Source organism: Prevotella denticola (assembly GCF_900454835.1).
GTDB classification, from domain to species: Bacteria; Bacteroidota; Bacteroidia; order Bacteroidales; family Bacteroidaceae; genus Prevotella; species Prevotella denticola.
In genome coordinates, this window is record NZ_UGTM01000001.1 from 1,733,560 (window position 1) to 1,791,230 (window position 57,671).

Annotated in this window: 39 protein-coding genes and 1 pseudogene (1 of these 40 running past the window's edge); 27 read left to right on the forward strand and 13 right to left on the reverse strand. The window is 52.6% G+C overall.

The annotated features are described in order from the left end of the window. Nucleotides 1-156 precede the first annotated feature (156 nt). The 9 genes and pseudogenes from DYH27_RS07360 to DYH27_RS07395 all read right to left on the reverse strand — a co-directional run bounded on the left by DYH27_RS07360 (nt 157) and on the right by DYH27_RS07395 (nt 19,625). Nucleotides 157-3,258, reverse strand: a complete 3,102-nt coding sequence (locus DYH27_RS07360) for a SusC/RagA family TonB-linked outer membrane protein (RefSeq protein WP_029216320.1) — start codon at nt 3,256-3,258, stop codon at nt 157-159. Between the two features lie 223 nt (nt 3,259-3,481). Then, nucleotides 3,482-5,632: a substrate-binding domain-containing protein gene (locus DYH27_RS07365; protein ID WP_025067128.1), complete on the reverse strand. Its 2,151-nt coding sequence runs from the start codon at nt 5,630-5,632 to the stop codon at nt 3,482-3,484. A 186-nt stretch (nt 5,633-5,818) separates the two neighbouring features. Continuing rightward, nucleotides 5,819-8,095 carry a LamG-like jellyroll fold domain-containing protein gene (locus tag DYH27_RS07370; protein WP_231559219.1) on the reverse strand — a complete coding sequence of 759 codons (2,277 nt, stop codon included), beginning with the start codon at nt 8,093-8,095 and terminating at the stop codon, nt 5,819-5,821. A 33-nt stretch (nt 8,096-8,128) separates the two neighbouring features. Then, a pseudogene (locus DYH27_RS13745) lies at nt 8,129-8,986 on the reverse strand (DUF4960 domain-containing protein); the annotation flags it as partial. A gap of 62 nt (nt 8,987-9,048) precedes the next feature. Next, complete coding sequence (locus DYH27_RS07375) at nt 9,049-10,233, reverse strand: DUF4960 domain-containing protein (protein WP_004353953.1); 1,185 nt, start codon at nt 10,231-10,233, stop codon at nt 9,049-9,051. Nucleotides 10,234-10,409: 176 nt separating this feature from the next. Continuing rightward, nucleotides 10,410-12,065 (reverse strand): RagB/SusD family nutrient uptake outer membrane protein, encoded by a 1,656-nt coding sequence (locus DYH27_RS07380; protein ID WP_025067125.1) that lies wholly within the window; start codon nt 12,063-12,065, stop codon nt 10,410-10,412. Between the two features lie 23 nt (nt 12,066-12,088). After that, nucleotides 12,089-15,142, reverse strand: coding sequence for a SusC/RagA family TonB-linked outer membrane protein (locus DYH27_RS07385; protein WP_029216318.1), 3,054 nt, complete (start codon nt 15,140-15,142; stop codon nt 12,089-12,091). Between the two features lie 199 nt (nt 15,143-15,341). Continuing rightward, nucleotides 15,342-17,978: a hybrid sensor histidine kinase/response regulator transcription factor gene (locus DYH27_RS07390; protein WP_025067124.1), complete on the reverse strand. Its 2,637-nt coding sequence runs from the start codon at nt 17,976-17,978 to the stop codon at nt 15,342-15,344. A 549-nt stretch (nt 17,979-18,527) separates the two neighbouring features. Next, on the reverse strand, nt 18,528-19,625 hold the full coding sequence (locus DYH27_RS07395; protein ID WP_025067123.1) for a lactonase family protein: 1,098 nt from the start codon (nt 19,623-19,625) through the stop codon (nt 18,528-18,530). A gap of 1,334 nt (nt 19,626-20,959) precedes the next feature. On the opposite strand from DYH27_RS07395, the gene DYH27_RS07400 reads away from it, so the two are divergent. Beyond that, nucleotides 20,960-22,846, forward strand: coding sequence for a DEAD/DEAH box helicase (locus tag DYH27_RS07400; RefSeq protein ID WP_004354101.1), 1,887 nt, complete (start codon nt 20,960-20,962; stop codon nt 22,844-22,846). Between the two features lie 118 nt (nt 22,847-22,964). On the opposite strand, the gene DYH27_RS07405 is transcribed toward DYH27_RS07400, so the two are convergent. Continuing rightward, complete coding sequence (locus tag DYH27_RS07405; RefSeq protein ID WP_025067122.1) at nt 22,965-25,316, reverse strand: outer membrane beta-barrel family protein; 2,352 nt, start codon at nt 25,314-25,316, stop codon at nt 22,965-22,967. A 249-nt stretch (nt 25,317-25,565) separates the two neighbouring features. On the opposite strand from DYH27_RS07405, the gene DYH27_RS07410 reads away from it, so the two are divergent. The 4 genes from DYH27_RS07410 to pnp all read left to right on the forward strand — a co-directional run bounded on the left by DYH27_RS07410 (nt 25,566) and on the right by pnp (nt 31,450). Further along, a complete protein-coding gene (locus tag DYH27_RS07410) occupies nt 25,566-26,876 on the forward strand; it encodes a DUF2851 family protein (protein ID WP_025067121.1) in 1,311 nt (436 codons plus the stop codon). Nucleotides 26,877-26,980: 104 nt separating this feature from the next. After that, nucleotides 26,981-27,388 (forward strand): acyl-CoA thioesterase, encoded by a 408-nt coding sequence (locus tag DYH27_RS07415; RefSeq protein WP_025067120.1) that lies wholly within the window; start codon nt 26,981-26,983, stop codon nt 27,386-27,388. 110 nt (nt 27,389-27,498) lie between these two features. Next, nucleotides 27,499-28,617 (forward strand): DNA-processing protein DprA, encoded by a 1,119-nt coding sequence (dprA, locus tag DYH27_RS07420; protein WP_004354004.1) that lies wholly within the window; start codon nt 27,499-27,501, stop codon nt 28,615-28,617. A gap of 577 nt (nt 28,618-29,194) precedes the next feature. Beyond that, a complete protein-coding gene (gene pnp, locus DYH27_RS07430) occupies nt 29,195-31,450 on the forward strand; it encodes a polyribonucleotide nucleotidyltransferase (RefSeq protein WP_029216317.1) in 2,256 nt (751 codons plus the stop codon). Between the two features lie 676 nt (nt 31,451-32,126). Here the strand turns inward: pnp and DYH27_RS07435 are convergent. Then, the gene (locus DYH27_RS07435; protein WP_025067118.1) at nt 32,127-32,819 is read right to left on the reverse strand and encodes an SIR2 family NAD-dependent protein deacylase; all 693 of its coding nucleotides are present in this window, start codon (nt 32,817-32,819) and stop codon (nt 32,127-32,129) included. A gap of 282 nt (nt 32,820-33,101) precedes the next feature. On the opposite strand from DYH27_RS07435, the gene DYH27_RS07440 reads away from it, so the two are divergent. The 6 genes from DYH27_RS07440 to DYH27_RS07465 all read left to right on the forward strand — a co-directional run bounded on the left by DYH27_RS07440 (nt 33,102) and on the right by DYH27_RS07465 (nt 39,447). Beyond that, nucleotides 33,102-33,716 (forward strand): FKBP-type peptidyl-prolyl cis-trans isomerase, encoded by a 615-nt coding sequence (locus tag DYH27_RS07440; RefSeq protein WP_025067117.1) that lies wholly within the window; start codon nt 33,102-33,104, stop codon nt 33,714-33,716. 136 nt (nt 33,717-33,852) lie between these two features. Then, nucleotides 33,853-34,758: an FKBP-type peptidyl-prolyl cis-trans isomerase gene (locus tag DYH27_RS07445; RefSeq protein ID WP_004354107.1), complete on the forward strand. Its 906-nt coding sequence runs from the start codon at nt 33,853-33,855 to the stop codon at nt 34,756-34,758. An 88-nt stretch (nt 34,759-34,846) separates the two neighbouring features. After that, the gene (locus tag DYH27_RS07450; RefSeq protein ID WP_004354058.1) at nt 34,847-35,857 is read left to right on the forward strand and encodes an FKBP-type peptidyl-prolyl cis-trans isomerase; all 1,011 of its coding nucleotides are present in this window, start codon (nt 34,847-34,849) and stop codon (nt 35,855-35,857) included. A 171-nt stretch (nt 35,858-36,028) separates the two neighbouring features. After that, on the forward strand, nt 36,029-36,496 hold the full coding sequence (locus DYH27_RS07455) for an Lrp/AsnC family transcriptional regulator (protein ID WP_004353943.1): 468 nt from the start codon (nt 36,029-36,031) through the stop codon (nt 36,494-36,496). A 51-nt stretch (nt 36,497-36,547) separates the two neighbouring features. Further along, the gene (locus DYH27_RS07460) at nt 36,548-38,410 is read left to right on the forward strand and encodes a gamma-glutamyl-gamma-aminobutyrate hydrolase family protein (protein WP_025067116.1); all 1,863 of its coding nucleotides are present in this window, start codon (nt 36,548-36,550) and stop codon (nt 38,408-38,410) included. A gap of 20 nt (nt 38,411-38,430) precedes the next feature. After that, nucleotides 38,431-39,447 carry a M28 family peptidase gene (locus DYH27_RS07465; RefSeq protein ID WP_029216316.1) on the forward strand — a complete coding sequence of 339 codons (1,017 nt, stop codon included), beginning with the start codon at nt 38,431-38,433 and terminating at the stop codon, nt 39,445-39,447. A gap of 626 nt (nt 39,448-40,073) precedes the next feature. Here the strand turns inward: DYH27_RS07465 and DYH27_RS07475 are convergent. After that, nucleotides 40,074-40,994, reverse strand: a complete 921-nt coding sequence (locus DYH27_RS07475; RefSeq protein WP_004354108.1) for a YitT family protein — start codon at nt 40,992-40,994, stop codon at nt 40,074-40,076. Between the two features lie 264 nt (nt 40,995-41,258). Here DYH27_RS07475 and ruvB point away from each other — a divergent pair, with 264 nt between their 5' ends. From ruvB to DYH27_RS07555, 16 genes are all read left to right on the forward strand, one after another. After that, entirely contained in the window at nt 41,259-42,293 is a 1,035-nt protein-coding gene (gene ruvB, locus DYH27_RS07485) for a Holliday junction branch migration DNA helicase RuvB (protein WP_004354114.1), read from the forward strand. A 178-nt stretch (nt 42,294-42,471) separates the two neighbouring features. Next, the gene (locus DYH27_RS07490; RefSeq protein WP_025067114.1) at nt 42,472-42,984 is read left to right on the forward strand and encodes a DUF4252 domain-containing protein; all 513 of its coding nucleotides are present in this window, start codon (nt 42,472-42,474) and stop codon (nt 42,982-42,984) included. A gap of 14 nt (nt 42,985-42,998) precedes the next feature. Next, nucleotides 42,999-43,502, forward strand: a complete 504-nt coding sequence (locus DYH27_RS07495) for a DUF4252 domain-containing protein (RefSeq protein WP_025067113.1) — start codon at nt 42,999-43,001, stop codon at nt 43,500-43,502. 53 nt (nt 43,503-43,555) lie between these two features. Next, complete coding sequence (locus DYH27_RS07500; protein ID WP_025067112.1) at nt 43,556-44,065, forward strand: RNA polymerase sigma factor; 510 nt, start codon at nt 43,556-43,558, stop codon at nt 44,063-44,065. Then, entirely contained in the window at nt 44,052-44,528 is a 477-nt protein-coding gene (locus DYH27_RS07505; protein ID WP_025067111.1) for a hypothetical protein, read from the forward strand. Before DYH27_RS07500 ends, DYH27_RS07505 begins: the two co-directional genes overlap by 14 nt. A 4-nt stretch (nt 44,529-44,532) precedes the next feature. After that, nucleotides 44,533-44,991: a DUF4252 domain-containing protein gene (locus DYH27_RS07510; protein WP_025067110.1), complete on the forward strand. Its 459-nt coding sequence runs from the start codon at nt 44,533-44,535 to the stop codon at nt 44,989-44,991. Nucleotides 44,992-45,051: 60 nt separating this feature from the next. Then, on the forward strand, nt 45,052-45,498 hold the full coding sequence (gene coaD / locus DYH27_RS07515) for a pantetheine-phosphate adenylyltransferase (RefSeq protein ID WP_029216314.1): 447 nt from the start codon (nt 45,052-45,054) through the stop codon (nt 45,496-45,498). 64 nt (nt 45,499-45,562) lie between these two features. Further along, the gene (gene ybeY, locus DYH27_RS07520; protein ID WP_004354103.1) at nt 45,563-45,982 is read left to right on the forward strand and encodes an rRNA maturation RNase YbeY; all 420 of its coding nucleotides are present in this window, start codon (nt 45,563-45,565) and stop codon (nt 45,980-45,982) included. Nucleotides 45,983-46,310: 328 nt separating this feature from the next. Next, nucleotides 46,311-47,042: a M15 family metallopeptidase gene (locus DYH27_RS07525; protein WP_025067109.1), complete on the forward strand. Its 732-nt coding sequence runs from the start codon at nt 46,311-46,313 to the stop codon at nt 47,040-47,042. A 66-nt stretch (nt 47,043-47,108) separates the two neighbouring features. Further along, nucleotides 47,109-47,240: a hypothetical protein gene (locus DYH27_RS13680; RefSeq protein WP_257880079.1), complete on the forward strand. Its 132-nt coding sequence runs from the start codon at nt 47,109-47,111 to the stop codon at nt 47,238-47,240. A gap of 47 nt (nt 47,241-47,287) precedes the next feature. After that, on the forward strand, nt 47,288-48,736 hold the full coding sequence (locus DYH27_RS07530) for a class I SAM-dependent methyltransferase (protein ID WP_025067108.1): 1,449 nt from the start codon (nt 47,288-47,290) through the stop codon (nt 48,734-48,736). 176 nt (nt 48,737-48,912) lie between these two features. After that, nucleotides 48,913-50,439 carry an endonuclease gene (locus DYH27_RS07535; RefSeq protein ID WP_029754935.1) on the forward strand — a complete coding sequence of 509 codons (1,527 nt, stop codon included), beginning with the start codon at nt 48,913-48,915 and terminating at the stop codon, nt 50,437-50,439. Nucleotides 50,440-50,709: 270 nt separating this feature from the next. Beyond that, the gene (locus tag DYH27_RS07540) at nt 50,710-51,855 is read left to right on the forward strand and encodes a hypothetical protein (RefSeq protein ID WP_025067106.1); all 1,146 of its coding nucleotides are present in this window, start codon (nt 50,710-50,712) and stop codon (nt 51,853-51,855) included. A 377-nt stretch (nt 51,856-52,232) separates the two neighbouring features. Then, entirely contained in the window at nt 52,233-54,194 is a 1,962-nt protein-coding gene (locus tag DYH27_RS07545; RefSeq protein ID WP_025067105.1) for a DNA topoisomerase IV subunit B, read from the forward strand. Between the two features lie 207 nt (nt 54,195-54,401). Further along, nucleotides 54,402-54,785: a GxxExxY protein gene (locus tag DYH27_RS07550; protein ID WP_025067104.1), complete on the forward strand. Its 384-nt coding sequence runs from the start codon at nt 54,402-54,404 to the stop codon at nt 54,783-54,785. A 168-nt stretch (nt 54,786-54,953) separates the two neighbouring features. After that, nucleotides 54,954-56,555: a S41 family peptidase gene (locus tag DYH27_RS07555; protein WP_029754934.1), complete on the forward strand. Its 1,602-nt coding sequence runs from the start codon at nt 54,954-54,956 to the stop codon at nt 56,553-56,555. A gap of 1,011 nt (nt 56,556-57,566) precedes the next feature. Here DYH27_RS07555 and DYH27_RS07565 read toward each other — a convergent pair. Next, nucleotides 57,567-57,671, reverse strand: partial view of a S46 family peptidase gene (locus DYH27_RS07565; protein WP_025067101.1) — the end only. The gene runs 2,019 nt beyond the window's last position; 105 of the gene's 2,124 nt are visible here — the last part of the coding sequence; its start codon lies off the right edge, out of view — the gene reads right to left on this strand; its stop codon occupies nt 57,567-57,569.

Sequence of the window (57,671 nt, forward strand, 5' to 3'; positions counted from 1 at the left end):
AGGTTCCGTTTTCAGCTTCTTGTGTACAGCCGGACAGCTGTCTGTCCCGTGTTCCCAGTACCTGGGAATCCTGTTCCCAAGGCTCGGGAATCCTGTTCCCGGTGCTTGGGAATCCTGTTCCCGACCGGTTGGGAACAATGCTGTCCGGCCGTCTTTTCAGAAGGTGACATTAATGCCGAAGGTGATGTTGAGCGGAATCGGATAACCGTAGTTCGGGTTCTCCGGGTCGACCCCCGTGAAGTTCTTGCTGTGAATGCTCAGCAGATTCTGTGCACTGACATAGAAGCGCAGACGCTGCATGGCAAGACGGCCGGCCACACTCGCCGGGAGGTTATAGCCCAGCTGGATGGTGCGCAGCTTCAGATAAGACCCGTTTTCAACCCAATAGGTCGATACACGCTTCTCATTGTTGTTATCGGAGAGTGACAGTGCCGGGATGTCACTTCCCGGATTTTCCGTACTCCAGGCATCGAGAAGGCGGTGTCCCTTGTTGAGGAAGCCGATGTTGAGACCGGCCCAGATATCTGTCTGCTTCTTCAGGTCGGAGATGATGTCAACACCCTGTACTCCCTGCCAGAACATCGTGAAGTCGAAGTTCTTGTATTCAAGATAGACATTGAAGCCGTAGGAGAAGTCCGGTGTCGGGTCGTAAATCCAGTCCTGGTCAGCCTCCGTGATGACGTTGTCGCCATTGAGGTCCTTCCAGCGCATACGTCCCAGTGCCGCACCGTCCTGTCTTGCGTGATTGTCTATTTCGTCCTGGCTCTTGAAGATGCCGTCGGCGACATACCCTACCTGCGCTCCCATCGGATGACCGATAACGCTCTTCACGCCGTTGCCGCCGAATGTACCGTTGGCAGCGACCGTTGCCGGGAGGGCCGTAATCTTGTTGCGGTAGGTGCTGATGTTGCCCGTAATGTCATAATGGAATCCGCCGGAGGTCGTCTTCCGGTAGCCTGCATTGAACTCAACGCCACGGTTTTCCATCTCGCCGGCATTGATCCACTGCGTGCTGCCTTCGCCCATCGCCGCGATACCCGCCATCTGCACGAGAATGTCCCTGGTCTTCTTGTAATACCAGTCGAAGCTGCCATAGAGGGTGGCGTTGAACAGGGAGAAGTCCAGACCGAGGTTGGTCTGCGTGGTCGTCTCCCACTTGATGTCGTTGTTTCCGAGCTGATTGCGCTTGAAGCCGCTGGGAAGCTGGCGTCCGCCGTTCGTTCCGGCAATGTCGTAGGAGGTCCCGTAGCTCTGTCCGCCGTTCTCGTTCACGCCGTAGTTGCTGACGTAGACGGTGTAACGGGCGATATTTGAAATCTCCTGGTTACCGGTCGCACCCCATGAAGCACGCAGCTTCAGGTCGTTCAGCCACCGTGCCGCTTTCAGGAACTTCTCCTGATTGATGCGCCAGCCCAGCGATACAGAGGGGAATGTTGCGTACCGGTTATTCTTTCCGAAGCGGGAAGAGCCGTCATAACGAAGGGTGAAAGAGGCGAGGTACCTGTCAGCATAGTTGTAGTTCAGCTTGCCGAAGTAGGAAACAAGCGAATAACCGCCGCCGCCGCCGTAAGCCTGCGCCGTGCCTGTACCGGCATCCGGCCACATATAGTCAGGGTTCAGAATGAGGTAGTCTTCCTTGTAACCGGAGAAGTAATTGTCGTCTTCACGGTTCAGCTCGATACCTGCCATGGCATCGGCGTGATGCTTCCCAGCCTGGAAGTTATAGGTCGCAACGGCATTCCACATCCATTTCGTCCAGTGTTCCTGCTTCGCCTCGACGGCGTTCTTGGGATTGGCCACGTTTCCTTCCGTGACAGGATAGGTGAAGAAACGCTGCTGCTTCTGAGCATAGTCCAGACCGAAAGTTGAGCGGAGGTTGAAGCCTTTGAAGAGATGGAGATTGACGTAGGCATCACCGAAGGTACGCCAGTAGATGTACCGGTTGTCGCTGTTGCGGTGAAGACGTGCGACAGGGTTCTCACGGTCGGGATAGCCGCCTACAGGACCTGCGTAGTCGCCTTTTTCCGTGTAGACCGGGAGTGAGGGGTTGAACTGCAGTACATTTTCGAGGAAACCTCCCGGTGCCTGTACCTCGGAGGTACGGTTCAGAGTGAAGTGCTCGCCGATGGTCAGCACGTCCTTGATGAGCTTGTACTCCGTATTCATGCGGGCCGAATAGCGGTCGAAGTCGGACGACTTGATGATGCCGAGGTTCTTGTAGTAGCCCAAAGAGAAATAGGAAGCATGGCGGTCGGAACCGCTGCTTACCGCAACATTGTAGTTCTGGACGACACCTGTGCGGGTCGTCTCGTCGAACCAGTCGGTATCAGCAGCCGGGGTCGTGCCTGCCGCATCAAGATACTTGCGCATCGTGACGGCATTCAGCACCGGATTCCCCTGTGCATTGTAGCCCCAGTCGTAACGGTAACCCAGACCGTTCGTATTCGGGTCCATGCCGTCATTGACGTATGCCTGCCACATTACCTGACCGTACTCCCTGGCATTGAGGACGTCCATCTTGTGTGCATACATGGAGGCGGCAACAGAAGCGTCGATGTCGACTTTCACCCTGCCTTCCTTGCCTTTCTTGGTTGTGATGATGATCACACCGTTGGCCGCACGGCTACCGTAGATGGAGGCGGAAGCCGCATCCTTCAGCACCTGCACGCTTTCTATGTCGCTGCCGTTCAGTTCGTGCATACCGGCTTTGGTAGGCACGCCGTCAATGATATAAAGAGGATCGTTGTTGTTCAGCGTTCCGATACCACGGATACGGACAGTGGCCGAACCGGAAGGAGAGCCGTCTGCCGAGATGTTCATACCCGGAACACGGCCCTGCAGTGCCTTCATGGGGTTGTTCTCGTTCTGCTTGGCCAGTTCGTCGACGCTGACCACCGACACGGCGCCTGTCAGGTCGGCCTTGCGCTGGGTGGTGTAACCGGTCACGACCACCTCGTTCAGCTCGCTGGCGTTCGTCTTCAGCTGCACTTTCAGTCCCGTCCCGGCTTTCAGCTCCACATTCTTATATCCTATATAAGATACAACGATTGTGGAACCCTGCGGTGCCTTGAACGCAAAATTACCGTCAATGTCGGTGACGGTTCCATTGGAAGTACCTTTCTGTACGACCGATGCACCGATGACAGGTTCTCCCTGTTCGTCCATCACCTTTCCGCTGACATCTGTGTTTTGCGCCATTGCCCCGGCACAACACAGCAGAAACAGCAGACTCGTGATTACTCGCGATAAATGTCTCATACTTTTAATAGTTAGTAATACGATGTTTTGTAATTAGTCTTCTGGCTGCAAAGATAAATAATATAGAAAGCCTTTCTAGAATAATTACCGTTCAAGGAGTAAAACAAATGTTTCGTGTAACAATACTCGAACCTTTTGTCAAGAATCTTAAAGCCGGCAGATTCCCGGCGGTCATACGCATACAGGCGGGACAGAAGGGGACGGACAGGCTGCCGCCGGTCGTTCATCTGTCCCTGGCATCGTTAGGGTACATCCCGAATTCCTGTCTGAAGCAAGTAGTGAAATAGCCCGGCGTAGAGAAGCCGACGCTGAAGGCTATCTCCTGGATGGTGCCGTCCGTCGTCTTGAGCAGACGGCAGGCCTCCTGCAGACGGGTCTTGCGGATGAGTTCATTAGGCGTAAGCCCTGTCAATGCTTTTACTTTACGGTACAGCTGCACCCTGCTTAGTCCCATTTCATCGCCGATATCCTCCACTTTCAGCTTCGGGTTAGCGATATTGCGGTGCAAAGTATCGTTGAGCATACGGATGAATTCCCGGTCTCTTCCACCCAAGGGAGAGGGTCTGTTTTCACCGGTTCCATCAATATCGTTACTTGCAAAGAGCTGATGCAGCCGCTTGCGGTTCTGCAGAAGATTGCCGATACGGACCTTCAGCAGTTTCCCGGAAAAGGGCTTGGTGATATAAGCGTCGGCTCCCGTAGCATAGCCTTCAATACGCTGCGACTCCTGCGAACGGGCGGTAAGAAGAAGTATAGGGATATGTGCGGTGAGCGTCTCGTCCTTGATACGACGGCACAGTTCCAGCCCGTCCATGACCGGCATCATGACATCACTCACGATGAGATCGGGTATATTCTCCTTTGCAAGCTGCAGCCCCTGCCTGCCGTCAGAGGCGAGAAGCACCCGATAAGTGTCCTGTAACGTCAGCTGGAGATACGCCCGGATATCCTTGTTGTCGTCTACGACAAGCACCGTCATGCGGTCGTCGTCGGCATTGTCCATTATCTGTCGTCGCAGATTGTCCTTCCGTACTCCGTCCGTGTTGTCATCGACAAGTTCTTCCATGATATGCTCGTCTTCCGTCAGACTTCCGGTAATGCGGAGCAGGGTGCGGGTGTTGCCGTACGCCATTTCCAACAGCTGGCGAAGCTCTCCCTTCACCTGCGGCAGACAAAGCGCACGTGCCAGCGGATCGACGACCAACGTCAATGGGGTACGCAGTTCGTGACTGGCACGGGTGAAGAAGTCGATACGCTGCTCGGCCAGTTCCTGTGTCTTTCGGCTGACCCGGTTCTTTTCCTTCATATAACGGTAGAAGACGACGATCGTTGTCAGCAGCAGCAGGATGACGACTGCGGAGAGAACGATGATCATACGCTGGCTCTGTGCTCTGCGGATATAGGTGTCAATCTGGTTGTAGATTGTATCGAGGTTTTTGCTCTGTTCCTCTATCTCCTGGTTCTGCATGGTGACGACCTCCGCGTTCTCGGCCGTTACAATCGTCGAATGCAGCAGGTTCTCCCGCTTGTAGGGGCGGTGTGTAAGAATCTTCATGGCAAGTGAGACGATAGCCTCGCCTTTGGTGGGATAGATGAAAGTACCGTTGAGGATTCCTTTGCGCACATAATCGATTCCCTCACCCGGTCCCGGCAGTCCGTCGATACCGACAAACTTCATGCTCCGTGTCTTCCCCGCTTCCTTGGCTGCCAGGTAGGCACCGTACGCCTCACCGTCATTGTGTCCGAAGACATAGTCTGCCGGCTTGCCACTCCTCAGATAATCCGTCATCAGTCTCCGGGCTGTTGAAGTCTTCCAGTCGCCATGGATGGTATGAACTGTGATGCGAGGGAAAGAGCGCATGACCTCCATAAAGCCTTTGTGCCGTTCGCTGACAGGCGACGAGCCGTCCAGTCCGGTAATCTCTACAACGTCTCCTTTTCCTTTAAGACTGGCGGCAATGAACCTTCCGATGATACGTCCTATCTCCACGTTGTCCGACCCGATGTAAGCCGTATAATTGCGTGAAGCCGTCTTGCGGTCGTAGACAATTACGGGAATCCCGCTCTTGTAAGCCCGGTCAATGGCCGGCGTAACGGTCTCGATGTTGCTCGGTGCCACCACAAGAAGGTCTACCTTCTCCCTGACCAGCGAGTCAATCTGTCTCACCTGACGGTCGTCCTTGTTGTCGGCATTGGTTATCCTGACCTCGACATCGCCATACTGATACTGTCCGATACGTATCTCCCGGTTTACCTTCTTCCGCCATCCGTCATCGCTGCACTGGGACACACCGATAGTGTAACGCGGTGTCTCACTGCAGGACATAAACAGAAACAGGAGAATCAGCAGGCTGCATAAGTGTCTTGGTTTCATGAGGCAAGATAGTTTATGGTTGTTCGTATTGTGCTACAAAATTACACAAAACATTTAACTTTACAGCCATCTTGATGCAGAAATAAATCCTTGCTTTGCTGCCTGACACTTAGCCTGACGGTTCTCCTGTCTTTCTGTTGAAATACTGATGGCATCGACTGTCAACTGTCGCCCGTAAACTGTCAGCTACCTGACAATCCGCTTCTTTCCGTTCTGAATGTAAAGACCATGAGGAAGGCTTCTGCCATTTCCCATGTCGTTTCCCATCTGTTCTCCCTGAAGGTTATAGACGGCCTTGCATCCATTCGGGATACGCATTGATGTCAGTCTGACTCCAGTTGTCCCCTTGTTGTCAATCACTGAAGCCTGCACATTCCTGACAGTTGTCATCCCATCGGAAAAGAGGCTCACGCCGTCTGCCGCATCATCAGTCGGGAAGAGACGTACGGAGAAAGCGTAACTGTCATTGACGAAAACATCCAGAATACTATGGTCGAAAAAGATGTTGAGCTTCACATCCGTATTCCTGATGTTTACAGGCAGGAAACCTCTGTACACTCCGTTGTACGTTCCGTTGTCGTTGGACCTGCGGGCCATGGCGGCTACGTTTACCGTCACGCTGTTGTCGTTAGGGTCGACAACGACCTTTGCACCGTCGAGGAACTGAATGCCAAAAGCAGCATGAGCAGCCGAGAACGTTGCGTTTACCATGAAGGCACGTCCGCTTACTGGAGTCAGTGATGCCGTACCGTTCAGCTGGAAAGCTGGCTTGTTGACGCTTGCACCGATGCGGAGACCAGCCACGGCCACATCATAAGGCTTCTGCATAAGCATGCCGTCAGCCGAAAGAGTCACTTCTCGCGGGAAGCTGTAGGTATGTGCCCATCCCATGTCGTAGTTGTCTTCTGACCGCAGCTTGTCTGGTACGATACCCATGAGTATCGTCCTGCCGTCTTTCTGCATGATACTCGGAGACAGTAGTCCATAACCGTCGTGGCTGCTTCCTTCGAGTTCCAGCTGATGTGGTGTCGGGCTGTCAGGGTTGAAAGTCCCATCCACATTGATGTTCCCTGTCCAGTAGAGTGTACGCACTCCACCGCCCGTGTTCAGTGGTGTTGCGGTAAAAAGCCACTTGTTTCCCATCCTGGTTACAGTCGGCATCTCCCAGAACGTACCGGACATCGTGGTATTAGTACCCTGAAAAAATATCTTTCCGTCATTACTCCACGTGCCATTGACGAGACGGTGCAGCGTGCAGGCCCCCACTCCGTTCTTTGCTGCACCCACAACGATATATTTCTCCCCGTTGGCTTCAAAGTAAAAAGGATCACGGAAGTCGTCGCTCAGCCCCTGCGGACAGCCGTCGATGATGACACCTTTCTTGTTCCATTCCGCCAAGTCCTCATCAACAGGCTCAGCCTGGATGATACGCGCTCTGGCATTGTCAACACCTGTATAGATGATATTCGGTTTTCCATTGACCAACATCAGTGCACCGCTCCAGCAACCTTTCAGATCGTAGTTCTCACCCGGTGCAACGGCAATCCGCTCCTCCGTCCAGTCGGTGAGGTTCTTACTCGTGAGATGTCCCCAGTGTAGATGCGCCATGTAAGGGCCGTTGGCATTTTTCTGGAAGAATACGTGGTACTTGCCGTTATAATAAGTCAGGCCGTGTGTCTCATTCGTCCAGTTGGCAGCCGGCATACCATGGTATATCGGACGGAACTGGTCTTTTGCAAATCGGGTAGCTGCGACTGGGAAAGAAGGGGTATCATTCTTAACATCCATTTCAGCATGGGTCAATACCTTATTATATATATCAATATCATCAATAATCCCATTAAAGACATTCAGGTTAAATGGTCCTGCCTTTAGCTCATCTCTTGATTTACCTATATATATATCACCATTGCCTGGCGTGAAATCATTATTGATGGTACGTTGTGCCACCTGCTTACCATTATGATAAAGTATTAACTTCCTAGCATTTCTGTCAATCGTTGCAACCAAGTGATTCCATGTATAAGTTGGCAACTTAGAATCAGACTTAAGAATGGTTTCCCATCCACCTACATAGCAAACAAATCGCCAGTCACCTTGTGATGATAATTGGAAGGAAAAGCCCTTCTTAGCAGTCCTGTCAAGGTCTCCTGCAATGGTCGTATAGGTCGGAGTATTTTCTGCTTCATTGATATTCATAATCGGGTAAGTCTCAATGGCACACCATATAGAGAAACTGACAGCCTTTGTTTTGACACCTGACATATCAGTTGTGGCTATTCCATAACTTGAATACCCATCCGTACGCAGCCCTTCACCTATAGCCGCAGACACATACTCGATAGGATGAACTCCTTTCCATGTAATATTGTTGTCTGTCCCATCCAATGATAGATGTATGTCTTTCTCATCAGGAAAGGCCGCATCCTTGTCACGGAGATAGGAAAGGGAGTTATATGTCAATTTCCAAATATTATCCTGATAGAGATTGTTCGTTTTATTCTGTTGAAATTCGTATGCACCTATACCGTTCACCAAAACACTTCCCTTGTATTCTCCTGTTGGTAGAAACTCGATAAGTCCAGTACAGGCAAAGTCTGTTACATGCTGCCATGTCCCAAGCACAGACGATATTGTCTTTGTTTCAAAATCATAAACTTTATCTGGGGTTTCCGTTAGCTCGTAACTTTTGCAATTGAAGTCCCACATACAATTATGGTCTTCTTTTATGCCATCGCCTATCATTGGATAAACCGTGTGACCGTAGTTGAATGTCCCTGTCCGTAATCCAGCATAGATGGCATGGCATGTATGATCATAAAGGCTTCCGATAACCCCATTGATACCCCATGTATCAGGATTATTTCCACCTATGCCATTCCCATAAATATTTGGCGCATACTTTGACTCAATTCTACCTATCATAGAGACAATCTGTGCAGCCTCTTTTGTAAGATAAAGATTTCCTCCAGCCTTGACATAATTAGAAAGAGCACTGATTGTATCCCAATCAAATGGAAGACTTCCTTTTTTCAATCCGACACGATCGATGTTTACCCAAATAACCTTTGTTTTAGAGGGATTTATATTTATGATGTCATGGGGTCTTAATATCTTCCCATCTAATGTTGCCGCATTGTTTTCAAACCATTCCTGTGCAGCTTTCTCATCATCATCTGCTAATAGTTCATTGGGAATTAAAAAACCAATGCGCTGTGCTGTGGCCGTTGAAAATCCAAAGAACAATGATAATAATGATAATATGGTTATAGAAATTAGCTTTTTCATATTGTTTATATTGTTACATCCGTATAAGGGATAGACATTCTCAACAATTAGACGAATAACTATCATACTATGTTACAAAGGCCTTTCTTGTAATACAGATGGTCTTCGCACAAATGTATATTAACCGTCTACTTCAGATAATCAATGCAGTTCTTTGTGAATCGCTCAATATTACCTTGATAAGTATTCGCAGTGCCGTTCTCATCCCATTCGTAGGCAGAGAGACCGATGGCAATGATACGCCCGGCATAGGTAGCTGTGGGATTGAACTCAACCACACCGGCACAGCAGTAGTCCTCAACGTGTCCCCATGTAGCAAGCACGGTCGAACTGGTTTCGCCTTCAAATGCCTTCACTACATTGCCGGCAGCCGGTGATGTCTGCGGCAGTCCATAGGCATTCAAATCCCACATACAGTTGTGGTCCTCACGCAGCCCAGGCCCTTCCAGTCCGAAAGTCTCGTGTGGATAGTCGTGATTGACGGTCAGACCTTCAAATGCCTTGTGTGAACGATGGTCGTATGGTTCCGCCTGCCCGACACCGATGACGGTCTGCATAGTCCAATTGTCTGTACCTACCCCACCTTCTCCAGCACTGAATATGCCTGGTGCAAAGCGGTCTCTGATTCTACCGATAGCAACGGCAAGTTGTGTTGCGTGTTTCGTCAAGAGTAAGTTTCCACCGTCCTGTACATATTGTTTCAGTGCAGCAATAGCTTTGTTGCTGACAAGTTCGGCAGGCAAGTTCTCCCAGCCCTTAGCCAATCCTACACGGTCAATCTGAATCCAGATAGTGCTATACTCATCAGGATACAGGTTGTCAAGATCAGCAGGTGTGAGGATAACCCCATTGGCGTAAGTCTTTTTAAACCATGTAGCAGCAGCTTTCTCATCATCATCTTGAATGTCATTTACGTTGCTGTATGGAATCAGATAGCCCACCTTGGTATTTGCGGTGTAGGTAATGTTCTTTGTAACGGACTGTCCCTCGGACACCCGTCCGTCTGCATAACGTGCCTTGACCGTATAGACAAGATCCTGGTTGACAGCTACATGCTTGTCCAGATAACTAGTGAAGAGACTGTCCTTGCCAATGATCAGGTGTTCGCCCAGCGCATCGGTCTTGTATAGGTTTACGCCGACAGCCTCGGCCGGATTCGTCCAGCTGAGCGTTACGTTGCGCCCAGCGACATCGGCATTAAGTCCGCTGACCTTCTCGGGGGTCACAGCTGATGGAATATCTACATCCGAACAGGATGTGAGTCCCATGCCCAATGCCATGCAAGCGATGAGACTTGAAAATATTTTTTTCATACTTTTATGATGTTTGGTTAGATTTTCTTCGATTCGTCATCGAAATATGACAGGAAGTAAGGGAGTGATGGATTTTACACGAGTTATACCAATCCGCCTGTCTCCTGCAAGAGCAAAGACAAGATGCCTATATACAATTGGCTTGACTCCTTCAACTCCTCAACTCCCCTATCTCCTTACTTGTACAGTCCCTGTGCGTTGTCAACCTCAGAGACAGGTGCAGGAAGATAGACTTCATTCTCACTGATGCTGCAGCCCGTGTAGTAAGGACGGAGATGCGCCTCGCTCTGCATATAGGTGTTAACCGTCGGTACAACGGTGTTCCAGCGGACGAGGTCGAACCAGCGTTGTCCTTCCATCGCCAGCTCCAGTCTGCGCTCCATGCGTACGGCCTTGCGGGCATAGTCCTGTGTCCAGCCTGCTGCCGAGTATTCGCCTACAAAATAACTTGCCTTGTTCGGGTCGAGGTCGACAGGACTGTAACCGGCATCTACGGAGTGGGCTGCCTTTCGGCGTACCTGATTGATGATGCTGCGTGCGTCGTCGAGATTCTGGTTCAGTTCTATTTCAGCCTCAGCCTTCAGAAGAAGGATGTCTGCATAACGGATGAGAATGAAGTTCAGCGGACTTGCCCCCCAGGGGAATCCTTTGACCATATCCGGCGAAGATGGGTCAATGAGTCCCTTCTTGCCGGAATACTCTCCATAGATGTCCTTAGCACGACACCACTTGTCGTTGTAGATGTGCCCGCGGAACGGGAAGCCGATGCGTCCGACGGTGAAGTCGAGGCGCGGGTCGATGTTGTCGGTATAATCATCTGTCAGCCTGATATCGTTGAACGTGCCGTCAAGGTAAGGCAGTCCGTTTGCATCTGTACGGAAAGCATTGACGAGATTCTGGCTGGCAAGGAAAAAGTCGTCACCGTTGCCGAAGAGGTTGCCGTCGCTGTAGGTGGTATTCAGCAGATTGTTCCAGTTGATGTGGGCGTTGTTGTTGGCTGTTGAGAACTGGATGGCAAGGATCGACTCCTTCTTGTTGTTAAAGGCAATCTTGCTCATGTCTCCGAAGTTGTCGTACAGCTCGTACTTTCCGCTATTGACAACCATGTTGGCGTAAGTCAGCGTGTTGGCATAGTCACCGGTCTGTGCATACACCTTTGCAAGGATGGCGGCAGCGACATATTTGTTGACACGTCCCACCTGCGTAGCGTTCTCCGGCAGCACAGCAATGGCTTCTTTCAGGTCAGTCTCAATCTTCTCATAAATCTCCGCTTTGGTAAATTCGGTATTGGTCTTGCCGTTGGGATTCTCCGTTTCGTCGAAGTAGGCAATGTTCCTGAACACACGGTTGAGGTCGAAATAGAAGTAGGCACGGAGTGTCTTCAATTCTCCCATCAGCTCACGCATCTCCGCCTCTGAGAGCTTCGAGTCCTTGATGGCATTCATGGCCTTGTGTACACGCGAGATGGCGTAATAGTTGTTCTCCCACTTGAAGAGGCAGGTCGGGTTGTCAGAAGAGATGTTACTTACCTCCAGCTGGTGGATGTTACCTTCCATGGAGATGCCTCCTCCGCCTTTGTAGGCATCGTCGGAACGGACGTCGAACACCCAGTTGGTAATAGGACCGGCGAAACTCTCGTTGTTGCCGAAGAAGTGGCATTCAAGTCCGGCATAGGCGGCAGACATGAGCGACTCTATACTGTTGTCGTTGATTTGCTCTTTGGTAATCTCCCCCTTCGGAGCCAAATCCAGTTCACCGTTGCAGGACACAGCGGCAAGAGATAGTGCCAGGACTGCTGCGCCCATGGCTATCTTATTATATTTTGCTTTCATTGCTTAAGTCTTTTTTAATTGCTTTAGAATGTCAGGTTCACGCCCAGAGTGAAGGTTCTCGAACGCGGGTACGGACCGTTGTCGATGCGTGCGCCGTAACCGCCAAGCGGCACCTCCGGATCAAGTCCCTTGTAGCCGGTGATGGTAAAGATGTTCTCAACCTGTCCATATACGCTCAAGGCTGAGGCATGGAGTGCCTTCAGTACAGCATCACTGAAACGGTAAGAGAGCTTGATGTACTTCAGTTTCAGGTAAGATCCGTCCTCAAGAAAGTAGTTGCTCATGCGCACATCGTTGCTGTTGTCGGCCACCGAGAGTGCCGGAATGGATGCGCCTGGATTGCTTGTGCTCCATGCGTCGAGGATGTCTGTGCTTCGGTTGGTACTGACACCGCCGTAGCTCATGAACTCAAGCTGACGCTTCGTGGTGTTGTAGATGTCGAAGCCGAAGTCTCCGGAGAAGAACATATCAAGCGACCAGTTCCTGTAGTTCGCATTAAGGCTCAGGCCAAGCGAGAGGTCCGGGTTAGGGTCGCCGATGACGGTGCGGTCCGCTTCGTTGACGACATCATTCCCGTCCAGATTGCGAAACTTCAGATGTCCCACTTGTTTTACACCGTCAGCATAGGCGGCGTGGTTAGCGACTTCCTCGGCATTCTGGAAGATACCGTCGCAGACGTAGCCATAGTAAACGCCCATCGGCTGTCCCTCCATGATGCGGTAGTCGCCACCGATGGACTTCACCTTGTCATTGAGCTTTGTCACCTTGTTCTTGTAATGGGAGAGGTTCAAACTGCCGTTCCATTGCCAGTCGCCATACTGTGGAGAGTGATAGGCAAGGTTCATTTCCCATCCATGGTTGTCCATGTCACCCGTGTTCATATAGTACTGGGCATTCTCGCCGGCAACGGCAAGTGTCGGAGGAATAGTAATCATATCGCGCGTCTTCTTCCAGTAGTAGTCGAACGACAGGGAGAGAGTATTCTTGAGAAGAAGTGCATCAAAGCCGAAGTTCGTCTGTGTGGTCGTCTCCCATTTGAGGTCCTTGTTACCCATACGCTTGACGGTCATGCCGCCGACGACATCCTTGCCGGTACCGTTGAGGTCGTAGCTTCCATTACCGAGGTTATAGGCATAGGTAGTATAGTAAGCGTAAGGGGAATCGATGGCAGAGTTGCCGTTCTGCCCCCAAGCGATGCGCACCTTCAGGTCACTCAAGACATCGTTTTTGTGGAAGAACTTCTCTTCCGACACACGCCAGGCAGCCGAGAAGGCCGGGAAGACACCGGAGTTGTTGTTCTTGAAGAGACGTGAAGTCTGGTCACGGCGCAATGTCGCACTGAAGAGATAACGGTCCATGAAGTTGTAATCAATCTTTCCGAAGAGAGAGAAGAGTGCCCACTCGCTCTTGTTGCCGCCGTTGGTCTGGGTACCTTCGCCGGCATCGAGTACCATGTAGTCAGCATCCTCAAAGGCATAACCGTTTCGGAAAGCACTGAATCCATCGAACTTGTACTTGATGAATTCCGTACCGAAGAGGAAGTTGAAGTGATGGCGGTCATTGAGGTCAAGCAGATAGTTGGCCGTATTGGTCCATGTGAAAGTGTCGCCTTCACCATATCCACGGTCCACGCTGTTGTTGTCGCTCGCAAGGACTTTGCGACCAAGCGTCTGATTCTTGTACTGTACGTGTTCATAACCAACATTGCTCTTCAAGGTCAGGCCTTTGACAGGATATACTTCCAGATAACCGTTGCCGAAGATACGCCAGCTGCTGTTCTCGTTGTTACGGGCATTATAGATTTCCTGTACCGGGTTGGCGATGTCGGAACTGGCAAGTTTCATCGGCGAGGTGAAGTTGCCGTTGGCATCGTAGACTGGGATGGCCGGGTGCTGACGCATGGCTGTGTAAGGAATACCGCGGTCGGCATTGGTGGAAACACCGAGATTCGACCACTGGCTCACCATGAGGTTCTCGCCTACTTTCACATACTTCGAGATATTGTAATCAGAGTTCAGGCGGACACTATAGCGGCGGTAGAAAGTCTTGTCGATCAAACCGTTCTGATTGATGTAATTGGCACTGAAGAGCATAGAGCCTTTTTCTGATGCGTTCTGTACACTGGCACTGAGATTGTGAGTCCATGCAGGAGAGTAGACCTCATTCTGCCAGTCGGTATCAGCAGTCTTGACCTTATGGTCAGCATCAAGGTACTCGACGAGTCTCGGCTCGTCACCCGAGCCATAGAACGGATGAGAGGGATGCAGGCCGGCGTTCTTGTTGGCTGTCCAGTAGGCTTGTCCCCACTGCTCTGCATTCAGCATCTTGTAGGTCTTGGCAACAGTCTGCAGCGATGAACTGTAGTCCAAATTTACGGTCAAGCGGTTGCCCTTGCCTTTCTTTGTGGTGATGATGATGACACCGTTGGCAGCACGGCTACCGTAGATAGAAGCGGAAGAAGCGTCCTTGAGGACCTGGATACTCTCGATGTCAGCCGGATTCAGAGAGTTTAGGTTCTCGCTGGTAGCCACACCGTCGATGATGTAGAGCGGATTGGAAGCGTTGATTGTACTCATGCCACGAACATGGATAGACGAGCCACCGCCGCCCGGAGCAGCATCCGTAACGATATTGACGCCTGCCAGCTTTCCCTGCATGGAACTGAGCATATTGGGCTCCGACTTACTCATCGCCCCTTTCATGTCCATCACAGCGACGGCACCGGTCAGGTCAGCCTTGCGCTGAGTAGTATAACCTGTCACAATGACTTCGTTCAGCTCGTTGGCTTCCTGCTTCAGCTGGATGTTCATCTTTGCTGCCGCTTTCACCTCGATGGTGGAGTAACCGATGTAAGAGATGGTGAGAGGAGTGCCCTCACTGGCGTTTAGACTGAAGTTACCGTCAATGTCCGTTACGGTTCCATTGGCAGTACCTTTCTCCATGACTGTAGCACCGATGACGGGCGTACCCGTTTCATCTACGATGGTACCACTGGCAGTGATTCTGTTCTGTGCATAGAGGAGCGAACAGAACATGAACAAGACTGCACTTGAAATAATTTTCCTTAGGTCTTCCATTAGAAAATGTTTGATGTTAGTAATTCTGGGTTTATGAACTTTCTGTACAAAATTACCATCAATTAAGGAAAACCTTTATGCAATTATCGTTCTCCGCCTGCAACAAATGTTACCCGAACAGAATAATTGTAACAAATGAACGATTTGTGGTAAAAAGTGCATCCCAGTACTCTCCGTGAAAGTTGAAAGGGAAGGATTCTTACCGCTTCGGGTTCTCTCCGAACTCATCCTTGTAGCACTTCGAGAAATAGCTGGGTGTGGAAAAGCCCACAGAATACGCAACTTCTGCCACCGTCCTGTCGGTGGTCTGCAACAGATGGCGGGCCCGGGCGAGGCGGGCCTTGCGCAGCATCTCGACGGGAGAATGACCCGTCAGAGCTTTCACCTTCCGATAGAGCTGCACACGGGAAAGGCCGATTTCATCGCCGATCCGCTCTACATTGAACTCGCTGTCGCCGAGATTTTCCTGGATGATCTTGCGCAACTGGGTCATGAAAGTCTTGTCAGTTTCGTTCGCAAACCTGTCAAAACCGTCGGTTCCATCACTGTTAGAGAACAGCTGGCCGAGTTTCTTCCGGCTCTGGATGAGGTTGTCTATGCGTGAGAGAAGAAGCCGCAGCGAGAAAGGTTTGGAGATATAAGCATCAGCTCCGTACTCATAGCCCTCGGCACGTTGTTCGTCAAGACTCCGGGCGGTAAGGAGGATGACGGGGATGTGACTGACGGCAGGATCCTGCTTCAACTGACGGCAGAACTCCAGACCGTCCATGACCGGCATCATGATGTCCGAGACGACCAGATCGGGCATTATCCGACGTGCCAGCTCCAGCCCGCTCTTTCCGTCGACCGCCTCGCTCACCTTATACATAGGGGAGAGTGCCGAACGGAGGTAAGTGCGGATGTCGCTGTTGTCATCAATTACGAGTACTTCCGGCTTGTCGGCCTCATCGGGCTGGATGAGGTCGTCGATATGTCGTGCCTGGTTGGGCACGTCCGTGTTTTCTTCCATATCGATGACGGGAGCGGCAGGCTGCCGGAAACTCTGCACACTTACCTCTCCGGGCTGACAGAGCGGCATACAGACTGTAAACGTGCAGCCTTCTCCCTCCTTGCTCTCCACCGTCACTTCGCCGTGATGCAGGTCGGCAAACGCCTTTACCAGTGCCAGTCCGATGCCTGTTCCATGTCCGGCATTGCTGGCCTGATAAAACCGGTCGAAGACATAAGGCAGGTCGTTCTGTGCAATGCCGCAGCCATTGTCGCTCACCATAATCTTCACTTTGGCGGCCTCCACGGAAGCAGCAAAGCCGATGCAGCCTCCTTCGGGCGTGTACTTCATGGCATTGCTGAGCAGATTGTAGCAGATACGCTCCAGCTTGTCACGGTCGGCACGCATGGGTAGGGCAGACGGTACGCTGAGCTGCAGGGTGATGTGCTTCTTCCGGGCCGACGTGGCGAAGAGGTCGAGCCACTGCCGCATACACTCGGAGAGATTGAAGTCAGAGAGGTGCAGACGCATCTTTCCGTTCTGTATCTTGCGGAAATCAAGTATCTCGCTCACCAGCCGGCTGAGCACAGCCACATTGCGCTGTACGATCTGAAGCATATTGCGCTGCTGTGGACTAAGGTTCGGATCATGGATGATGTATTCCACCGGGTCGGCTATCAGTGTCAGCGGCGTGCGCAGCTCATGGCTGATGTTGGTGAAGAACTGCAGCTTGGCAGTCGTGGCCTCCTCCTCGATATGCCGGCGCATGACGGTTGTCCAATAGGCATAGACCATGATTCCAATCAGCAGGATGATGATGACACTGAAAAGCAGGAGATACACCTTCTGGTGGTTATACTGTGCCAGATAGACATCCACCTTGCCATGGAGTGAATTGAGATGAGCCGTCTGCTTCTTCATCTCCTCGTTCTGCATGAGCAGCACGTTGGCATTGTCGCGGGTGACAAGAGCACCCTTCAGGTAATTGTCGCGCCGGTAAGGCTTCTTCTCAAGGATATTGACGGCCAGCTGCATGACGAGGTCGCCGCGGGTCGGATAGATGTAGGAAGCCTCCATCCTGCCGTCGCGAACGTTCTCCATACCGCCTCCGGGGACGGGAAGAGCGTCAATGCCTGCAATCCTCATTCCCCTTATGCCATGCCGTTCTGCCGCCTGCAAGGCACCGATCGCCATGCGGTCGTTCTGTGCAAAGACATAATCCACGTGCTGTCCACCAGCCAGAATGCTGTCCATTGCAGCCGCCCCACGGTCTTTCAGCCAGTCGGCATAGCGCCGGTCGACGACCCTGATGCCCGGAAAACCGCTGACGGCATCCATGAAGCCGCGGTTGCGTTCGATGGCAGGCGACGACCCTTCCAGTCCGCATATCTCTACGACATTGCCCTTTCCCTTCAGCTGCCGGGCAATGAACGCACCCATCTCGTGCCCTGCCTCGTAGTTGTCTGCCCCGATGAAAGCCGTGTACTTCTTCGAGTCGGTCTTGCGGTCGAACAGGATGACAGGGATTCCCCTGTCATAAGCCTCGTCGATGACGGAAGAGATGGTATGTATCTGGTTGGGGGAGACGATAAGCAGGTCGACCCCATCCTTGACGAACTGGCTGATCTGCTTCGCCTGCAGCCGGTCGTTGTCATTGGCCGAGGCGAACTTCAAAGTAATGTTGTCGTGCTGGTAGGTACTCATGACCAGCTCGCTGTTGAGCTTGTCACGCCAGATGTCTTCCGAACACTGTGAGACACCGATCACATATTTCTTCCCGCTGTCTGCCGTGCAGGCCATGAGAAGGAGCGTAAGGAGGGTCAGATAGAAATATTGTCTCATCTTCATGCAGGTCACTTTGTCCCAGCAAAGATAGCCTGTTTCTTTCAGATATGCAAGCATTGTCAGTTGAATTTGCCGGCAGAGACCCAAAAGCGTGAGAGACGAAGAAACTTCTGTTCAGTATCATCATCTCCGTTTATAAATACTTGACCCTGCCCTATTTGAACAAACAAGCCGTAAAAACAATTTATACTAAGTCACAAGGACAAAATTAATCTTGAGTTCAGAACCGGGTGCCGCCAAGGCTCCGTTGGTGGCATAAATCAGGGATTCGATTCGATGGAGAGACAATCCGCAGGCCTTGGGCCATTTGCCCTTGGGAATACGCCCAAGAGACCCGGAAACGTTAAGATGCGGGACTATAAGGAGGAAGAATTCACTAAAAGAAAGCCCGTTATGGATTTGTCACAAAACCTGTTCTCAAGGCAAAAATCCAATCGCAGAGTTCCTGCCTCTACAAGCAAGTGCTTGTAGCAGACAGGAACTCCCCGAAGAGAAGCGGCTGCGGGAAAGCGGCCGGCTTCCTCAATATAGAATGGTCAGACCGGTTTCCGCTCAACTTGCCGGGCAGAACCGTATGCAGACCGGACGGCTCAGACGGATGTCCTGCCGGGTATCATGCAGCTGACCTGTAAACTTGTCACGGCTGAACACCTGTATCCTGTCGGCATCCCGGCAGGCTACAAGCAGGTATTTCCCATTGGGTGTAATGACGAAATTACGTGGATGGCTCCCCGTACGGCACTTCCCTATCCTGACGAGCTTTCCGGTCGACTCGACCCTGAAGAGGGTGATGCCATCCTCCTTCAGCCGTGTGCTGGCATACAGGAACCGGCCGTCAGGACTGATGTGTATGTCGGCTCCGCCTCTCGCATGGGCATCGTCGGCGAGGATGGTCTGCGTCTCCCGCAGATCGCCCTTGGCATAGTCGAAGACCGTTATCTTGCCTGACAGCTCGCTGATGAGATAAGCGTGCCTGCCGTCGGGTGCGAAGACAAGATGGCGTGGCCCCGACCCTCTCTTCACGTGTGCGGCGATACCGTAGGCCGAGAGCGTACCTTTCTCTTTGTCGTAACGGAAAGAGAGAATCTGGTCGGCGCTGAAATCCGTTGCCAGTACGAAACCGTCAGGGGCAAAGCACACACAGTGGATATGCGGCGTGGCCTGCCGGGAACGGTCCGGACCACCCTTGTAACCGGCGAACTGCATCGTCATCTTTGCCAGTGTTCCGTTCTGCAGAATGGGAAATACGGAGAGGCTGCCGCCCGAATAGTTGGCCGTAAGAGCCACTTTCCCGTCTGTGTCGACATAACAGGGATCTTTGCCATAGGTCAGCTGAGAGTTCATGTACGACATATTCCCCGTCACGGGATCAAAGGCGATGCTGTTGAGAGCTGCCGTCGCGTCGTTGTTCTCGCTGACGGCATAGAGATGCCGTCCGTCACGGGCGAAGGCCAGATAAGACGGATTCTTCACCTCCAGCGTACTGCGTAACCGGGCGACACCGGTAGCCTGATTGAAACTGAAGGAATAGAGGCCTTCACTGCCAGCACCGGTATAGGTGCCGACAACCATGTCCAGCTCGTTGCCGGCCATGCCGAATGCTGGCAGGGCCGTGGCGATTACGCCTAAAATAAGTGTTTTTGCTTTCATCGAATGGGTTTTATGGATTGTTTTTAAAAATTCGCCTTGAATGTCGCCGGAGACACTCCCCGTCTTCCGAGACGTTGCAAAAGTAAAGAAAAAGAATTTAAACTGTTTCTTTTTTTACCTTTTTTGGCTTCAACGCCGCTGTTTTAAGATTTATACAGTTGCTTTAAGTATGCAGGAGACCTGCCCTAACCACTCTTCAGAAAGGGAGGTGACCGGCGAGAATGGTCGGAGACAGGCCTCCGTAGACGATTGCAGGCAGATACGTACTTGCAGACACTACCCCTGTCTGCACGCCCAACATTCTCCGCCGTTCTTTCCTGTCATACCCATCAGAAAAGTTCTTCCGTTAAAAAGGCGTAGACGGATGTCGTGCAGAACGCATAACTTTAACGTGAGGGACCGGTCGTCTGGCGAGTCCATACATTTCCTTTTCCTGCACTTATGTTTATTCGATGCCGTCCTATGCTCCCGTCCCAGGCAATATATTGCAAGGAGCGGGCCGTCAACACGACTGGTGTCTGCCGACAACACAATATGTGACAGGCCTCCGCACATCTGCGGGAAAGGCCGGTTCAATCCTGCCGTTATCATATACAGCAATGCGCTGACGGCCGACTTGCACGGGAAATGTCTGCCGGACAGCACCGATGTCTATTCGGCTTCGGCTGCTACAGATGTATAATGCCGGTATCTGCCGGATACCATAAGCCTCCGTTTTATTTCCTGTCCACGTATTTAACGCAAGAATCCAAAAAGGCTCCGCATCCCTGCGAAGCCTTTCGTTTAACATCAGACTTGCTCACGCAAGTCCTGTGTTCTTGTACTAACTCAAATAATTAACTTTAATAACGACTATTTTTCTATTTGACCTGACAAAGTTACAAAAAAAGTGCAGAACAGAAAGGAAAAACCGGTGTAATTATCGATGCTTTTAGACTTTATAACAAACGCAAGGCATTCGTACTCATTTATCGGCTGTTTTTCCTGCAACGGCACAGGGCAGACAGACAAGCCGACGTGCATCATCAGATTACCGTTGCATGACAACCGCATACCTGTTTTCAAGCGCCCGGTATTGTTCTCAACTGTAAATCAGACTGGTCCGACATGAGTCACCGACGATCAATTATTTTTTATCATGAGCTATTTAACAGCGGTTTTATTTGCCAGTCTCGAATTCTTGACGTACCTTTGCACGCCGATAAAGGTAACATGCCACCTGAGAGTCTGCGTACTGACTGTTGGAAGCCAGTCTCAGGCAAGTGTCTTTCTGTGGGTTCGTTTGGTGGTCTCTTACCTTATTATATAGGATAATAAATTATAAACAAACGAATTTGAAGACATTTGAAGAGTTGGGTGTGAGCGAAGAGATTCGCCGCGCCATCAGTGAGCTTGGATTTGAACATCCAATGCCTGTACAGGAAGAAGTAATCCCCTATTTGCTCGGCAACCGGAACGACGTCATCGCACTGGCACAGACCGGTACGGGAAAGACGGCAGCATTCGGCCTGCCACTGCTGCAACGGATTGACACCGGCAGCAAGGATACTCAGGCGGTAGTGCTGAGTCCGACACGTGAGCTTTGTCTGCAGATTGCAGACGACCTGAAGGATTTCGGCAAGTATATCCCCCACCTGCACATCGCCGCCGTCTATGGCGGTGCCTCCATCGAGACACAGATTCATCAGCTGCGCCATGGCGTACAGATCATCGTGGCTACGCCGGGACGTCTGATCGACCTCATGCACCGTGGGAAAGCACGTCTGGACAAAGTGTCGAACGTTGTCCTGGACGAGGCTGACGAAATGCTGAACATGGGATTCCAGGAGAGTATCACCGAGATACTGACCGGCGTGCCGGAAGACCGCAACACCCTGCTGTTCTCGGCTACGATGAGCCGCGACGTGGAACGTGTGGCCAAGGGTTACCTGCACGACTACAAGGAAATCGTCGTGGGCAGCCGCAACGAGGGTGCAGAGAACGTCAACCACATTTATTATATGGTGAATGCCCGCGACAAGTACCTTGCCCTGAAACGGCTGGTGGACTTCTATCCGAAGATCTATGCCATCGTCTTCTGCCGGACAAAGGTGGAGACACAGGAAATTGCCGACAAGCTGATCAAGGACGGCTACAACGCCGAGTCGCTGCACGGCGACCTCTCGCAGCAGCAGCGCGACCTCACAATGCAGAAGTTCCGTTCGCATCTCACACAGATTCTCGTGGCTACGGATGTGGCTGCACGTGGACTGGACGTGAACGACCTGACGCACGTCATCAATTACGGCCTGCCTGATGATATTGAAAACTATACCCACCGTTCCGGCCGTACAGGCCGTGCGGGCAAGAAGGGTACGTCCATCTCGATCATCCACTCCCGTGAGAAGCATAAGGTACGCAATATCGAGCGTGAAATCGGCAAGGAGTTCGTGGACGGAACACTGCCTGCACCGGAAGAAATCTGCAAGAAGCAGCTGTTCAAGACGATGGATGACATTCTGAAGACCGATGTCGATGAGGAACAGATTGAGCCTTACATGAAGGACATCAACCGCCAGTTCGAATATATCGACAAGGAGGATATCATCAAGAAGATTGTCACAGCCACCTTCGGACGCTTCCTGGACTACTACAAGAATGCTCCCGAAATAGAGAAACCATCGTCCCGCAGCTCGCGTGAGACAGGCCGTGGCGGCCGTGGAGAAGGAAAATCCGGACGCAGCAGAGGACCCCGCAAGGCTGAAAGCGGCTACAGGCGGCTGTTCATCAACCTCGGCAAGACGGACGGTTTCTACCCGGGCGAGGTGATGCAGTTCATCAACAAGAATGTACATGGCCATCAGGAAGTGGGACATATCGACCTTCTGTCAAAGCAGAGTTACATTGAAGTCCCGGAACAGGATGCGCAGAAGGTGATGCGCGCACTGGACGGTACGACGTACAAGGGACGCAAGGTGCGTTGCAATGACGCTGATGAAGGCGGACATGGACGTTCGGGCGGCGGCCGGGGCGGTTACGGAAGCCATGGAGAAGGACGGAAAGACAGCCGTGAACGCAAGGGGCGCGGCCGCCGGCAACAGGAAGAAGACTTTTCTTTCGCACAGCATAAGTTCAAGAAGGATGACTGGAAAGAACTTATGAAAGGTGCGCCGGCCAAGCTGAAAGGCGAAGAGCCTGACTTCTCGGAGGAAGGCTGGGCAAGACGCAAGCCAAAGAAATAGGGATTTTTCCCAACCATGCATAATATACAGAAACTGTTCCCAAGACCAGGAATTCCCTCTTTCCAGGTCTTGGGAACAGCTGTTTACGGCAGCCGCCCGACAGTTTCTGAGAGACGGATCAGAATCTTTCCTTTTCTGTATTCCCGGCTCCATGCCCCTTGAATCTTGACCGGGCAGTGTTGAAGTTGTAGCGAAGAGTAATAGAGAAGTCGCGCGTATCGTAGATTTTGTTCACGTCTGTACGTGTAAGGGCATCAAATGTGGTGAATTGCTGACGCCATGTACCGAACACGTCATTGAGCTGCAGTTTGATGCTCCATGTATCCTTGCCGAACGCTTTGTAGAGTCCGAGGTCATTTGTCCAGTAACTGCGGATGCGGGCATTGTCGCCATTGCCGGAAGTCCGAGCTGAGAAGTCTATGTTCAGCCACATATCCCAGGGAAGATGGACAGCGTTGTTGAAACGGAAGATGCCCAGCGGACGGTTGAGCCTCAACAGTTCTCCATGATGGGTCAGCTTGAAATTCTGTACTGCAAAGCCTGCCATCCAGACAGGATGCCAGCAGCCGAAAAACGTAGGAGAATAGTTTGCGAAAGCACTGTAGGAACGGAAACGCGGCATATTCTGCATCTGCAGCAATGTGGCTTCCATGTTGCCAGGGTACGGTACGGTCTGCCACATGAAATAATTCTTGGTGGAAGTGTACGCTATTTCTACGGACAGGTCTTTCCATGCCGTCGACAGTGACAGATAGTCGCGGTAGATGGGACGGAGGTCGGGATTGCCTGATTCATAGGTGTAGCGGTCGATGTATTTCACGGCAGAACCGAGCTGATCGAAAGCGGGACGGGAGGTCTTGCGTGTATATGCGAGACGTGTCTTCACCTTTCCTATGGAGAAAGCGATCGATGCCGTGGGAGCAAGGTTGTGACAGGTGCGGCTCTGCCCGGGCGAGTAAGTGCCGAAATGATAGTATCTGGAGTCCGTGTATTCCCACCGCAGACCGATATTGGCAGATACGGCTCCGAATGTCTGACTGGTTTCGGCGAAAAGGGCAGTGGTGGTCTCTTCTATGCGGTTGTCATTGCCGGCAATATAGACTGCATTCCCTGCATAACGGTCGGTACGATGAATATGAGTGCCCTCTGTCCCTATTCTCACCTCGCCTTTCCACACAGGATGAGAAGCCGAGGCATTGCCAGCAAGGAGGCGGTTGCAGACATCGTTTGCAGTTGTAAAATCACGTCTTGGATTCACGGTGGACCGTTCGTGCTCGTTGGTATGGCGGTCATTCAGCTGCCACAGAGCATCCAGGTTGACAGACAACTGCCATTTACCCGCAGTTCCCGTGTAGTAGGCACTCAGCAGATGCTGTCGACCATAGCGGCTGGAGGCAGAGCTGTTCTCAAGTTGTTCGGAGAAACTCCCGTCAATGTAGCGTGAGGTTTCTGTAGGACCGGACGATTCCGAAGGCTTGAATCTGAAATCATAGAACAACCCGAAATAGTGAGACTTGCTGTTGTAGTTCAGACCGATTTTCCCCGAACAGACCGGGAACTTTGAGAAGTCCTTGCCCGTGCTCCGCTGCTCAATGATTGCCGTGGGCAGATATTGTGTAGTACGGTTCTCTATGCGGGGACGCTCGCGGTAGTTCTCATAATTCAGCATACCGGCAAGGTCGAAACCCTTTCGGCGGTAATTGAAGTCGGTCTGCTCGAAAAGATAAGCATAATGTTTGACCCCAGTCGTCGTCCTGTCGTTGAAAGAGAATCCTTCTCCCATGGGAGCTACTGTTGTAATACGAATGACGGCATTCGCTGTCGAGGCATACCTTGCACCGGGGGAAGTCACGACCTCTATGTTCCTGATCTCTGAAGAAGAGAGTCGGGTAAGCTCCGACTGGTTGCGCACTTGCCGGTTGTTGATATAGATGAGGGGTGCGCCTTTGCCGAGCACCTCTATATCTGAACCTGACCTGGAAACAAACGGCATCTTTCCGATCAGTTCGAGAGCCGAACCTGTATGCGACAGATAGGTGCCTGAAATATCCACCTGTATACCGTCATTCTTGAACTTCACCATCCGTCGCGTGCCTTTCACGACAACCTCGTCTAACTGCTGGTCTACCGGATTCAGGACGACAACGCCAAGGTCTCCGGCAGGATTACGGATCATACAGTCTTTATATCCGATAAAGGAAATGCGAAGTATTTTCGGCTGGTCTGCGTCCGTTACATCAAAAGAGAAACTTCCGTTCTCTTTAGTGACCGTCCCGGTAAGGACTGTGGAATCCTTTCCTGACAGCAGGGTTACGGTTGCGAACTCAACCGGTGTGCCCGTTCCGTCTTTCACGGTTCCTCGAATATAAGGAGTCTGGGCGGAAAGCGACAGAGCGGAAAGACATTGCAGCACTGCAAGCAGCAGTCCTTTTGCCAGACGGCGGTTATCTGACGGCATTCTTCTTTTCATTGCGGATTGATTAAAACTCATTTTCCCTTGGACAGACACGAAACGTATCTTGGGTATTGATTATGTGATGGGCGGTCCGACGCATTTATGACAGGAACCCCTGACAGCTCCGACAAATTTATGAAAAAAAAGGAAAAAGCATCATCTTTCCATAGAAAAAGATGTAGTTATGCTTAAAACACACAGCCAAGCGGATCGATTGTCCCGTTTTTTTCGTATATTTGCGTTCTGTAAAACCATGAATCTGTTATGGAACAACTCATCCACTATGTATGGAAACACAAAATGTTTCCGCTGACGGGGCTCAAGACCACTGACGGACAGGAGGTGGAAGTCATTGATCCCGGACTGCATAACCGTAATGCAGGTCCCGATTTCTTCAATGCGAAAGTGAAGATCGGCGGAACGTTGTGGGTGGGCAATGTAGAGATACACGACCGTGCGTCCGACTGGTTCCTGCACCGGCACGACCGCGATCCGCACTATAACAACATCATCCTGCACGTGGCAGAGTCCGTTGATGTGGATGTCAAGACAAAACAAGGTGATTATCCGCCACAGATGCGGCTGCAGGTTCCTGCACCCGTCAGGGAACATTACGAAGAACTGCTTACGACAGATGCCTATCCGCCCTGCTACCGCATCATTCCTGACCTCTCACGTCTGATGGTTCACTCGTGGATGAGTGCCTTGCAGACGGAACGGCTGGAACAGAAAACGGAGGCAATCGCCCAGCGGGTGAAAGACTGCGACGGATCTTGGGAAGCCGCTTACTTCGTCACCCTTGCACGCAACTACGGCTTCGGCATCAATGGCGATGCTTTTGAAACATGGGCAAAGCTGATTCCATTGCAGAGCATAGCCCATCATCGGGACAACCTGCTGCAGATTGAAGCCTTCTTCCTGGGACAGGCAGGATTACTGGAAACGGCTGCCATACCCGAGCGGTATCAACAGAAAGCACAGAAGGACAGCTACTTCACACAACTGAAAAGCGAATATCAGTATCTGGCGCATAAGTTCGGACTACGGCACATGGATGCCAGCCAATGGAGATTTCTCCGTCTCCGGCCGCAGAACTTTCCACATATCCGCATCGCACAGCTCGCACAGCTTTACTATGAAGGGCGGGCAGGACTGTCTCAGCTGCTGGACTGTGAGACGGTAAGACAGATGCAGGAACTGCTGGCTACGCAGGTGACGACCTACTGGGAGACACACTATGTCTTTGGTGAAGAGAGCGCGAAGAGCGAGAAACGGCTGTCGGCGGCATCATTGAACCTGCAGATCATCAATACGGTCATTCCCGTACTCTTCGCATACGGCAGGCATAAGAACTCCGAAAAGTACTGCGACCGTGCCTTCGACTTCCTTGAAGCTCTGAAAGCAGAGAACAATCACATCGTAAGAATGTGGAAGGAAGTAGGTTTGACAGTTGAGACGGCAGGCGACTCGCAGGCACTCATACAGCTGAAAAAGGAGTACTGCGACCGGAAGGACTGCCTGCGCTGCCGGATCGGATACGAGTATCTGAAAGGCAGACCCTCCGCCCAGCCATAGAAATCATCAGGCTGACAAGGCAGGTTAGCCTATCTGGACTGACATGAGGCCAATGGGCCTAACAAGACAGAAAAGTTCTAACACTACTTTCCCAATTAATGAATATGGAACAAAAGAAATACATTTTCGAGACAAGAATGGAAGTCCGCGACTATGAGTGCGACATCCAAGGTATAGTAAACAATGCCAATTATCTGCACTACACCGAGCACACCCGCCATCGGTTCCTGCGTTCATTAGGTGTCAGCTTCGCCGATTTGCACGAGAAAGGTGTCGATGCCGTAGTCGCACGGATGCAGCTCACTTATAAAGTGCCGCTGACCTGCGATGACGAGATCATCTCACGCATGGGATTGAAGAAACAGGGACTTCGCTGGGTGTTCAACCACGACCTCTTCCGCGCCAGCGACGAGCAGCTCTGCTTCCATGCCGATGTCGACCTTGTGACGCTTATCAACGGCAGACTGGGCAACAGCAAGGAATATGACGAAGCGTTCGCCGCAGTACTGTAGGAAGGTGAAAAACTCATCGCTTATCACCGCTTATCATCGCCTATCACCACCTATCATCGCTTATCACCACCTATCACCGCTTATCACCGCCTACCCCAACACTCCCAGCCATGGAATCCCTTAACGCCATCCTGCTGACCCGACTGACCCGCTTCCACCTCGCCGAACTGGCAGAACTATACAGGCGGGCAGGTTCGGCTACAGCCGTCATTGAGCACAAACGGGACATCAGGGACATCCTCCCGGATGCCTCAATACATCTCGTACAGGCGCTGAAAGACATCGACAGTCTCAGAGACCGGGCTGAACAGGAGCTGGAATACGACCGGCAACATGATATCCAGCCCATCTGCATGAACGACGAACACTATCCGCAACGGCTCAGGGAGTGTCCCGATGCCCCTATCCTGCTCTATTATCTCGGCAACGCCGACCTCAACAGCCGTCACGTCATCAGTATTGTAGGCACTCGCCACTGCACTACCTACGGACAGGATATCATCCGTTCGTTCGTCAAGGAACTGAAGACAATCTGTCCAGATGTTCTCATCTTCAGCGGACTGGCATACGGTGTAGACATCCATACACACCGGGCAGCCCTGCAGAACGGCTTTGACACCATCGGCGTACTGGCACACGGGCTCGACGACCTCTATCCTCGTGTACACCGTGACACAGCCGTACAGATGATGAGGCGAGGCGGACTGCTGACGGAATACATGACTCACACACAGCCCGTAGCCCGCAACTTCGTACAGCGGAACCGCATCGTCGCCGGATGCTCGGATGCAACTATCCTCATAGAGTCGGCCTCCAAGGGCGGCGGACTCATCACCTGCAGCATTGCACGCAGCTACGGACGGGAGGTCTTCGCCTTTCCCGGTTCCGTACATTCAGACTACAGTGAGGGATGCAACAATCTTATCCGGGACAACGGGGCGGCACTCATCACCTCTGCCACCGACCTGGTGAAAGCAATGGGATGGGAAGAGGATGCCCGACTGGAGCAGGCACATCAACGGGGCATTGAGCGAACACTTTTCCCTGATTTGTCCCCAGAGGAGAACTCCGTTGTCCGTGTGCTTGCCAAGAACAACGACCTGCAGATCAATCTACTGTCCATTCAGGCCGGACTTCCCGTCTCACGGCTCACCGGCATCCTCTTCGCACTGGAGATGAAAGGCATCATAAGGGCGATGGCAGGCGGATGTTATCACCTGCTGGCATAACCTTGCACGATACGGGTACTCATACGCTTCCGTAATAAATCCACCATGACCTTCTCTCCTTTTCCTGTTGAGCGGCACTATCGTAAATATCTGTTCTACAAGCAAACGGCTGACAACAATCTTCGGAGCATGGTGCCATGCCACGGAGTATGCACACCTTCCTTCCCATGCGCTTGTTCGACTGGATCATGATGCACGCCAGCTGAACCGCAATGCCGACCGGCCTGCCGAGACAGACGAAGCAGACAGGCAGGACAGCCCGGATAGCCATACCCCAGAAGTCCGGCAGTCGTACCCTAAAGGTCTGACTGCCGGACTTTTTTTCATTCTTCCACCAGACGCTCCTCACCTTTAGAGAGATTGGGAGAGGGAGAGCAGGATGAGAGCAAGATAGTGTCCTGACGCAAAATATCTCCGTATTTATTTGTGTGTTACATATATAATAGGTAAATTTGCACGGATTAATTTTTACGGGACGCGTGAGAAGGTAAGCGTCAAGGCATCTGCGCCTTGTCTGGAGTTACCCCTTTTGGTTCCCTAAGATGTTGGTCAAAACAATAAGTATTTAAAATTTTAGATGAACGTAATTACGAAAACAGTTCAGTTGCCAGATGGAAGAACCATCTCAATTGAAACCGGAAAGGTTGCAAAGCAGGCTGACGGCGCAGCGGTCCTCCGCATGGGAAACACCGTACTTCTCGCCACTGTTTGTGCAGCCAAAGAGGCAGTTCCGGGCACAGACTTCATGCCTTTGCAAGTTGATTATCGCGAGCAGTATTCTGCCGCAGGTCGTTACCCAGGCGGTTTCACCAAACGCGAAGGCAAAGCCAATGACGACGAAATCCTTACATCACGCCTTGTGGACCGTGTTCTCCGTCCACTTTTCCCATCAGATTACCACTGCGAGGTCTATGTACAGGTCATGCTGCTGTCGGCCGACAGCGTTGACCAGCCTGACGCCCTTGCAGGGTTTGCAGCATCCGCAGCGCTGGCTGCATCAGACATCCCTATCGAACACCCCACCTCCGAAGTCCGCGTAGCCCGTATCAACGGCGAATACGTCATCGATCCTACCTTCGAGCAGATGAAGGAGGCAGACATGGACCTCATGGTCGGTGCCACCAAGGACAACATCATGATGGTAGAGGGTGAGATGGACGAGGTTTCCGAACAGGACCTCATCGGCGCTTTGAAGGCAGCGCACGAGGCCATCAAACCTATGTGCGAGATGCAGGAAGAACTTTCGAAGGCCTGCGGTACGGACGTGAAGCGCGAGTACGACGATGAGATCAACGACGAAGAGCTGCGCGAACAGGTACGCAAGGAGACCTACGACGCCTGCTATGCCGAGGCACAGAGCGGCGACAACGACAAGAAGCACCGCGAGGAGACCTACGAGAAGATCAAGGCAGACTTCACCGAGGCATACGATGCGGCCCACACAGACCTTTCAGAAGACGACCTCGAAGAAAAACACGCAGAAATCGATCGTTACTTTGCAGACGTACAGCGCGACTCCATGCGCCGCAGTGTCCTCGACACCGGCAAGCGCATGGACGGCCGTGCAACAGACGAGATACGTCCTATCTGGTGCGAGGTAGACACGCTGCCGATGCCCCACGGAAGTGCGCTCTTCCAGCGTGGCGAAACCATGTCGCTCTCTACCTGTACCCTCGGTACGAAGATGGACGAGAAGATGGTCGACAACGTACTGGAGAAGAGCTATCAGCGTTTCCTCCTCCACTATAACTTCCCGCCGTTCTGTACCGGTGAGGCCAAGGCACAGCGCGGCGTAGGCCGCCGTGAGATCGGCCACGGCCATCTGGCATGGCGTGCATTGAAAGGACAGATTCCGGCCGACTTCCCCTACACCGTCCGTCTGGTAAGCCAGATTCTCGAGTCCAACGGCTCGTCTTCCATGGCCACCGTATGTGCCGGCACACTGGCATTGATGGATGCCGGTGTCCCGATGAAGAAACCGGTATCAGGTATCGCCATGGGTCTGATCAAGAACCCGGGCGAGGACAAGTATGCCGTACTGAGCGACATCCTCGGCGATGAGGATCACCTGGGCGACATGGACTTCAAGACGACCGGTACACGTGACGGCCTGACGGCAACGCAGATGGACATCAAGTGCGACGGTCTGTCGTTCGAGATTCTTGAGAAGGCACTCATGCAGGCCAAGGCCGGCCGCGAGCACATCCTCAACCTCCTGACCGACACGATCGCAGAGCCGCGTGCAGAGATGAAGCCGCAGGTTCCACGCATCGTACAGCTGGAGATTCCCAAGGAGTTCATCGGTGCCGTTATCGGCCCCGGCGGCAAGATCATCCAGCAGATGCAGGAAGACACGGGTGCTACGATCACCATTGAGGAGACCGACGGTGTCGGCAAGGTACAGGTGTCAGCCCCCAACAAGGATTCGATTGATGCTGCCCTGGGCAAGATCAAGTCGATTGTCGCCGTACCGGAAATCGGTGAAGTCTACGAGGGAACGGTACGTTCCATCATGCCTTACGGCTGCTTCGTAGAGATACTGCCGGGCAAGGACGGCCTGCTCCACATCTCGGAGATTGACTGGAAACGGCTCGAGACCGTAGAAGACGCAGGCATCAAGGAGGGTGACAAGATCAAGGTCAAGCTCCTCGACATCGACCCGAAGACCGGCAAGTACAAGCTCTCACGCCGTGTACTGCTCGAGAAGCCGGAAGGCTATGTAGAGCCGCAGCGCCGGCCACGTGGCGACCGCCGGCCACGCCGTGACGGTGAGCGTCGCCATGACGACCGCCGTCCGCGCCGCGAGTTCAGCGACAACGAAAGCAACGACTGATTTTCCCGCGACATACGAACCGAATCCCCCTGCAGACGGAAACACTGTCTACAGGGGGATTCTCTTTATCGAGAAGCGACTTTCTCAAACTGTTCAACCGGGCCTCCACATCTCTGACACATCATACGTTACTCCATATCTTCTATTCTGTTTTCCGTCATTCCACCGTCAGCTGCACAGCCCGCCGCACGCTCTCCCCCAAGCCGGCGGACCGACCGGGAACAGGCTTATAGATACAGGCTGTCTGCCACAAGCATCTTCCCGTTAGGAAATAATTTTACATTGCAGGCTAGGAAAATGCTCTCTCTGCTTCTCATGAAGTCCTCCGGAAACCGGAGAAATTCCCCTCTGTATTTCAAACAGGCCTTGTCTGCATTTCAACTAACGCCTGATTGCGGTTCAAGTAAGGCTTACTTGCACGTCAGGTAAGGCCTTTCAGGACCGCAACTAAGCACATCTTTCAACACAGAACGTATATACCTGTCTGTGAGCAGCTTACAAAGACGTTTCTCATCCTCCGGCAATGTACGCCGCCTGTGTTTCCTCCTACTTGCCAGAGAGAGGGAATCATGGAGCGTCATCAGCTGCAGGACGATAAAATATCTGGACAAAAAAAAGTTATTTCATGGGAGGGCAACAGATGCTGCAGCAGAGACAAGGCCATTCCGGCGGACTGTTACAGTTCCTGCATCAGGTCTTTCATCCCCTCACTCGCCCCTTTCTTTATGTGCTTCACACGTCCGGCGCTGCCGGCAGGCGCATCATCGGGATCGATGAGATAGATGGGAATTCCCGGGTGTGTGTAGCGGACGAGTCCGGCTGCAGGATAGACATTCAGCGACGTGCCGATGATCACAAAGATGTCTGCCTTCGCCGCTTCTTCCGCTGCCGGTTCGATCATAGGAACAGCTTCGCCGAAAAACACGATGAAAGGCCGGAGCAGACTGCCGTCACCCGCACGTGTACCGGGAGCCACCATGCAGTCCTCGGCCGGCAGTTCCTGTATGTAACGGCTGTCGTAAGGGTTCTTGCTCGAGCATACTTTTGTCAGTTCTCCATGCAGATGGATGACCTTCGAGGAGCCGGCCCTTTCATGGAGATTGTCCACGTTCTGTGTGACGACCGTCACGTCATAGTCCTTCTCAAGCTCTTTGATAAGGCGGTGTCCCTCGTTGGGACTGGCCGCATAGAGCTTCTTCCGCAGGTTGTTGTAGAAGCTGTTGACGAGCGTCGGGTTGGCTTCCCACCCCTCGTGCGAGGCCACCTGCTCAACGGGATAGTCCTCCCACAGTCCGTCGTTTCCGCGGAATGTCTTGAATCCGCTCTCTACAGACATCCCTGCACCGGTCAAGAATACGATTTTCTTCATGTTGCTTGTATTTTTGTTCTGAGGTCAGTCAGCTTGAGGAATTGAAAGGGAAAATGGAGACAGAAGCGTGCAACCTACAGCCTCAGCTTCTGCTTACGGCCGGTGTTCCAAAGTAGCAGCACAGCTTTTCCGGATTCTTCCTGTCCTTTGTCACTTTTTTGTCACTTACGTCCCAAAGCACCTTTCTCTTCCACAAATTTAGTTATTTTAATCCGATTAATGCCATACTATACCTTAAAAATCGTATCTTTGCACATCAATTATTAATAATCAAGCACAGTAATGGACAAACTAAGCTATGCACTGGGTATCGGTATCGGTTCACAGCTCGCCGGAATGGGGGCAAAGGAACTGAATATCGACGACTTCGCACAGGCTATCAAGGATGTTGTTTCAGGCTCGGCACTGAAAGTAGACAACACCGAGGCACAGACACTCGTACAGAACTTCTTCCGCAAACAGGAGGCTGAGCGGCAGGCTGCCGCCGCCGAAGCCGGCAAGGCCGCAAAGACCGCCGGTGAGGCTTTCCTTGCAGAGAACGGAAAGAAGGAAGGTGTCGTCACGCTGCCGTCAGGCCTGCAGTACCAGGTACTGAAGGAGGGCAACGGCAAGAAGCCCTCTGCGACCGACCAGGTGGTATGCCACTATGAAGGAACATTGATCGACGGTACCGTCTTCGACAGTTCTTACAAGCGCAAGGAGCCAGCTACATTCGGCCTGAACCAGGTAATCGCTGGCTGGACGGAGGGTGTACAGCTTATGCAGGAGGGTGCCAAGTACCGCTTCTTCATTCCTTATGACCTTGCCTACGGCGAGCGGGGTGCCGGTGCGCAGATACCGCCTTTCGCGGCCCTTGTCTTTGACGTAGAACTGATTGAGGTGAAAGGAAAGGCATAAGCAGGGATGGGGCGATGATAAGCGATGGCAGGTGATACACGGACTATCGCACCGACCATAATCGACAATCATCAATTATCATCCTCTTCCAAGACCCATCACCCATAAATTCCAGAAAACTAAACAATTGAGAATAATGAAGAAAATTTATCTATTGGCCGCAATGGCTATCGCAGCCGCAGGATTCACGTCTTGTGGCAACTCCACTCCCAAGGAGGACCTGAAATCAGATGTCGACTCGCTGAGTTACGCCTTCGGTGTTGACCAGGGGCAGAGTGTCAAGCAGTATCTCCAGCAGATGCAGATCGATACCGCCTATATCGACGAGTTCATCAAGGGTATGAACGACGGCGCACAGAATGCCGATGACAAGAAGCGTGCCGCTTATAATGCCGGTATCGGTGTCGGTATGCAGATGAACATGATCATCAAGCAGCAGATCAACCGCCAGATCTTCGGTGAAGACTCTACCAAGACCATCTCGCTGAACAACTTCCTTGCCGGTTTTGCTGCCAGTGCAAAGGGCAAGGGCCAGAAGATGACCGTTGAACAGGCACGGACCATCGAGCAGAACACCTCGAAGGCAATCCAGACGAAAGCTGCCGAGAAGACTTACGGTGCCAACAAGAAGAAGAGCGATGCCTACATGGCCGCCAACGCAAAGAAGCCCGGCGTGAAGACCATCGGCCAGGGCGTACAGGTGAAAGAACTCAAAGCCGGTTCGGGTGCTACGCCGAAAACAACGGACGTGGTAAAGATCAATTATGTAGGAAAGACGATTGAAGGCAAGGTGTTCGACCATCGTGACAATGCCCCAATGCCCGTCAGCGGTGTCATTCCTGGTTTCACGGAGGCGCTGACCAAGATGCCGGTGGGTGCCAAGTGGGAAATTACCATTCCTTACTCAGCCGGTTACGGATCACAGCAGCCCAGTCCTGACCTCAAGCCGTTCTCAACGCTCGTGTTCACGGTAGAGCTGCTCGGCATCGAGAAGGCTCCCGAGGGCCGGCCGGCTATGCCAGGCGCAAAGCCCGGCATGTAAAAGTCGATACTTCAGGCATATTTAAGTAAAGTGAGGGTCGGGTATTGAACCCGGCCCTTGTTGAATAATATTTCTTTTAAAAAAGATTATGAAGAAAGCAATCATGTTGGCTCTGCTCGTTGCGGCAGGTGCTGTTTTCAATGCGGCAAGTGCCCAGAACAGGAAAAAAGACAAGAAAAAAAGACAGAAGACAGAGTGTACCGGTGAGTGCAGGATGGCACCGGTAGAATTGAAGACGGCCTCCGACTCTCTGAGTTATGCGGCCGGCATGGCGATGACCCGCGGTCTGAACACTTATCTTGCCAACCAGTTCGGTGTGAAAGAGTCCCAGATGCCGGATTTCCTGCGCGGTCTGCGCAAAGGGATAGAAAACCGCAAGGATTCCGCTTTCGCTGCTTACGTGGCCGGAATGATCATCAGTTCACAGGTGGAGAAGACGATGCTGCCGAACATGAGCAGTCAGTTTGAGGGGACATCCGCCCCTATCAATCCCGACCTGCTCTACAAAGGGTTCGTCGCCGCCCTGTCGAAAGACACCACGCTCTTCAGACAGGATGCAGCTGAACAGCTCTTTGAAAAGAAACAGGTAGAGCTGAAGGCGCAGAAAGAAGCTGCGACAAAAGCGAAGAATGAGGCTTACCTGGCCGAAAACAAGAAAGCCGAAGGGGTCATTGTATTGCCTGACGGGCTCCAGTACCGTGTCATCAGCAAGGGCGACGGCCCCCTGCCGAAGGCCACAGACCGCGTGCGCGTCATCTACGAGGGAAAGACCATCGATGGAAAGGTGTTCGACGCGACTGCCCGTCATGGCGTAGAGTTCGACACTTTTGCTGTCAACGGCCTCATCAAAGGCTGGACGGAGGCACTGCAGATGATGCCTGTCGGTTCAAAATGGGAGATAGTCATCCCACAGGAACTGGCATACGGGGCACGGGGTGCAGGCAAGGACATCGCACCATACTCGACACTTGTCTTCACACTCGAGCTGAAAGGCATCGAGCCGGCAGAGGACAAAGCGGCGAAGACCGTAGAGCCTGCGAAGCTGGTTCCGGCAAAGAAACTCCCGGCGAAACCGGTCAGAAAGACTGTGAAAAAATAAGGCAGGAGGTTGTGCAGTACAGCCCCTGCAACTTACGATAAAGACAAAATGCGCCTCCCGGGCGCATTTTTTATGTCATTTTGTTGTCTGTTCCATATTTATTACCTACTTTTGCTTGCACGCAGATCAAGCTTTGAATTACATAACAATTAAACATATCAACCTTTGAACATGGAAAAAGTAGATCGATTGGACAAGAAGATACTGGGCATCCTCTCACAGAACGCCCGTATGCCATTCAAGGACGTAGCTGCCCAGTGCGGCGTCTCACGTGCTGCCATACACCAGCGTGTACAGCATCTTGTTGAGAACGGAGTCATTACAGGCAGCGGATTTGATGTCAACCCCAAGAGCCTGGGCTACACCACCTGCACCTATGTCGGGCTCAACCTTGAACGCGGGTCCATGTACAAGAAAGTGGTCGAACGCATCAGTGCCATCCAGGAAGTCGTCGAGTGCCACTTCACGACGGGCCCTTACACCATGCTCGTGAAACTTTATGCCAAGGACAACGAACAGCTGATGGACCTCCTCAACAACCAGCTTCAGGGTATTCCTGGCGTAGTGTCTACGGAGACCCTCATCTCGCTCGAGCAGAGCATCAAGCGTGAAGTCCCTATCTCAGAGGACCTGCTCTGATTCCCATACGGCTTCCGCCAACGACAGAACAATCATTCAATCACTATCAGAATGCAATACGATCTACAGTCGCATCTCAACAAGGTGTATGCGACCTTCCCCGAAGCAAAGCAGCAGCCCATAATCGGCATAACGACGAACTTCACGGACGGTGATGCTACGCTGAGGGATGTCTACTATAAGCAGATTGCCGCTGCGGGCGGCATCCCGGTCCTCGTACCGCCGGTAGCCGAAAAGGATGTCCTCGTGAACACGCTTGCCCATCTTGACGGACTTCTCCTTACAGGAGGCGGCGACATCAATCCGCTCTGGACCGGCGAAGAGCCTTCTACGCACCTGCACAACATCAATGCCGAGCGCGACCTGCCCGAACTGATGCTGACCCGGCTGGCATTCAACCGTCAGATTCCTATCCTCGGCATCTGTCGCGGCATACAGACACTGGCTGTTGCCTTGGGAGGAACAGTGCAGCAGGACATCTATGAAGAGTATATCAGGACCGACGAAACGGCAGCGAAGAAACAGAGCAGGGACAAGACTACCGCCAATTATCATGCTGCAACACTGAAGCATTCACAGGATGCTGACCGGAGTGAAGCGACACACAGTGTGCGCCTTGCGAAGCCGTCTGTACTATATGCACTCTATAAGGAAGAGCAGATTATGGTCAACACCTTCCATCATCAGGCGGTAAAAGACCCCGGCAAACGGTTCCGCGTGACGGCTCTTGCGCCGGACGGTGTCGTAGAGGCCATCGAAAGTACGGAGTACAAACCGGTCATGGGCGTACAGTGGCACCCTGAATGGATGGGAGAAGAAGGAGGAAAACTCTTCCGATGGCTGGTGACACAGTCCGGCAACTTCAGCCTCGCCAAGCAGCTCCACCAGCGTGTACTCACACTCGACACACACTGCGACACGCCGATGTTCTTTCCACAGGGCGTACGGTTCGACCAGCGTGACCCGCGGATACTCTACGATCTGCACAAGATGACCGAAGGACGGCAGGATGCCGTTACAATGGCAGCCTACCTCCCGCAGCCGAAGATCGGCGAGACATTCTCCTCGAAGATCGATGTCGAAGGACTGAAACACTTCAATCCAGACCTTGCAGACACACTTGACCATCTTTCGCCGGCAGTCTATGCCGACCTCATCTTCGACAAAATTGAGGACATCGTAAAGCAGAACCAGCGTTACGTCAGCATAGCGCGTACGCCATCCGACCTCTACGAAGACAAGCGCAAGGGACGCAAAAGCATCATGTTCGCCATCGAGAATGGCCTCGCCCTGGAGCATAAGCTCGAGAACATAAAACACTTCGCACAGCGTGGCGTGGTTTACATCACGCTCTGCCACAACGGTGACAACGACATCTGCGACTCGGCCCGGGGCTGCAATACACACGGAGGTGTAAGCAGGTTCGGTGAAGAGGCAATCAGGGAAATGAACCGCAACGGCATCATGGTGGACCTGAGCCATGGCGGTGAAAAGAGCTTCTATGATGCGCTCGAGATAAGCACGATGCCCATCGTATGCAGCCACTCCAACAGCAAAGCACTCTGCGATGTGCCCCGTAACCTGACAGACGACCAGATGCGGGCACTGGCGAAGAAGGGCGGCGTAGCCCACATCACCCTGTACAAAGGCTTCCTGAAGAAAGAAGGCGAGGCAACGGTCATGGATGCGATTGCCCACCTTGAACATGCCATCAGCGTCATGGGCATCGACCACGTAGGCGTAGGCACCGACTTCGACGGTGACGGAACGGTGCGCGGTATGGCGGATGCCAGCGAGATGATCAACTTCACCCTTCATCTTCTCCGCCGTAAGTACAGCGAACGTGACATAGAGAAAATATGGGGCGGCAACTGGCTGCGTGTCATGGCGAAAGTGCAGAGTGTGAGGAAGTAACCCCTTATTCATCAGAGACAATGAAAACGAAAACAAAACTCCTTACCGGCTGCCTTCTGGCAGTCTCCCTTACGACCGTAGCCTACGGCTGCAAGGGGAAAGCAAACAACAACGGCAATACGGCCGACACCGTGGCAACGACAAAGCCGGCCGGCCCTCAATTCAATGCCGATTCGGCATACGCTTTCACGGCAGCACAGTGCCGCTTCGGACCACGCACAATGAACTCCACGGCACATGAGGCGTGCGGAAAATGGATCGCAGAGAAGTTCAGGCAGTTCGGCTGTGAAGTCCAGGAACAGAAGACCGACCTGAAGGGATACGACGGAACTCTGTTGAAGTCGACGAACATCATCGCACGTTTTAACCCTAAGGCAAAGAAGAGGATACTGATCTGTGCGCACTGGGACAGCCGTCCGTGGGCCGACAACGACCCCGACTCCACCAACCGGAAGAAGCCGGTCATGGCTGCCAACGACGGAGCCAGCGGCGTAGCCGTCATGCTGGAGACAGCCCGCCTGCTGCAGGCCGACGGGAAACTTACGGTAGGAGTAGACTTCGTCTGCTTCGATGCCGAAGACTGGGGTGTACCGCAATGGGAGACGAACTATCAGGACAACGGTGACTCATGGGCACTGGGAGCACAATACTATTCGCAGAACTTTCCGTCCGGTGTCAAGCCCGAATTCGGCATTCTCCTGGACATGGTAGGCGGCGAAGGAGCCCAATTCTACCGCGAGGGGATGTCGCTGCAGTTCGCTCCCGACGTTGTCAACCGTGTCTGGGATGCAGCCAAATCCGCCGGTTTCGGTGCTTACTTTCCCGATGCCGTAGGCGGAATGGTCACCGACGACCATGTCCCCGTAAACCAGAACTGCGGCATCCCGACTGTAGACATCATTCCTTATTATCCCGACTGCCGGCAGAGTTCCTTCGGACCGACCTGGCACACCGTCAACGACACGATGGACCATATTGACAGGAATACGCTGCAGGCTGTCGGCCAGACAGTGATACAGGTACTATACACGATGTAGCTCCAGCCGGCCTCTGTCCTGTACAGAGGAAAGGACTTCCATGATGGAAGCCTCCGTTTTGTTCGGATATTTTACTCTTTCTGAACTGTCAGGGCCGTATCTGTCCCATGTCTTCGACGATCTGGAGAAAATCATACCGCACCGACAATTCCTGAAAAGAAACGAAGACCGCAAGTCGTTCACAGACAGGCGCATAGCAACTACACGAAAAGAGATGCCCGGCAGCATTGCAGACAGGCGTTACTTGAGGTCCAAGTAAGCACTACTTGAAAGCCAATCAGGCCTCAGTTGAAACGCAAGCAGTGCCTGTCTGAAATCCAGATGGCCGCTCACAGTGTTTTCAGTGGTCGTCATGACACAGGAAAAGGGCGTTTCCTGTATGCAGAATGTAAATTGTTTTCACATCCGATCACAATGATGCCGTCTCAGCCTCGGCTGCAACCGGTATTCTGCAGCACAGGTGTCTCTGCAGCAGCAACGACTGCCAGCCTGCAGGAGAGCACAGGAGACTTCCCTTGCAATCTGCCTGAAGAAAAAACTTCATGGCATCCACAAAAGACAAAGCCGGCTGACACAGAATCTGCGTGTCAGCCGGCTTTGTCCGCTATATGAGGCTGCAAGAAAGGTTACTCCTCATCCTGCAGGTTCTTGTGTGCCGACTTCTTCTTCACCTTGAACTTGTCGAATCCCTTTCCGAACACGCCCATCACCTGGCTCTGGGTTACGAACGCATCAGGATCGATGTCGTCAATCATACGATAGACGTAGGATGCCTCACGCTGACGGGTCACGACGATGACCAGCTTGATGTCGTGCCCGGTATAATATCCCTTCGCATCAACAATCGTACTGGTTCGGTGGGGCTGGTCCTTTGATATCATGTCACAGATTTCCTTGTAACGTTCGGAGATGATCAGGAACTGTACCGAACGGCGGCTGGAATTGATGACCTGGTCCAGCACGAAAGACGTTATAATCAGATTCACATAACCGTAAATGACCTGTTCCCAGCTGTGAAGGACAAGATAACTGCCTGTCACGATGGTCATGTCCACCAGCAGGATGACGCGTCCGAGGGAGATGTCGCGGTACTTGTTGACGATGGCGGCCACAATGTCCGACCCTCCGGAGCTGCCGTTATAGGACAGACCGAAAGCAAGCCCCACGCCGCAGAACGACGCACCGATGATGGCTGCCATGAAAGGCTGCCCATGCAGGAGCACAGGATGCGGAAAGGCCGACCCGAGAATTCTCGTCAGGACAGTCAGCACCACAACGCCATAGATTGTGCGGATGCAGAACTTCAACCCCAGAACCTTCAAGGCGACAGCCAGCAGAATGGCATTCAGCACGAAATAAGTGGTGCTGACCGGGATGTCCTGTCCCCATTTCAGAATGGAAGCCAGACCCGCAACGCCACCGTTGCCGATATGGTTGGGAAGGAGAAAGACCATCCAGCCGATGGCATAGGAAAACATACCGACGGCGATCATCACGTAATCTAAGATTTCCCGATAAAGAGCTTTCTTGTTAAGTTTGTTAGTCATACATTTAAGGAATAAGTGAAATCACGCTGCAAATTTAGATAAAATTTCCGAAACAAAGCACTTGCACAGAAAAAATAGAGTACCTTTGCAGAAAATAATCTGCCGCCGGTGGCTGTGCAGAAAACCGTGCCTCCGCAATCCACAGGGATGCACACTTCGTATGTCTGTGAAAGGCCGCTGTCGACAGGCACGTAAGCTGTCCCGCGGCCTCCTCCTGACACTTTCTCATCCCCCGGCGGTGCTGCTGCAAAACAAATCAGGAATATGCCAGAAGATTTCGATATACATGAGGAAAAACTGACCTCGGCCGAGAAGGATTTCGAGAATGCCCTCCGCCCGCTGCGCTTCAGTGACTTCAGCGGACAGCAGAAGGTCGTCGAGAACCTCAGTGTCTTTGTCGAGGCTGCCAAATACCGTGGCGAACCGCTCGACCATACACTCCTGCACGGTCCGCCGGGACTGGGCAAGACGACGCTGAGCAACATCATCGCCAACGAACTGGGCGTAGGTTTCAAAATCACATCGGGGCCCGTGCTCGACAAACCGGGCGATCTGGCGGGCATCCTCACGTCTCTTGAACCGAACGACGTACTCTTCATCGACGAGATCCACCGGCTCTCTCCTGTCGTGGAAGAGTACCTCTACTCCGCCATGGAAGACTACCGCATCGACATCATGATCGACAAGGGGCCTTCGGCACGGTCCATCCAGATCGACCTCAATCCGTTCACCCTCGTCGGCGCAACCACACGCAGCGGACTGCTCACGGCTCCGCTCCGTGCCCGTTTCGGCATCAACCTCCATCTGGAATACTACGATCCGGAGACTCTGAAACGCATCATCAAACGGTCGGCACAACTGTTGAAAGTGCCTATCGTGGACGATGCCGCCATCGAAATCGCACGCCGCTCGCGCGGCACGCCACGTATCTGCAATTCTCTGCTCCGCCGTGTGCGCGACTTCGCACAGGTAAAGGGCAACGGCACCATCACCCCCGAAATCGCCAGCCTCTCACTGCAGTCGCTGAACATCGACAAGTACGGACTGGACGAAATCGACAACAAGATTCTCCTTACCATCATCGATAAGTTCCGGGGCGGCCCGGTGGGCGTGTCGACCATTGCGACAGCCATCGGCGAGGATTCCGGAACGGTAGAAGAGGTCTACGAGCCTTTCCTCATCATGGAAGGATTCATCAAGCGGACACCCCGGGGGCGCGTGGCAACCCAGCTTGCATACAGCCATCTCGGGAGGAACTATGCCCGGGCCGACTCCCTTCAGCCGGACCTGTTCGATTAGGATGGGCCCTCCCCATCACGGTCTGTCGCCCTCTTCCACCCCTGCCCCACCCCCTTCAGAAAGGGCGTGGGACATCTTTTCCATAAAAAAACACTGTTCTCTGCCACAAAGTTCTCCTTTCTTCCGTCTCTATGAATGTAAGCGGAACAAAGTATGAACCCTTTAAAACATCAAAGACATGAGAAAGAAAATCTTTACCGCAGCATTCGCAGCAGTCATCTTGCTTTGCAGCTGTACCGTACAGGCCCGTCCGTCATCCACTGCCGGCGTATCACAGGACGACGGAGTGGAGACCATCTTCAAACAGTTCAGGAACGAGAAGAACGTCACCTACATCAATCTGCCCAAGAGTCTCATCAAGATGGGACTGAAGTCATCCAACGACAAGACAGCAGACGCACTCGCCGCACAGATCGACGGAATACAGATTCTGACATTGGAAGCGGCAAGCCAGAAGACGAGGGACGCTTTCTGCAAACGGTTCAACGGTCTGGAGGAAAAGAGCTATGATCCTATGGTCAAGACGAATGACGGCGGTGAGAAAGTCAGGATACTGGTGAAAGGAGACGAGAAGGAAGTACAGAGTCTCGTTATCCTCGCCATAGACAAGGACGACTGTTCGCTCATCAAGATCAACGGGCACATCAACCCCGCCGACATCGATGCCATTGTAGATATGGAAACCAAATAAAACGTACGTGTGACATGAAACGATTTCTCATTCTTTTTATCCTTGCAATCAGCGTCCTGGGCACCTCTGCACAGAGTGTGGAAGGGCTGATCCGGCAATACAGGCACGAGAAGCATGCCGACTACGTACATATCCCCCGCCTCGTAATGTCCATGGCCAGGCTGTTTGTCAAAGAGGATACGGAAGACGCCAAGGTCGTAAAAGCCGTCTCCTCCATCCGGGTACTCGATCTGGAAGACTGTCCGGCAACCGTCAGAGAGAACTTCCGGAAGACACTCAGGACTTTCCGACCTGCCGGGTACACGCCCGTCATCTTCAACAAAGAGGCTGATGCGACAAGCCGCATCTATATCAGAGAGAAGAAAGGGTATGTCCGGGAACTGCTCATCCTGTCTGCCGACAACACAGACGGAGCCATCGTACAGATCAAGGGCAAGATAAGACCGGAAGATGTGGACAGAGTCGCAGAACAGAACACGAAGAAAGGCAAGCGGGGGAAAAAGACCACTTCCCTCTGACCCTCACCGACTGCCACCGTCCATTCCGCCTGTCACTTTCCACCGCCATGCCCATGCAAGCAACTGAATTCAAGCAACTGTTTCTCCCCTGCCATCGAAGACTCTTCTCGGTGGCATACAGGCTTGCAGGCAACGTGCAGACTGCCGAAGACATGGTGCAGGAGACTTTCCTGCGGCTCTGGACACAGCGTGACAAGATCGGGAATCCCGACAACCCCGAGGCGTACAGCGTAACCGTACTGCGCCGGCTGTTCTATGACAGAATGAGGACTGCCCGTCTCCCGGAGGTCGACAAAGACGTGGGAGTTCTTCAGGCCGCATCTTCACAAGACCTCGGCAGGCAGATTGAGGACAGGAACGAATGCGAGCTGGCAAGGCGGATGATAATCCGTCTGCCCGACCCGCAGGGCAGGGTGATGCTGATGCGTGACGTGGAAGGACGCTCCTTTGAAGAGATCAGCAGGGAGACGGGGCTTACGGAGGTGAATATAAGGAGTATTCTCAGCCGTGCCCGGAAGAAGATCAGAAAACAGATAAAGACAATGAGACATGACAAAGACTGAAGACATAAAGCGGCTGCTCGTCAGCTACTATGACGGACAGACCACCGAAGAAGAGGAAGAAACTCTGCGTTCCTACTTCAACGGCGACCACACAGATGCCGGTCTGGAAGAAGACCGTGCCTTCTTTGCGGCTCTTCAGCCGAAGGAGTGTCCTGCGCCGGAGGGACTGGAGGACCGCCTCAGCCGGCAGGTCAGCCAGTGGAACACGATAGAAACGAGCCTGCGCCGGGACGTGCGGCACAGCAGTCTGCGCTGGATAGTGGGCATTGCGGCCTCCCTCTTGCTCCTCTTCGCCGCAGGCACCATTGTCCATCAGCACGAAAACACATCATCAGCACAGGACACCTACACGAACGCCAAGGATGCCTATGCAGAGACTTCACGGGCACTGATGAAATTCTCGAAAACCCTCAACAAGGGGATTGCAGCGACAGAGGACATCACCAAAAAGACAAGCGATTAAAATTATGAAGAGAGTCATTTTAACGGTTTGCATGGCGGCCGTCACCTATACGACGGCATTCGCCCAAAAGGTTCTGTTCGACAAGTACAGTGACACGGAAGGGGTGACAACCGTCTACATCTCACGCAACATGATGCGGATGATGGGACAGGTGAGGGCCGGGAACAAGGACATCAGCAGGATTGCACGGCGGCTCGACCACCTGCAGATCCTCTCCTGCGACCGTCCTTCACTGGTGACATCCATCAGGAACACTGCTGCCGGCATCTTCCGGCAGCAGAAGTTCTCGGTCGTCATGCAGGTCAATGACGGCGGCGAGCACACCACTATCTACGAACGTCACTACCCGAACGGCAAGAACGAGTTTTCCTTGCTGTCCGTGGAACGGGGCGAAATAAGCATCATCAATATTCTCGGCAATGTGTCGTTACAGGACATACAGGGCATAGCCGGAGGGAAATAATCCTCCGGCTTTTTTGGTCATGTTCTGGAAATGGAGTATATTTGCAGCAAATAACGAGGTATGAAAACAGGAATATTCGTCGGAAGTTTCGATCCGTTCACCATCGGGCACGCCTCCATTGTACGCCGTTCCCTGCCGCTCTTCGACAGGATTGTCATCGGGGTAGGCATCAACGGCCGCAAGCAGTACATGCTCAATGCAGAAGAACGGACGGAACGTATCGCACACCTCTATGCCGGCAATCCGAAGGTGGAGGTGAAGGCGTACTGCGACCTGACCGTCGACTTCGCCCGCCGCGAAAGAGCCGGATATATTATCAAGGGCGTACGCAGCGTGAAAGACTTCGAATATGAGCGGGAACAGGCCGACATAAACCACCGGCTGAGCGGCATCGAGACCATTCTCCTCTATGCCGATCCGCAGCTGGAAAGCATCAGCTCCAGCATGGTAAGAGAACTGAGGCACTTCGGGCAGGACATTACCAGGTTTCTGCCGGAGGGATATTGACCGGTAAGACTCAAAGCTACAGGAGGCTCTCACAAGGCCGCCCCCACAAAAACAACAGAGACAAATGATAACATACAATGCAGAAGGCGTGAAGATGCCGAGAATCAGGAAGCGTGACACCTCACGGTGGATCAAGGCCGTTGCCGCCACCTACGGAAGAAAGGTCGGGGAAATCGGCTATATGTTCGTCGGCGACGAGAAGATTCTCGAGATAAACAACGAGTACTTAGGACACGATTATTACACGGACATCATCACCTTCGACTATGACGAGGGGAATGTGCTCAACGGCGACCTCGTCATCTCGCTCGACACGGTGCGCAGCAATGCCGAACTCTTCCACAAGTCCTACGAAGACGAACTGAACCGGGTCATCATCCACGGCATCCTCCATCTCTGCGGCATCAATGACAAAGGACCCGGCGAGCGTGAAATCATGGAAGAGAACGAGAACAAAGCGCTCGAACTGCTGAGAGGGATGTAACACACAGCTGACAGCCGTCCCGGCACAACGCCTATGCCGCTGAAGGAACTTACGGGAAAAGGCTCCGCCCTCTCTTGCCCTGCTGAGAAGACGAAGCCTTTTCTGCTGTCATTAAGATTCAGCCTGCCTGCACACAGCCCGGATGCCCATCAGCCTCAACCGCAGAGCATGTATTCCCAACCAGTCGGGAATCGGGTTCCCAATGTCTGGTACCCGTGTTCCCAACATCTGGGAACATTGTTCCCACATGGTCGGGAACAAGAGACAACGGCCTCCGTTCTCCGCCCGGCAACGTTTCCGGCAGCCACCCATATAGAAAGACAAAAGAATGAAAAAGATCTATCAGTTACTGCTTGTCGGCCTGCTGCTACCGGCCGTTGTACAGGCACAGACATCCGCCATCAGCCGCCGGCAGGCTGTCTGCCGGTCGATGGAACGGCAGGGGCTGGTAAATGTAAAGCGTGCTGTGCCGTCCGTCAAGGTGGCACTGATGTATGCCCGCACGGACAACTTCTGCCACCGTGTACTCTACCGCGACCTCCGCGATGCATACGTATTGCCCGCCTGTGCCGAGGCGTTGCGCAAGGCGCAGGCAGAGCTGAAGCGTCGTCGTCCCGACCTGAGCCTCTGTATCTTCGATGCCACACGCCCGATGAGCGTACAGCAGACGATGTGGGATGCCGTGAAAAATACACCCCAATACTACTATGTGTCCAATCCGGCCCACGGCGGCGGTATGCACAACTACGGAATGGCGGTTGACATCAGTCTCTGCAAGGCATCCTGGGATGATTCGACATGGCATGACGGTGCAGCGCGATGCCGGATCGATACGGTCCCGATGGGTACGAAAGTGGATTACATGGGAGCAGCCAGCCATATTGACAAGGAGCAGGAACTCGTGTCCCGCAGAATCATCTCCCGAGAGGCATTGGCGAACCGCAGGCTCTTGCGGGAGGTGATGCGTGCCGCCGGCTTCATGCCGCTGCATACGGAGTGGTGGCACTTTAACCTCTGTACGAGGGCGTGGGCGAGGAAGAATCTGAAGCCTCACCCCTAACCCCTTTCCGAATGGAGAGGGGAGTGATTAGCGAGATACCCCCATATAATGAAATGAGGATGAAGTATGCTTATTTGGTATCACTATGGACAAAAAAATAAGACAAAAACAAAAGTGAAAGAAGAGGAGATAAGACAAAAAAGTGGAAAAAGAAAAGATGAGGAAAAGAATGAGAAACAGAAAGAGACAAAAGGATGAAACAAAGAGATGAGACAAAGAGATGAGACAAAGGAAGAAGCAAAAAGATGAAAAAAGAAGATGAGAAAAGACCTTCAGAGCAGCTACTGCCACGATATGTCCGGGATGTTCTGAGCAGACATGACATTTCACTCCCCTCTCCATTCAGAGAGGGGTCGGGGGTGAGGCTGTTAGCCCTCCAAGCCCCCCGCTACCCCGACATCGATATGCCCTTCCTGCTCGACCAGATAACCGGATGGCAGACGGCACGCACGAAACTGCCGTCGTGGGCGGCGAACGAGGACATCCTCTATCCGCCGCATCTGTCGATGGAGCAGTGTTCGAGTGAGCAGACTGCAATGTACAAAGCCCGCCTTGCCAACCGCCTCGCCGACTCTATTGATTCTGTTTCCTCTTCCGCTCTCGCCGACTCTTCTTCCCCTTCTTCCACCTCTACTCCCTTTTCTGTCTCTTCTCCTTCTTCTCCCTCTGCCTACAACCGCCTGCCACCCCATGATTCGTCCAGGTCCATACAGCCACATTCCCTCCCCCGGAGGGACTTGGGGAGGTTTCTCTGCGACCTCACAGGCGGCTTCGGGGTCGACTTCTCTTTCATGGCACGCGGCTTTGAACGAGCCGTCTATGTAGAACGGCAGGCTGCACTCTGTGAAACGGCACGTCATAACTTCCATGCCCTCGGCCTGGAACACGTTGAGGTCGTCAATGCCGACGGTACGGAATACCTCCATCAGCTTGCCCATGCGTCGGTAATCTTCCTCGATCCGGCACGCCGCAACGAACAGGGAGGCAAGACGGTGCTCATCAGCGACTGCACGCCGGATGTCCTGGCACTGGAAGAAGAACTGCTGGAAAAGGCCGGTGCGGTCGTGATAAAGCTCTCGCCGATGCTCGACTGGCACCGTGCCGTGGACGAGCTGAACCGTACGGGGGAAGTAGTCCGTGAGGTTCACATCGTCTCAGTGCGCAATGAATGCAAGGAGTTACTCCTTGTCCTGCGGAAAGGAACTGGGCCGGCTGCGAATGTCCCTGTGGACGGTCTGCGTATGTTCTGCGTAAACGATGACAGCATCGTGTCGTATGGGCTGGGGGAGGTTTCCGGTCTGTCGCAACACATCCTCCCGGCTGCTCCTGTGGCAGGACAGTATCTTTATGAACCGAATGCGTCGCTGATGAAGGCCGGCTGCTTTGCCCTGCTCACCGCCCGCTATCCCCTTTCCGCACTGGGGCAGAACACACATCTTTTCGTCTCAGATGAAGACATAACCGCCTTCCCCGGGAGGAAGTTTGTCATTACGGCGGTTTCGTCGTTCAACAAGAAGGAGCTGAGCCGTACCTTGTCGGGAATCGACAGAGCCAATCTTTCCGTACGCAACTTCCCCATGAGTGTTGCCGACCTGCGCCGTCGGATGAAGATGAAAGAGGGCGGTGAGACGTATCTCTTTGCGGCGACTGATGCCCATGGCAGTCATCTGCTGTTTGTCTGCAGGAAAATTTAGCAGCTTGTTTGCCATTGTCAATAGATTTCCTTATCTTTGCATCCGCACCGTTGTTGACCTCTGTGAGAAACTCCCGGGCCTTTCATAGCGGTGTATGGACAGGTCTGTGTCTGTGTTTCAGCTAACTGGACAATAGATTTCTATGATAAATATTTACGATTAAAAACCTACAAACAATGAACAGGTATTTTAGGATGATCATCGCTGCTGCGCTGATCGGTGTCTCAACGTCTGCCAATGCCATCGACCGCAACGCATTGGCACAGTATGCTTCCTCACTGAAAGGACTGAAGAAGGAACAGCTGAAACAGAAACTGCACGAACTGATGAACGAGAAAACCGTGCTGAAGTATGGAAGTGGAAAGGGAAAAACCTGGGACGGCTTCTGGTACACCGACCGTGATTACAAGACCAATGCGTGCATCAACCGCTACAGCGAACACCAATTCACGTTCCCGAAAACCAATGAGGGCGGGTCTATCGAGGGCATGAACATAGAACATTCCTTCCCAAAAAGCTGGTGGGGAGGAAAGGTGACCCAGGCTTACTGCGACCTCTACAACCTTTATCCCTGCGAAGCTGCAACGAACCGCGACAAGAGCAACTACCCGATGGGAATCGTGACCGACGTGAAGAAGGCCGCGGCAAAGGGTTACACCAAGATCGGCAGAGGCAATGCCGGCGGCGAAGAACTGATGCTGTGGGAACCCGGCGACCGTTTCAAGGGTGAGTTCTCTCGCAGTTATATGTACATGGCCACCACCTACCAGGATTACGTGTGGGTCAAGACCGGTACCCAGAGCCTGGAACGGAATGACTGGCCGACACTGAAGCCGTGGGCTTACACGCTTTATCTCAAGTGGAGCCGCAAGGACCGTGTGGACAGCATGGAGATTGCCCGCAACAATGCGGCAGCCAAGATCCAGCACAACCGCAACCTTTACGTGGACTATCCGAATCTCTGCGAATACGTATGGGGCGACAGCATGGACGTGGCCTTCGACCCTTACCGGTCTGTCACGACCGCCTCGGATGATGACCGTTACACAGGTGCAGTCGTTCCAGACACACCCGATACCCCTGATACACCTGATACGCCGGACACGCCGCAGAGTATTACCTTTGTGAAGACAACGGCGATGCCGGAGTCGGGCAAGCGTTATCTGATGGTAGCAGAGGCTGACGGGCAGTGCTATGTCTGCACGAGTCTGGACCGGAAATATGGCTATCCGAAAGGTACAAAGATGGCAGAAGACAACGGGAAAATGGTTGCTTCCGAGGCAAAGATGATTCTCACCTTCGAGCAGGGAACAACCGGTTTCTACATCAAGGATGGCAACAACAAGTATTATGGACAGGAGGAGGAACACCAGACCATCCAATTCCTTGACGACAAGAACAAGGCCGTGGAATGGACGGTGGCACCGAAGGGGGACGGGACGTTCAGGATTACCACCTCTGCGAACCATATCATCCAGTACTCTAAATCGCACAAATCCTTCGGAGCCTATAAGACCGAGGATGGCAGCAAACCTTATCCGATGCTCTATGTGGAAGATAAGACAGCGGGAATCGCTGCATTGCGGACTGCTTCCGCCGGTGACGATGCGGTTTACAGCCTGCAGGGTGTACGCATACCGGCTGATGCACAGCTGGCTCCGGGCATCTATATCCGCGGCGGCAAGAAGTTTTTCGTCAGATAACCCGTCGTCTGACAGGAGACGGTATTGGAGTCAGGACAGGCGGATGTGTCTGTCCTGACTTGTTTTTTCATGTGCCTACATGGGCCGTAGCTCCCGCTTCCGGGAAAAACGGTTTGTGACATACAGGCGTGCCGTATGCCGCATGGCCTATGCCCGGGCAGCAGTCGGAATGATACTTGATAAAATACCGTTCAAGATTTGCGAATCTGTCTTTTTTTTAGTACTTTTGCACGTTTGAGACAAGGAAAATAACGAATTTAGAATAACATAATGTCATCAGTTCAGATAAAGAGAGTAGAGACAAAGAAAGACTTGAAGACTTTTATCGAGTTCCATTATGATCTCTACGAGGGCAATCCCTACGATGTGCCCAATCTCTACAGCGACGAGTTGAACACGCTGTCGAAAGACAGGAATGCGGCCTTTGACTTCTGCGAAGCTGAGTATTACCTTGCCATGAAGGATGGGAAGGTGGTCGGACGTGTGGCTGCCATCATCAACCACAAAGCCAACGAGAAGTGGAAGAAAAAGGACATACGCTTCGGCTGGATTGACTTCATCGACGACCTGGATGTGTCGTATGCCCTGTTCCAGGCCGTAGAGGACTATGGCAGGCAGAAGGGCATGGAGGATATCGTAGGACCGCTGGGCTTTACCGACATGGACCCCGAGGGTATGTTGACGTGGGGCTTTGACAGGCTCGGCACGATGGCGACCAGTTACAACTATGCGTATTATCCGCAGCACATGGAGCAGCTGGGCGGCTGGGTAAAAGACAACGACTATGTGGAGTATTATCTTGAAGTACCCGAAAAAGCTCCGGAGAAGTACACGAAGATTGCCGAGATGGTGGAGAAACGCTACAACCTCCATGTGCGCAAGCTGACAAAACGAGACATCTTCGAGGGGGGCTACGGCAAGAAACTCTTCGACCTGATCAATCTGACGTATGCGAATCTGTACGGATTCTCGGAGCTGAGCGACCGGCAGATAGACCAGTACATCAGGATGTACTTTCCTCTGGCCGACCTCAACCTCGTCACGGCTGTCGAGGACGGCAACAAGGACAACCAGCTGGTCGGCATCGCCATCACCATTCCCTCATTGAGCCGGGCACTGCAGAAATGCCGCCGCGGGCGGCTTCTCCCTTTCGGATGGTGGTATCTGCTGCGCGCCATCAAGTGGCACAAGACCGAGGCCGTGGACCTGCTTCTGATAGGTGTGCTGCCTGAATACCGGGCAAAAGGTGCCAACGCCCTTGTCTTTGCCGACCTCATCCCCCGCTATGTGAAGTATGGGTTCAAATGGGGGGAAACGCAGGTGGAGATGGAGAGCAACGGCAGCGTACAGAGCCAGTGGGGCCCGCTGGACCCCATCAACCATAAGAAACGCAGGTGTTACAGAAAGAGCCTGTAGGGTGACAGGTGTTGAGCAGTGGCTGTTGACGGTCAGAGGCCGGAGGTTCCAGCAGTTATGGAACAAAGGAGGAAACACATTCCCTTGAGGCAGTCAACGACTCTTTTATGGAGACTTCCAGGCCAATAGATCCGGGGCAGAGTATCATTACATTTCTGCTGTACGGCGGGAGGATTTTGACCATCAGGTCCTTTGCATTCCAAAGCAACTTGCAGAAGCAAGAAAATCCCTGCTACAGTCTTTCAATCTGAAGCCGGCCGATATATGGACAACTCGTCAACGCCCGGCGGCCGATATACGGACAACTCATCAACACACGACATCCACCACCTGGTATACAGACAACTCATCAACACTCAACATTCACCACCCAATATATGGACAATTCATCAATACTCAACACCCCACACCCCACACCCGTAGACTATACCGACGACAACATCCGGCATCTGTCGGACATGGAGCATGTACGCACCCGGCCGGGTATGTACATCGGCCGGCTGGGCGACGGAAAGCTGCCGGAAGACGGTATCTATGTGCTTTTGAAGGAAGTGATAGACAACTCAATCGATGAGTTCAAGATGAATGCCGGCGACCGGATCGAGATTGACGTGGAAGACAACCTGCGTGTCAGTGTCCGAGACTATGGTCGGGGGATTCCGCAGGGCAAGCTCGTCGAGGCTGTCTCGGTGTTGAACACCGGTGGCAAATACGATTCCAAGGCCTTCAAGAAGAGCGTCGGACTGAACGGTGTCGGTGTGAAAGCCGTCAATGCGCTCAGTTCCCATTTCGAGGTGAAGAGCTTCCGTGACGGCAAGGTACGTGAACTTTCGTTTGAGAAAGGCAACATCCGGAGCGACAAAACGAAGAAGTCTGCGGATGAGAACGGCACATACATCTACTTCGAACCGGACAATACACTCTTCAAGAACTACAGTTTCCATGATGACATCGTGGAGGAAATGCTCCGCAACTATACTTACCTGAATACGGGACTGACCATTATGTACAACGGACGGCGTATCCTCAGCCGGCATGGACTGAAGGACCTCCTGACGGACAACATGACTGTCGACCCGCTGTATCCCATCGTCCACATGAAAGGAGAGGATATAGAAATAGCCTTCACACACACCAACCAGTACGGTGAGGAGTATTATTCTTTCGTGAACGGTCAGCATACCACGCAGGGCGGCACGCACCAGACGGCCTTCAAAGAGCATATCGCGAGGACGATCAAGGAGTTCTTCGGCAAATATGAGTATGGCGACATCCGTAACGGACTGGTGGCGGCTATCGCCGTGAACGTGGAGGAACCGGTCTTCGAGTCGCAGACGAAGATCAAGCTCGGTTCTACCCAGATGGCACCCGACGGCGAATCCATCAACAAGTACGTGGGTGATTTCATCAAGACAAACGTCGACAATTATCTCCATATACACAAGGAAGACTTCACAGACATACTTGAAAACAAAATCAAGGAGACCGAACGGGAACGCAAGGCGATGGCCGGTGTGACGAAGCTGGCACGTGAACGTGCCAAGAAAGCCAACCTGCACAACCGCAAACTGCGCGACTGCCGTGTGCATTACTGCGATGTGAAGAACAACCGGAAAGAGGAAAGTTCCATCTTCATTACCGAGGGGGATTCGGCCAGCGGAAGCATCACCAAGAGCCGGGATGTCAACACCCAGGCGGTATTCTCGCTGCGTGGAAAGCCCCTCAACTCCTTCGGACTGACGAAGAAGGTGGTATATGAGAACGAGGAGTTCAACCTCCTTCAGGCTGCCCTTGACATCGAAGACGGCCTCGACTCACTGCGCTATAACAAGGTGATCGTGGCAACGGATGCTGATGTGGACGGCATGCACATCCGTCTGCTCATCATCACTTTCTTCCTGCAGTTCTTCCCCGAACTCATCAAGAAAGGGCACGTCTATGTCCTTCAGACCCCCCTCTTCCGTGTCCGTAACCGCCGGACGAAGATAAAAGACAAGCAGGTCATTGCCGATGCGGATGCCCACCGTGCCAAGAACGAGAAGAAGAACGATTTTATCACACGTTACTGCTACTCCGAGGAGGAGCGTCTGGCAGCCATCTCCGACCTCGGTCCTGAGCCTGAAATAACTCGATTCAAGGGCCTCGGTGAGATTTCACCTGATGAATTCGCCCATTTCATCGGTCCTGATATGCGCCTCGAACAGGTTACCTTGCACAAGAACGACCAGGTTTCCAAGCTCCTGGAATACTACATGGGCAAGAACACGATGGAGCGCCAGAACTTCATCATCGACAACCTCGTCATTGAGGAGGACCTGCCGGAGGAAAACGGAGAGTAAGTGCTTTTCTTTGAAAAAACGCATTAGAGGTAATCTTTTATGTGTGTAACAAGGCTCACACAGAGTCAAGGAGAACACGGAGAAGAGGAAATGACTTTAGCATAGTGGAAGATGGGGGATTGATGGGAGGATAAAGATGCAGAGACAACAAATAGCATCATACTTTCAAACGTCAATCTGTTTATAAACAATGACATAAAGAGGGGCATGGAAGAAATATCAGATGATTACACGTATCGGCTTTTAGCATGTGCTTACACTGTCCACTCTTTATTAGGCCCTGGACTATTAGAGAGTGTTTATGAGAAGGCGTTGACGTATGAACTGACACAGAATGGATTTAAAGTAGAAAGGCAGGTGCCTGTCGCAGTGCTATATAAAGGAATAGAACTTGGTGAAAGCTATCGTTTGGATTTGTTGATTGACGAAAAAGTCATCATTGAAATTAAGTCGGTGGTAGAGTTGCTACCAGTACATTTTAAGCAATTGCTGACTTATCTGAAGCTGCGGGAACTTAGATATGGATATTTGATAAACTTTGATGTCAATATGCTTAAGGATGGTATTCACAGAGTCCTGAATGGTTTTTAGTGATTACTCCTTAAACTCTCTTGGTGCTTTAGCACCTCTTTAGACTCTTGACCGTTTTCTACAAGAATCTGTCTTTTTCTCCCTCTGTGCTCTCCATGTCTCTGTGTGAAACCGCATTTGGAAGAATAGTGAATATAAGATGAAAGAACGTGATTTTATAAAGTTCAAATGATGAAAAAAGCTATTATTATATTATTAATGATGTCTCTGTTGCCTGTTATTGGTAAGGCACAGATTAGAGGTAATATTGGAAACGCTTCTCCATTGAGAAAGCTCCAGCTGGCGGAGATGGCGATAACGAACTTCTACGTGGACTCCGTGGACGAACAGAAGCTGGCGGAGGACGCCATCAGGGGCATGCTCGAGAAGCTCGACCCGCATTCCACCTATACCGATGCCAAGGAAACCAAGGCGATGAACGAACCGCTGCAGGGCGACTTCGAGGGAATCGGCGTACAGTTCAACATGATTGAAGACACTGTCGTCGTGCTCCAGCCCGTTGTCAACGGCCCATCCGAGAAAGTGGGAATCCTTGCCGGCGACCGTATCGTGAGCGTCAACGACACCGCCATAGCCGGTGTGAAGATGGCACGTATCGATATTATGAAGCGGCTGCGGGGCAAGAAAGGTACGAAAGTCAAGCTGGGTATCGTCCGCCGGGGCGTGAAAGGCGTACTGCCCTTCGTCGTCACACGTGCCAGGATTCCCGTACATACGCTCTATGCTGCCTATATGATCCGTCCCGGTGTGGGCTATGTGCGCCTGGAGAGCTTCGGCATGAAGACACACGACGAATTCATGAATGCTGTTGACTCACTGCAGAAGAATGGCATGAAAAGCCTTATCCTCGACCTCCAGGACAATGGCGGCGGCTTCCTGCAGTCGGCTGTTCAGATTGCCAATGAGTTCCTGAAAGACCGTGACATGATCGTCTATACCGAGGGACGCCGCTCCCGCAGGCATAACTATCAGGCTATAGGTAACGGCCGGCTGCAGAAGATCAAGGTCTATGTCCTGGTAAACGAACTGTCTGCATCAGCTGCCGAGATCGTGACAGGTGCCATCCAGGACAATGACCGGGGAACGGTCATCGGACGCAGGACCTTCGGAAAGGGGCTTGTACAGCGGCCGCTCGACCTCCCCGACGGCAGCATGATCCGGCTGACCATCGCCCATTACTACACCCCCAGCGGCCGTTGCATCCAGAAGCCTTACCGGAAAGGCGACCTGAAGGACTATGAGATGGACCTTGAAAACCGCCTGAAGCATGGCGAGCTGTTCCATCCGGACAGCATCCATTTTGCTGACTCGCTGAAGTATTACACCCTCCGTGATCATCGTGTCGTATATGGCGGAGGCGGCATCATGCCCGACTGTTTCGTACCGTTGGATACGACCCGGCTGACCCGTTACCATCGTCTCCTCTCCGCAAAGAGCATCATCATCAATGCCTATCTGAAGTATGCTGATGCCAATCGCACCGCACTGAAGGCCCGATACAAGTCGTTTGACGCATTCAACAGGGACTATGCGACACCGCAGTCATTGCTTGACGCAATTGTCGCCGAGGGGAAGAAAGAGAAGGTAGAGCCGAAGAACGAGACCGAGCTAAAGACGACGCTTCCTTACCTCAGCCATCAGCTGAAGGCGCTCGTAGCCCGCGACCTTTGGGAGATGAACGAGTACTTCCGTGTATGGAACGAGCAGAGCGACATCGTCAACAAAGCTGTGGAGCTTGCAACGGGCAGTCGACGGCCCGTAGCCTTCTGACAACAGAAACCTTCTGAGAAATACAGGGGTACGCAGTCTGTGTGTCCGCCAAGAAAGAACCGAGGCGGTCATACGGGCTGTGTACCCCTTTTTCAGTCATGAAATATCCTTACAAAAACTCTCATTGTCACTGTCCAAGGCAGCGGTAAGCCCGGTCTTGTTTCCAATCCCTAATCTCCACACAGTCAGACCGTTATAAGCAGGCAAACGAAAAGAGGCCTGATTGGACTTCAATTAAGCCTTGGCCGGCCTTCAACTAAGCACCTTTTGAACCCCAGTCAAGGCTTAACAGGAACGCTGTTAGGCATCAGTACTTTCGACAATGGTATTTTTTATTACAATTCACTCATGGAAACGCTTGTCCAAAGAACTTTCCTTCCTTTTTTGTCTATCGCATCACGAACTTTATAAGGACTGTTCGTGGAGAAGTCGGAGAAATGTCCTGCCAGCTCTCGGCTGCAACCGATTCTTCTCCTCCTGTGTGTTTCTCCACTGCCACGGTGCCGTCCCTTCGGCCGTGAAGAGATGGAAAAAGCAGCTGACAGAAGAACATCCACAGGGCAACACCAGCTCTGCGATGCTTGCCCGAAGGCTTTTCCGCAAGCATCTGCTCAGCTTCATTCTGTTGCAGTTGGGACAGCCGGCCGCCAAAGGGCATATCCAGTCCCTGTTGATGTGTTGCGGAAGACAAGTACGGCCGGTATGCAGCCGACCTGCCACTTCGCCAAGTTCCAGCCGGTTTTCCATGTGCCGCTTCTCTCCTATCCACTTCCGGATGAATGTAGCTTTCGGATTATTCTCAAGGGGCAGCAGCTTACATTCGTGAGAACAAAACAAAGCAGTGCGGAGCAACGGCCTGTCTTCCGGTACTGTACAGTACAGCACAGCCCCGTCGAGGCAGAGACTGCCGGGACAGGGCTGTGCTGTCTGTCGTAAGTTTATAAGCCGGCCCTTGGATCGGTGCGGGCCTATGATGGTCTTTCGTCTTCCCCAAGTCTGGGGAGTAATCCTTTACTGCGGATTGATCTCCTTCAGCAGCCGGTCTGCGTGTCCCCACTTGTCCATCATATAGAGGACAAAACGGATGTCAACACCGATACAACGGGCAAGGTTACG

Bases quoted from the DNA above. Each gene is read 5' to 3' on its own strand.
- DYH27_RS07490 (WP_025067114.1), top strand. From the start codon at position 42,472: ATGAGAAAGAAAATCTTTACCGCAGCATTCGCAGCAGTCATCTTGCTT.
- DYH27_RS07435 (WP_025067118.1), bottom strand. From the start codon at position 32,819: ATGAAGAAAATCGTATTCTTGACCGGTGCAGGGATGTCTGTAGAGAGC.
- DYH27_RS07530 (WP_025067108.1), top strand. From the start codon at position 47,288: ATGAAAAAAGAAGATGAGAAAAGACCTTCAGAGCAGCTACTGCCACGA.
- DYH27_RS07440 (WP_025067117.1), top strand. From the start codon at position 33,102: ATGGACAAACTAAGCTATGCACTGGGTATCGGTATCGGTTCACAGCTC.
- ruvB (WP_004354114.1), top strand. From the start codon at position 41,259: ATGCCAGAAGATTTCGATATACATGAGGAAAAACTGACCTCGGCCGAG.
- DYH27_RS07505 (WP_025067111.1), top strand. From the start codon at position 44,052: ATGACAAAGACTGAAGACATAAAGCGGCTGCTCGTCAGCTACTATGAC.
- DYH27_RS07395 (WP_025067123.1), bottom strand. From the start codon at position 19,625: ATGAAAGCAAAAACACTTATTTTAGGCGTAATCGCCACGGCCCTGCCA.
- DYH27_RS13680 (WP_257880079.1), top strand. From the start codon at position 47,109: ATGCTTATTTGGTATCACTATGGACAAAAAAATAAGACAAAAACAAAA.
- DYH27_RS07475 (WP_004354108.1), bottom strand. From the start codon at position 40,994: ATGACTAACAAACTTAACAAGAAAGCTCTTTATCGGGAAATCTTAGAT.
- DYH27_RS07525 (WP_025067109.1), top strand. From the start codon at position 46,311: ATGAAAAAGATCTATCAGTTACTGCTTGTCGGCCTGCTGCTACCGGCC.
- DYH27_RS07550 (WP_025067104.1), top strand. From the start codon at position 54,402: ATGGAAGAAATATCAGATGATTACACGTATCGGCTTTTAGCATGTGCT.
- DYH27_RS07445 (WP_004354107.1), top strand. From the start codon at position 33,853: ATGAAGAAAATTTATCTATTGGCCGCAATGGCTATCGCAGCCGCAGGA.
- pnp (WP_029216317.1), top strand. From the start codon at position 29,195: ATGAACGTAATTACGAAAACAGTTCAGTTGCCAGATGGAAGAACCATC.
- DYH27_RS07540 (WP_025067106.1), top strand. From the start codon at position 50,710: ATGTCATCAGTTCAGATAAAGAGAGTAGAGACAAAGAAAGACTTGAAG.
- DYH27_RS07375 (WP_004353953.1), bottom strand. From the start codon at position 10,233: ATGAAAAAAATATTTTCAAGTCTCATCGCTTGCATGGCATTGGGCATG.
- DYH27_RS07410 (WP_025067121.1), top strand. From the start codon at position 25,566: ATGGAACAACTCATCCACTATGTATGGAAACACAAAATGTTTCCGCTG.
- DYH27_RS07380 (WP_025067125.1), bottom strand. From the start codon at position 12,065: ATGAAAGCAAAATATAATAAGATAGCCATGGGCGCAGCAGTCCTGGCA.
- DYH27_RS07545 (WP_025067105.1), top strand. From the start codon at position 52,233: ATGGACAATTCATCAATACTCAACACCCCACACCCCACACCCGTAGAC.
- dprA (WP_004354004.1), top strand. From the start codon at position 27,499: ATGGAATCCCTTAACGCCATCCTGCTGACCCGACTGACCCGCTTCCAC.
- DYH27_RS07495 (WP_025067113.1), top strand. From the start codon at position 42,999: ATGAAACGATTTCTCATTCTTTTTATCCTTGCAATCAGCGTCCTGGGC.
- DYH27_RS07365 (WP_025067128.1), bottom strand. From the start codon at position 5,632: ATGAAACCAAGACACTTATGCAGCCTGCTGATTCTCCTGTTTCTGTTT.
- DYH27_RS07535 (WP_029754935.1), top strand. From the start codon at position 48,913: ATGAACAGGTATTTTAGGATGATCATCGCTGCTGCGCTGATCGGTGTC.
- DYH27_RS07500 (WP_025067112.1), top strand. From the start codon at position 43,556: ATGCAAGCAACTGAATTCAAGCAACTGTTTCTCCCCTGCCATCGAAGA.
- DYH27_RS07390 (WP_025067124.1), bottom strand. From the start codon at position 17,978: ATGAAGATGAGACAATATTTCTATCTGACCCTCCTTACGCTCCTTCTC.
- coaD (WP_029216314.1), top strand. From the start codon at position 45,052: ATGAAAACAGGAATATTCGTCGGAAGTTTCGATCCGTTCACCATCGGG.
- DYH27_RS07465 (WP_029216316.1), top strand. From the start codon at position 38,431: ATGAAAACGAAAACAAAACTCCTTACCGGCTGCCTTCTGGCAGTCTCC.
- DYH27_RS07360 (WP_029216320.1), bottom strand. From the start codon at position 3,258: ATGAGACATTTATCGCGAGTAATCACGAGTCTGCTGTTTCTGCTGTGT.
- DYH27_RS07460 (WP_025067116.1), top strand. From the start codon at position 36,548: ATGCAATACGATCTACAGTCGCATCTCAACAAGGTGTATGCGACCTTC.
- DYH27_RS07405 (WP_025067122.1), bottom strand. From the start codon at position 25,316: ATGAAAAGAAGAATGCCGTCAGATAACCGCCGTCTGGCAAAAGGACTG.
- DYH27_RS07455 (WP_004353943.1), top strand. From the start codon at position 36,029: ATGGAAAAAGTAGATCGATTGGACAAGAAGATACTGGGCATCCTCTCA.
- DYH27_RS07450 (WP_004354058.1), top strand. From the start codon at position 34,847: ATGAAGAAAGCAATCATGTTGGCTCTGCTCGTTGCGGCAGGTGCTGTT.
- DYH27_RS07385 (WP_029216318.1), bottom strand. From the start codon at position 15,142: ATGGAAGACCTAAGGAAAATTATTTCAAGTGCAGTCTTGTTCATGTTC.
- DYH27_RS07510 (WP_025067110.1), top strand. From the start codon at position 44,533: ATGAAGAGAGTCATTTTAACGGTTTGCATGGCGGCCGTCACCTATACG.
- DYH27_RS07415 (WP_025067120.1), top strand. From the start codon at position 26,981: ATGGAACAAAAGAAATACATTTTCGAGACAAGAATGGAAGTCCGCGAC.
- DYH27_RS07555 (WP_029754934.1), top strand. From the start codon at position 54,954: ATGATGAAAAAAGCTATTATTATATTATTAATGATGTCTCTGTTGCCT.
- ybeY (WP_004354103.1), top strand. From the start codon at position 45,563: ATGATAACATACAATGCAGAAGGCGTGAAGATGCCGAGAATCAGGAAG.